Here is a 57,671-nt window from a genome sequence, read left to right as displayed (position 1 = left end):
CGGGCGCCAGCGCCAATGACACGAGGATGCCGAGCTTGGCCGCATCCAGCCCGCCCGTGGTGCCCGGCTCGACGAATTTGTTACGCACAATATGTTGAAGAATCACCCCGCAGACCGCCAGGCCAACCCCGGTTAGCACCAATGCGGCAAGCCGCGGCAGGCGGCTGGCCGTGATCGTCAGCCAGGCATCGCCCGACGCAGAGAACAGCTGCGACCACTGCAACTGCCGCGCCCCGACCAACAGCGACGTCAGGCAGAGCAAGGCAAACAGCACAGTCCATCGTGCACGCATCAGGCTTGCTCGCCGTTCGTGGGCACAGCGATACGCCAGCCCTTGGCCGCCCGGCGCTGCTGCAAAAACTGCGCATAACGGCCGTTGCTGGCGCGCAATGCTGCCGGGGAGCCTTGCTCAACCAATTGGCCCTTATCGAGCACCAGAATCTGATCCGCCATGGCCACCGTGGACAGTTGGTGTGCGATCACCACCAGCGTGTGCCGACCGCGCAGCCTGGCGAGTGTCTGGGCGATCACCTGTTGGTTCTCGGCATCCAGGGCAGCAGTGGCTTCATCGACCAGCAGAATGGGGGCGTTTTTGATCAGCGCCCGGGCAATCGCAATGCGTTGACGCTCACCGCCCGACAATTGCGCACCGCCTTCACCCACCGGCGTATCGATGCCCTGAGGCAAACGCTCGATCAGTTCGCTGACCCCGGCCTGCTGCGCCGCATCTAGAATTTCGGCCAGGTTGGCGGCAGGTCTGCCGATACGGATGTTGTCGGCAATGCTGCCCTGAAACAGATAAGTGTCCTGGAAGATCTGACTGATCTGGCTGGCCAGTTGCGCGCTGGACATCTGCCGCACGTCCACCCCGCCAATCAGTACGCTGCCCTGGCTGGCATCGAAGAACCGCGCGAGCAAACGCACCAGCGTGGTCTTGCCGGAGCCGGAAGGACCAATCAGTGCCGTCATGCTGCCCGGCGCAATGCGCAGGCTGACGCCGTGCAACACTTCCGGCTGATCGGGCGCATAGCGCATGCTGACCCCGCGCAACTCGATCGAAGCATCTACCGGGGTCTGTGGCTGAGTGGGCTCATGCAATGGCGCAACGGCAAAAATACTTTGCACTTGCTCAAGCTGACCGTAGGCACCACGCACGGTTTCGGCGTAGCTGGCCACGTCGAGCAACGGATCGATGTAGCGGCTGGCCAACACCAGCACGACCACAATAGCAATCACCGAGCCAGTGTCCTGAGCAATGCCCAGTTGAGCGTCGAGCCAGCCCACAGCCGCTATCAGCAGTAGCGCAAAGATGACCTGTACCACCCAGGCGTTGAGCACCACCGAGAGCGTGGACTGCAAGATCAGGCGCATGCCGGAGCGGCGCTGCCGGTCGATGGCGTGCTCCAGCAACTGCGTCCCGCCGCCTTCGCCGTTAAAGGCGCGCAGCACCGACTGTGCCTGGGCGAACTCAACCATGCGCTGGCTGGCATCGGCAAAGTGCTGCTGGTAAGCCCGGCCGGAGTGTCGCCCGAGCCGCCCTGTTAAACGCAGCGCGAGCACCAGCAGCGGCAGCCCCAGCAGTGCAATCAGGCCCAGCGTCCAGTGCAGCGCAAACAGCGCAGCGATCATCACCAGCGGCGTGACGGCGCCGGTGATAAGCGGCGTAAAGACATGCGCCGGTAATTGCGCAACAGCCATCACACCGTGGGTAATCACATGCCCAAGGCGACTGGTATTTTGCGCGGTGAACCAGCCCAGCGGCAGGCTCGCGACATGATCACCGATACGTTGCCGGGCGCCCTGCAAGATCGCCACACCCACCGCCACGCCTGCCTTGTCTACCTGGCGTCGCCAGGCCCAGCACACCACCACGCCCGCCAGCGTCAGGCCCAGCCATAACCCGGCGCCCCGCACATCGTTGGCCAATAAATGCTGTAACACGGGGACCAGGGTGATAAGGCTCAGCCCGCTGAGCAAGCCATAGGCTACGGCCATGCACAGGTAGCGTCGCAAGACGGGCGCGTCATCGCCCAATAATTGAGCAAAGGGTTTTAGCATGACGGCACCGCCTGTTGTTCTGAATGCGTGTAACCACTCTGCGCCCACAAGCGCGCATAGAGCCCCTTGCGTGCCAGCAGTTGCTGATGCGAGCCCTGTTCATGCACCGTGCCGTTGTCGAGCACGATGATCTGGTCGGCATGCATCACCGTGTCGAGCCGATGGGCGATCACCAGCAGCGTGCGGCCTTCGGCAAAGCGTGAAAGGGCTTCCTGGATCGCCACTTCGCTTTCGGCGTCGGCGGCGGCCGTGGCTTCGTCGAGCACCAACACGGGCGGATCAAGCAACACGGCGCGGGCGATGCTCAAACGCTGCTGCTCGCCGCCAGAGAGCTGTGCGTCTTCGCCGATCACGGCGTCATAGCCGCGTGGCAACGCGAGGATTCGCTCGTGGATATTCGCGGTTCGCGCTGCCTCCTCGACCTCTTGCCGGGTGGCCGACGGCCTGCCCAAGGCAATGTTGTCGTGCACGCTGGCGTGGATCAGGCGCACCTCCTGCAAGACAAAACCGATGTGCCGGTACAGGCTGGAGGACTCGATGTGGCGAATGTCCACACCGCCCAGCGTGATGCGCCCCGCGGTGGGGTCAAAGAAGCGCAGCAGCAGTCGCGCCAGCGTCGATTTGCCCGCACCGGAGTAACCGACAATGGCCGTGGTGGTGCCCGGTTTCAGCGTCAAGTTGACGTCTGCAAGCACACGGCGCTCAGCGTCATAGGCGTAACCCACACGCTCAAAGCGGATCTCGTTGCCGTTGGGCGATGCCTGTTCGCTTGGGTTTGGCTGCTCCAGCACCGGTGTATCCAGCAAGGTCTGCACACGTCGGGCGGCGCCAGTCGCGTGATTCAGGTCATGGGTGATGTAGTGCAACAACAGCAAGGGGCCGCAAAGCCCCGGGGCCACCAGGGCAAACGGCAACACATCGAGAGGTTCCATCCAGCCCAAGCCAACGAATACGGTGCCAAAGACCAGCACCATACCCAGTACCGTGACCGGCGCAATCAGCGCATTGGCATTGGCCATCGGCGTCACCAGTGGCCGGGTGAAGCCGACAAAAGCCTCGGCGAAGGCATCCACCGCAGCGCGGTAGCTGCGGGGAGCCCTGGCGGTGCCACTAAATGATTTGACCACGGCAATACCGTTGACGAACTCCACGACCGCGTTGTCAATGCGCCCCATGCCGGCCGCGAACGCCTGCATATTCGCTTCACTGGCTTTCATGGCCCTGGCGAAGAACAGGAAGAACCCCCCAAGTGGCAGAAGCGAGACAATAGCCAGCCGCCAATCCAGCGCAAACAGGTAGATCAGCGCGATCAAAATGGCCCCGCCTGCACGGCCCAGTGTCGTGTAGAAATGCGCCGTCAGGCTGTGCAGCGTATTGATGTCGTCCTGCATCGCCTGCTTGACCTCGCCCGAGGCCCGACTGGTGAACCAGCCCAACGGCACGCGGCTCAGGCGTTGCGCAATCGCCACTCGCAAAAGATGGGTGAGGCGGTTGTCAGCCAAATGCGCGAGCAGCTCAGAGGCGGCGATCAACAACAAACCTGCACACAGGCTCGCCAGCCCGACCGTCACGGCCCACCACACCTGAGTTTGCTCCAAGTCGGCATCGCTCAGGGCAAGCCGGGCGATGTGCGCAATCACCGCCAGTGGCACCAGCGTCAACATCGCACCTAAAGCCGCAAGCACAGCGGCAATAATCAATCGCCCACAAACTGGCTTCAGTAGCTGGCTGATCGGGCCACGCACCTTTGGTTTGGCCGAGGCCGGGTCAGGAGTTTCCATGGAATTCAAACGTCCGGAATTTCAGGAGAGCTGGAAAGCTCGCGCTTTCCTTCGCAGGGATACAAGCGTCGTCAGGGCATTAGAAACGCCACTGTAAACGCCAATCTTAATTAGTTGCATGACTATAAACTAATTTGCGAAATCCTGACAAGACGGCTACAAGACTGTCACCCACGTTCAAGGATTTGTTATGACCCCGCCACAAACGCCCGCAACCCGAGGGCGCCCTCGTACCATCACCCGGGAACGCATCGTCGAAGCAGGCATCAAGATGGGCTTGCCGAGCATTACCTTTGTCGGCGTTGCTGCGGCATTGGGCGTTAGCCATATGGCGCTTTATAAGCACGTGGCGAATCTGGAAGCCCTCAAGAGCATGGTCGCCGAGGAGATATTCACCCGCTGGCAGATACCCCAGGCCGAGGCTGATCAATACAGCGGGCTGAAGGACTGCATGCTGGTGTTTGCCACCTCGGTGCGGGTGTTCGTCAAGGCGCATCCAGGACTGACGCCTTACGTCATCCGCAGGCTGGCGGCGACCCAGCCGATGCTCGCCAAAATCGACGACCATCAGAGCCATATCGCCCAGGCCTATGGCCTTTCAAAAGAGCGTGCGCGCTGGCTACTGGCGACCGTCGCGTTTCACGGTATCGCCGTGGCCGACACGGTGTATTCGGTGACCGGTCGGGAACCGGTACTGGAGGCGGAGCGCGCGACAGAAGAAGCCGAGATGGAAGCCGAGCTTGAACAAGGCATGCACGCGCTGATCGTCGGTGCACTGGTGCTGCTGGAGCAAGACGCTGAAAAAGAGGCCCTGGCAAAACCGGCCATGCCCTAATCCTGGCGGGCAAGCAGGTTGTGAGGCTATAGCGGCTCGCCACGTTTGACATCGATCAAATTGATCCAGATGTCTGCCTTTCTCAGGCCGGCGTTCCAGGTGAATTGGCTCATTCCATAACAGCCTGCTACCGTTTAAATTCAAGCGGCTTCTACAACTGAATCCGTGGCTGATACGTTGAGAATTGCTTATGCCAAGCTCCCTGCATCAGCGCACGCCTTTGCTGACTGCCACCGATCCACGTGGTTTGGTTGTACGCAGTATTGCTCACCATCGACAGGAAGTTGAGAAACCCATCGCTGAGCGGGTCCAGCGTCAAGTGTTCAATGCCAACGGGCACCTGTGCCAGCAATGGGACCCGCGCTTATTTGAGCTGAGCGATCTCGCAAACCAATCCAGGCTGTACAGCCTCAGCGGCCAAGCGCTGCTGACCACGAGTGTGGATGCCGGCTGGCGGCTTGCCTGCCATGACGCCGCCGGGCAGTTGCGTGACAGTTGGGACGGGCGCGACACCCATCGGCGCTTTACCTACGATGAACTGATGCGGCCAGTGAATGTGTTCGAACACGAGCCGCCGCTGTGCGTGGAACGTTTTACCTACGCAGGTGCCGACGAAGAAGACGCCCACCACAACCGCTGCGGGCAACTGCTTCGCCACGATGATCAGGCGGGCAGTCTGTGGCATGACGCATTTTCCCGTACCGGGCAGCCGCTGAGCGAGGCGCGGCAATTCTGCACCGCACTGACGTCGCCCCAGTGGCCCGCGTCTGAAGCCGATCTTGAAGACACGGCTTACATCACACGCTGGCGTCACGATGCGCTGGGCGCTGTTATCGAGCAAGTCGACGCCCTTGAGCACGTGCAGCGTTTTGAATTTGATGTCGCCGGACAGCCTTTTGCGTCCTGGCTGGACAACGTTGCCCTGCTCAAAAGCACGACCTACAACGCTTTGGGCCGAGTAGAAATTGAGCAGGCAGGCAACGATGTGACGATCTCGGCCTATTACTCGGCGCGGGACGGCCTGCTGTCCAACCTGAAGGCCAAAAGATCAGACGGCAAGATGCTACAGGACCTGCACTACCAGTACGATCCGGTAGGCAACATCACCCTTATCCAAGACTTTGCGCAGCCGGTGCAATGGTTTGCCGGGCAGCGTATTCAGGCAGTCAGTACCTTCACCTATGACACGCTCTATCAATTGATCAGCGCCACCGGTCGCGAAAACGCCAGCCAAACCATCGGCCCGGGTCTGCCGGGACTGGAGATCTTCGGCCCGGTAGATGACAGCCGTTGGCGCACTTACAGCCAGACCTACAGCTACGACAGCGGCGGCAACCTGACCCGGCTCAAGCACGCTGCCGGGGCTGGCAACAGCTACACCCGCGAAATGGTCGTCGACGCACGCAGCAACCGCAGCCTGTTCAAGGACGGTTCGCCGTTAGATTTTGCCAAGGCGTTTGATGCCAACGGCAATCTCCAGGCTTTGGCCCCTGGCCAACTTATGCAGTGGGACAGCCGCAATCAGTTACAGCACGTGACCCAGGTGCAACGCGAAGATCCCGATGGCCAGGACGACGATACAGAAACCTACGTCTATGACGTCGGCGGCCAGCGCGTGCGTAAAGTACGCCGCGCCAAAACCCGGGGTGGCGAGCACATCAGCGAAGTGCGCTACTTGCCGGGGCTGGAGATCCGCAGCCGCACATCAGGCGAGCAATTGCACGTGGTGCTTGCCCAAGCGGGGCGTAATGCCGTGCGTTTGTTGAACCGTGAAAATGGCCAGCATCAATACCGTTACAGCGTGAATGACCACTTGGGCAGCAGCACGCTGGAAATGGATCAAAACGGCGAGTTGCTGAGTCAGGAAAGTTACTACCCCTACGGCGGTACGGCCTGGTGGGCGGCCAAAAATGCACTGGAAGCCCGCTACAAAGTGATTCGTTATTCGGGTAAAGAACGGGATGCAACCGGGTTGTATTACTACGGGTTCCGTTATTACGCACCGTGGTTGCAGCGCTGGATAAATCCGGATCCGGCGGGTGATGTGGATGGGTTAAACCTGTATCGAATGGTCAGGAATAACCCAGTGCGCTTTTACGATGGCGATGGCAGGCAGCCCAAAGAGAATGATGATGACTACTCAGACAATTCCCCCAGCGCACACTTTCCGGGCGATCAACAAGATCTGAAAACATTCTTGCGTCGGGACGTGACTGAACAAGAGTCGGCGGCTCGCCGAACGGCTGTTGAGACTGACCTGACTCATAAAGCATCTGGCATAAATACGATTAGATCGACCTACTCGGACTCTTCCATATCCGAAAGTTACCGTTTCAAAAACGAGTATTTACCGGGGCGTTGGAAAATGATCGAAAACTTCCGTGCACCCGGCGATGGACCGTACGCAACTGATGTGACGTGGCATCAATATGAACTGGTTTCAAAGCAGAACAATTTCTACGGTGTATTACCGAAAGTCATTGTGCGCTGGGAAGTCATCAATAAAGAGGCGTTAAGCGCTACCGATAAGAACGAAGGAATGCTTGTGAATTTCCTCAACAGTGCAGGTAATGGCCGCTCTACCCAAAGAATCATGGATGCATTCGGTCTGCTGCCAACGGCGATCGACAGGCAAGTAGTTCGTGATGCCTTCAAAGGGGTGGATATCGACGTCATTGCTATACATGTCAAACCTGATCCCGCAATACAGAAAAGATTGCGCATAGCGAAGGAATTCGAGTGGACCGTAAAGCAGGGCATGCGTAATCCTGTTTCGCGTGCAGCGCACAGTGCCTGGCGAATAGTCAAACGGGGCATGCTGCCGAACGCTTCCCGACGTGCATTACGCTAATCCGTGGCAGAGGCCAGTATTGGCCTCTGCCACGGGGTGTTTGCCAGCCTGCCTTTCGTACCAGGCCTAACGCCTGATTTGCTGGTGCTTAACTGCCCACGCGATAAACAGCGGTGGCAGTAACAACCCCAGCACCAGCCACGGTATGGCTTGCGGCCCCCAGCCTGTCAGCACAGCTGCGCCGAGTACGCCACTGCCTGCAAACGCCAGATTAAAGACCGTCACCAGCATTGATTGAGCGATGTCAGCGCCCTCACCCGCCACCTCGGCCAATGCTGTTTGCAGCAACGTCGGCGCTCCGCCAAAACTCAAACCCCACAGCACAAGGCAGAAATACAGTGCACTGTCATTAAGGCGCCCCACACCCAAAGCAAGCGCTATCAGTGCAAAGGTGGTCAGGTTGATCAGAATCAAACGCTTGAGCCTGCCGTCGATTAAAACACCGGTGACCCACAACCCAATCATCGCGGCGATCCCAAATGCCAGCAGGCCCCGATCGACCTGCAGGGCCAATCCAACAGATGCCATAAACGCGGCGATGTACGTGTAAAGCGTGTAATGGGCGAGAATCCAGAGCATGACCACTACCAGCACAGGTCGTACACCGGGCGTTTGCAATACGTTGCGCAGCGGCAAACGCCCAGCAGAACGCAGCCCTGGATAATCAGGGATTTGCTGATGGATCCACAGCATAACCAGCAGACTAAGCACTGAAAGCGCTGCAAATACCCAGCGCCAGCCCAATAACACACCCAGCCAGGCTCCAAGCGGTACGCCCAAAGCCAACGCTAAAGGTATGCCCAGCATCGCAAGCGCCATGGCGCGGCCTTGCAGTTCAGGAGCAACCATGCGTCTGGCGTAGCCTGCCAGCAGGCTCCAGGCCAGGCCGGTTGCTATCCCGACAAATAAACGCGCAGCCAAGGTCAGGCAAAACCACGGTGAGAACGCGGTCACGGCATTGCCGACACAAAACACCCCTGCCGCCAGCATCAGCAATACGCGCCGGCGCCAACCTTGCAGCACCAGGGTTAATGGAATAGCTGCCAGCCCTGAACCCAGTGCGCACAGGGTCACCAGTTGCCCAGCCCAGGCTTGCGACACACCAAACGTTGCGGCAATTTGCGGCAAAAGCCCTGCGGGTACGGTTTCATTGGCGGTGGCGATAAAGCTGGCCATGGTCAGCGCCAATAGCGCCCCCAACGGAAGACGCTCTTGGGGTCTAGATAAGGAAGAAAGTGTTTCAGCGGTCATGGCCTGTGCTCAGTAGCGATAGAAGGCATAAGTCTGCGCAATTGCCAGAACCTTGATAATTGGCCTAGCATTTGACGAACCTTCAAATCCAGATTGAATATGGCCACTGACCGCTTGGGTGATATGCGTTTATTTGTCGAGGCGGCAGCGCTCGGCAGTTTGTCGGCTGCGGGTCGCAAACCGGGCTTGTCGCCCGCGGCGGCCAGCGCACGACTGATCAAACTGGAGGCGGCGCTGCGCACCCGTTTGTTTGATCGCACCACGCGCCAGTTACGCCTGACCGAAGAAGGCCGCTTTTACTTACAACAATGCTGGGTCGCCTTGCGCGCAATTGACGAAGCCGAAGCCGGGCTTCAAGCCAGCGGTAAAGAAGTACGTGGCAAAGTGCGGATATCCGCCTCGGCCGATTTTGGCCGCAATCTGTTCAACGACTGGCTGCAAGACTTCAGCGCATTGCACCCGGACTTGAAAATCGCGCTGACCTTGTCTGATTCAGTGTCAAATCTGCTGCAGGACGATCTCGACCTAGCCATCCGTTTTGGCCTGCCCCAAGACAGCTCGCTGATCGCCCGCCAACTGGCTCCCAACTGGCGGGTACTGTGTGCGTCACCTGAATACCTGGCACGCCATGGTGAGCCTGAAACCCCTGCTGATCTCGCCAGGCACACGTTCATCGTTCTGGTCACGTCGCCCGGGCCACTGAATACCTTCCACTTTGTGGTTGAAGGGCAGCCGTGGGATCACGTCGTCCCCATGAACGAGGCCTGGGAAACCAACGACGGTGCGCTGGCCAGGGAGTGGGCATTGGCTGGTCACGGCATCGCCCGAAAAACCATCTGGGATGCCGCCACGGATATACGGGCAGGCCGACTGAAAGTCGTGCTCCCGGACTTTTGCATCCGCGAAGCAGGTGTCTATGCCGTTTTACACAGTAACCGCTACCGAAGCGCTCGGGTGCGGGTATTGCTGGACTTCCTTATCGAGCGTTTCAGTCGGGCAACCCATGATTTGTTGCTCGATGCCAAGGATGCAGCGCACTAAACAGCGGGTTATTCACTCACCTGCCATCCCTGTGAACACACTGGGCCCGGTACTGGCAGATTGCATCCCTCCAGCGGCCACGCTAAAGTTGAGAATACTTATCAATCACTAACTGATTTTCATCATCATGACCAACCACCGCAGTTTCGAACAGGATGTCGAGCACCTCTACCTGCAACACAGTGGTTGGCTGAAGAACTGGTTGCGCAAACGCTTGCAGGAAAACGCCGATGCCGATGACCTGACGCAGGATACGTTTGTACGCATCATGCGGTCGCGGCGCCCGGTCGATGACTTGCGCCAGCCCTTGGCCTATCTGGCGACAATTGCCAATAGCCTGCTGATCAATCGCTGGCGCCGTCAGGCGGTGGAGCGCGCTTACCTGCAAGCGTTGGCCGAGCAGCCACAAGCACTGCAAATGTCCCCGGAAGACAAATCCCTGCTGATTGAAACCCTGGTAGAGATCGATGAATTGCTCAACGGCATGTCGCCGTCCATGCGAGAAATTTTCTTGCTCTCGCAACTCGACGGCCTGACCTACAAACAGATCGGCAGCCAACTGGGGATGAGTGTCGATAAAGTCCAAAAGTCCATGAGCAAAGCGTTCGCCATGTGCTACGCCAGCCAGTTCGAGTGAGTCGCGTGTCAGTGTCCGAAAACCCGTCCACGCCTCTGCCCGAAGCCATCCGTGACCAGGCCCTGGCATGGTTTACCCTGGCGCAATCGGGCGAAATGAATTCGGCGCAAGCCTTGGCGCTCCAACAATGGCGCAACGCACATGTGCAACACGAGCAGGCATGGCAACGCTTCAACAGCATTCGCCAACAGTTGCAGCGTCGTTCCAGCCAACTGGCCAATCCCTTGGCCCGGCAGACCTTAAAGAACACCCCTGCACAGGAACGCGATCGTCGCCAAGTGCTCAAGATTCTGCTCGGTGCCGGGCTTCTGGGCGGCACTGCCTGGCAAGCCAGCGACAGCTTCTGGCTGCAAAGCACGCTTGCCGATTATCACACCGGCACCGGCGAACGCAGCCACTACACCTTGGCAGACGGTACGCAGATCTGGCTTAACACGCGCACCCTGCTGGATGTGCACTACGACGCTCAGGTACGGCGTCTGACCTTGCGTCAGGGTGAAATAGATGTGCTTACCGCCACCGACCCTGGCGGGCGACCTCTGCTGGTCTATACCGCCGAGGCGCGCTTGCAACCGCTGGGTACGCGTTTTAGCGTGCGCCGCGAGGAGGATGGGCGCGGCACCCTGCTGGCGGTCAGTAGCGGCAAAGTGGCTGCCAGCCTGAAGAGCGGTGGCGACTCACGGGTGGTGCAAGCCCACACCCAAGCCTGGATAAGCAGTCGCCAGGTGTACTCTGCACAACCCGCCAATCTCGCCGATACAGCCTGGATCGACGGATTTATTGTCGCCGAGCGCATGCGCCTGGGGGACTTCATACAGGAACTGTCGCGCCATGTGCCCGGCCTGTTGCGCTGCGATCCCGCTGTCGCGGACCTGCGGCTGACAGGGTCGTACCCGTTGCAAGACCCCGAACAGATTTTCTCGATGTTGGAGCAAAGTTTGCCGGTGACAGTGCAGCGTCGCACCCGTTATTGGACAACCCTCACCTCGCGCTGAACACGTCTTCAAAATAAATCAGAAAAATCGGCAGGTTTTTGATTCTCATTTGGCTTATGGGCAAATCCCGCTGATTGCGATAGCGGGCCCCCCCTCTCCTGACGTCGGAAACCCGCCATGAAAGACCGCTCTATCCCTCGACCGCCTCTACGTAAACGCAGCTGTGTATCAGCCGTCAGCATGCTGCTGCTCGGCGGGCTGGTCGTTACCGAAGGCTTGCTGATACCCCAGGTTCAGGCACAGGCAGCGGATCGGCAGATTCAGTTTTCAGTCAATCCCGGCCCTCTGGATCAAGCGCTCGGCCAGTTTGGCCGCCAAGCCGCCATTGCCCTGTCGACCAATGCCAGCCTGACCGCAGGCAAAACCAGCCAGGGCCTTAAGGGTCAGTACAGCGTGGCCGAAGGGCTGGCACACATTCTGGCAGGCAGCGGTTACTCCGCCGTGCAGCAGGCCAATGGCGCCTATTTGCTGGTGCCGCAGGTCGCCGGTGCGCTGGAGCTTGGCGCCACCAGTATCAACGCTTCGGCATTGGGCAGCACCACAGAGAACACCGGATCCTACGCCACCGGTGCCATGCAGACAGCGACCAAACTGTCGATGAGCCAGCGCGAGACCCCGCAAGCGGTCACCGTCATCACCCGCCAGCGCATGGACGACCAAGACATGCGCAATCTGGATGACGTGGTGCAAGCCACTCCGGGCTTGCGCATGGCGGCTGCACGTCCCGCCAACAGCGAATATTTTTCCCGGGGCTTTCCCATAACCAACCTGATGTTCGATGGCTTGCCCACCACCTACAACGCCGACTGGGTAGCCGCTGCAGACATGGCGCCGTACGACCGCGTAGAAATCGTGCGTGGCGCCACCGGCTTGATGCAAGGCGCCGGCAACCCGTCTGCCGCCATCAACATGGTGCGCAAACGCCCAACCCATGACTTTCAAGGCAGCATTAGCGCAGGGGCCGGAAGCTGGGACAACTACCGTTCCGAACTGGACGTATCGGGCCCATTGAACGACTCGGGCAGCCTGCGCGGACGCTTTGTCGGTGCCTACCAGGACAAGGACGGTTTCCAGGACTATGCCGGACGTGAGCGCGGGGTGTTTTACGGCATCAGCGAGTTCGATCTGAACGACTCCACCACCCTGACCGTCGGGGCCTCGGATCAAAACGATAACAACAACATCAACTGGGGCGGCTTGCCGGTCAACCCGGACGGCAGCCACGTCAACTTCTCCCGCTCCAAGACCTTCGGTTACACCTGGAGCCACCAGGACATTGACAACAAGACCGTGTTTGCCGAGCTGGACCATCGCTTCGCCAATGACTGGCGCGGCCATGTCTCGGCCTCTAAAAACTGGTCGGACTTCAAGCTGACCGGCGCTGTGCTGGAGCATTACGCCACCTACCAACAGCGGGTCTTCAACCAGAAGCGCAACTACGACCAGTCCACCTACGACGCCTATGTCAGCGGGCCTTTCAACCTGTTTGACCGCCAGCACGAACTGGTAATCGGTGCCAGCAAGCGCCAGCTGAAGACCTCCGGCAAGGGCGGAAATATGTTTATTCCGGTGGCCGACATCATCAACTTCGACCCCCACAGCGTGCCCAAACCCTATGTGCCTGACAGTTACAACCTGAGCGAAAACATCGACCAGGAAGGCCTCTACGTGACCACCCGCTGGAGTATCAGCGACCCGTTAAAAGTGATCCTCGGCGCTCGTCTGGACTGGTACGACACCACGTCGATCTACGATCAGTTGAACGACGATTACTACACCAACAGCAATTACAAGGTCACGCGCAACCTGACCCGCTATGCCGGAGTGATCTATGAACTGGACGCCAACCATTCGGTCTACGCCAGCTACACCGACATCTTCATGCCGCAAAGCGAAGTGGCCAATGACAACTCTGTCATCAAGCCTATCGTTGGCAAGAACTACGAAATCGGGATCAAGGGCGAATACTTCGATGGTGCTCTGAACGTCAGCGCGGCCTTCTTCCAGATTGATCAGGAGAACCGGGCGGCCTTGCTCGACAACCAGTCCCAATGCGCCCGCAGCGATGACGGCGTGTATTGCTACGAAGCCGCAGGCAAAGTCCGCAGCCAGGGCATTGACCTGGAGTTGATCGGCGCCTTGACCCCTGACTGGCAAATCGGCGCAGGCTATACCTTTGCCCAGGCCAAGTACCGCAAAGATGCTGACCACAACAAGGAAGGCCGACTGTTCGATACCGACGTGCCGCGCCACCTGTTCAAGCTCAATACGGTTTACACCCTGCCGGGTGAGCTCAACCAATGGCGCGTCGGGGCCAACCTGTATAGCCAGAGCAGCATTTTCAACAAAGGCAGCAACTCAACGTTCGGCCAATATCACATCGAGCAAAGAACCTATGCATTGGTGGGGCTAATGGCGGGCTACAAAGTGAACCAGCACCTGGATACCCGCTTGAACATCAACAACCTGTTCGACAAAAAGTACTACCAGGGTATCGCCAGCAACAGCACCTGGAGCCCCTACGACGTTTACGGCGACCCGCGTAACTTCAGCATCACGGCAAAGTACAGCTTCTAAACACCGTGGGAATTGGTTGCCTGGTTCTTGTAGCAGTTGACGAGCCTTGCGAGGCTACGTCCGGCTGCGCAGCAGCCGTAGAGCCTGGCGGCAAAGATCAAAAGATCGCGAAACAAGCTCGCTCCTACAGGACCTTTTAATCAATCACTTATTTTGTGTTTGATAGGAGTTGCCGCCCCGTCTACGACGCCGCGCTGTCGCGCAGCAAACAGGACACTGTAGTCGCTGACGAGGTACGAAGGCTGCGATCGGCTGCGTGCAGCCGTGAAACCATCCACCTCGGTATTCTTGGGTACATATCCATTGCTGCGGCTTAGCAACTGCGCAACACCTGCGATCGGCCAGCGTGGTTTAACGGGGCCTCTTAGATCAAGGTCACAAGCCAGATCAAGTTCAAAAGATCGCGAGCAAGCTCGCTCCTACAGGGCCTTAGGAATCAATCATTTATTTTATGTTTGAAAAGAGTGAACCCGGGTTTCGTATCAATCCCCCCAACCACAGTGATTTGGCTTGAAGCAATCGGGCCAATGTGGAATATACCGAAGTGTCGACACCAATAGCCTCCAACGAGAAGGGCCTGGAATGATACGCATAATGGGTAGGGCATCATCGATCAATGTACGCAAAGTACTCTGGGCCTGCGCCGAGATGGAAATACCCTTTGAACGGGAGGATTGGGGCGCTGGCTTCAAATCGACGCGCACCCCTGAGTTTTTGGCACTGAACCCCAATGCCATGGTGCCGGTCATTCAGGATGGCGATTTCATTCTGTGGGAATCAAACTCGATCATTCGCTACCTGGCTACCCGCTACAATGCCAGCAACCTTTACCCCCACGAAGCGAAAGCCAGAGCCCGCGTGGACCAATGGATCGATTGGCAAGCGTCGGATCTCAACAAATCGTGGAGTTATGCCTTTATGTCACTGGTCAGGCACTCGCCAGAGCATCAGGACAGCCTGGCGCTGGCTGCCGCGTGCAATGACTGGTCCAGGCACATGGAGATTCTCAACAGGCAGCTTGAATCAACCGGGGCCTACGTTGCAGGCAACGAATTTTCCCTTGCAGACATCCCCATCGGCCTGTCGGTTAATCGTTGGTTCGAAACGCCGCTTGCACACCCGGACCTCCCGGCCGTCAGCGACTATTACGAACGTTTGAGTCAGCGACCGAGCTACCTCCTGCACGGAAGAAATGGCACGCCATGAACCAGCAAGGCATGAATAGCATCAGTTCCTGTCCATGTATCAAGTGGCACCTTGATGTGGGAGCGGGCTTGCCCGCTCCCACCGGGTTAAGCCAAGTGCTTAGTTGCCCCAGCCCACCACGCCCTTGATTTCCAGGAAGTCGTGGATGCCCCAGCCCGCATATTCGCGGCCATTACCCGACTGTTTGTAGCCACCAAACGGCGCAAAGGTGTCCCAGTCCGGGTAGTTCAGGTACACAGAACCGGCACGCATGCGCCCGGCCACGGTGCGCGCGTGTTCTAGATGGGTGGATTGCACATAGGCGGCCAGGCCGTAAACGGTATCGTTGGCGATTTCGATGGCTTGCTCTTCGCTGTCGTAAGGCAGAATCGACAGCACCGGCCCGAATATCTCTTCGCGGGCAATGGTCATGCTCGGCTGTACGTTACCGAACACCGTGGGACGCACGTAATAGCCCTTGTCCAACCCTTCCGGACGGCCCAGGCCACCCGTCACCAGGGTGGCGCCCTCCTCGATCCCGGCCTGGATCAAACCCTGAATCTTGTCGAACTGCGCCGCGCTGATCACCGGGCCCAGGTTGGTGTTGGCATCACGCGGGCTGCCGGTGACCAGTTGCTGCGCTGTACGTTTGGCAATTTCCAGCGCCCGGGCATGCTGCGCCGCCGGGACCAGCATGCGCGTCGGCGCGTCGCATGATTGCCCCGAGTTGGAGAAACAGCCCTGCACGCCCTTGGCAACAGCGACCTCAAAGTCAGCGTCTTCCAGCAGGATATTCGCCGACTTGCCGCCCAGTTCCTGAGCCACACGCTTGACCGTATCGGCTGCCGACTTGGCGACCATGATGCCTGCACGCGTAGAGCCGGTGAACGAAACCATGTCGACCTGCGGATGGCTGCTCATGGGTTGGCCGACGTCCGGCCCGGTGCCATTGACCAGGTTGAAGACCCCGGCCGGCACGCCCGCTTCATGCAAAATTTCGGCAAAGATGATGCCGGTCAACGGTGCGATTTCACTCGGCTTGAGCACCACGGTGCAACCCGCGGCAATGGCCGGCGCGACTTTGCAGACGATTTGGTTGAGCGGCCAGTTCCACGGCGTGATCAACGCACACACGCCGATGGCTTCACGCACCACACGGGTGGTGCCGTGCTGTTCGCTGAACGTGAACGACTTCAGCGCGCTGATGGTCGATTCAAGGTGCGCACGACCGCTCCAGACCTGCGCGTCGCGGGCAAAATGCAGCGGCGCGCCCATTTCCTGGCTGACGGCCTGGACCAGGTCGTCATAGCGCAGGTTGTAGACCCGCAAAATCTCTTCCAGCAGTGCCAGACGCTCACCCACGCTGGTCACCGAAAACGCCGGGAAAGCCCTGCGGGCCGCTGCCACAGCTTTGTTCACATCCTCGGCATTGCCCACGGCGATCTTGATAAAGGCCTGTTCGGTTGAGGGATCAACCACCTCAAGCGTCTCTCCAGACTCGGCCTCAAGCCATTGGCCCTCGATATAAAACTTCAGTGCATTGTTCATTGTGTTCACTCGGCTCAATGGTTACTGGGGAAGGCAAACTGCGCCGCTTCGTGGCTGGCACGGCGCGGCCAACGTTGGGTAATGGCTTTTTTCCGGGTGTAGAAACGTACCCCGTCCGGGCCATAGGCGTGCAGATCGCCAAACAGTGAGCGCTTCCAGCCGCCAAAGCTGTGGTAGCTCACTGGCACGGGCAGCGGGACGTTAACCCCGACCATGCCCACTTCGATTTCATCGCAGAACAACCGGGCCGCTTCACCGTCGCGGGTGAAGATGCACGTGCCGTTACCGTATTCGTGTTCATTGATCAGTTGCATGGAGGCTTCGAGGCTGCCCACGCGGACGATACACAATACCGGGCCGAAGATTTCATCGGTATAGATGCTCATCTGCGCGGTCACCCGGTCGAACAGCGTACCGCCGACAAAGAAGCCGTTTTCATGCCCTTGCACCTGCAAGTCACGGCCATCCACCACCAGCTCAGCACCTTGGGCAACGCCCGCATCAATGTAGCCCTTGACCTTGTCCCGCGCCGCAGCGGTGACCAACGGCCCCATGTCGAGGCCGCTGGAAGTGCCCGCACCAATTTTCAGTCCACGGATTTGCGGCAGCAGTTTTGCTACCAGCGCATCGGCAACCGCATCGCCCACACACACCGCCACCGACAGGGCCATGCAGCGCTCACCGCAAGAGCCATAGGCTGCGCCCATCAAGGCGCCGACGGTATTGTCCAGATCCGCGTCGGGCATCACCACGCAATGGTTTTTTGCCCCGCCCAATGCCTGTACACGTTTGCCGCGCTTGGTGCCCTCGCTATAGATGTATTGCGCAATCGGCGTGGAACCGACAAAACTCAGGGCTTTGACATGCACAGACTCGATCAGGCCATCTACCGCATCCTTGTCGCCATGCACCACGCTTAACACGCCGTTGGGCAAGCCCGCCTGAATCAGCAATTCAGCGATATACAAGGTCGAACTCGGATCGCGCTCCGAGGGTTTGAGGATGAAGCAGTTCCCGCAGACGATCGCCAGCGGGTACATCCACAACGGCACCATGGCCGGGAAGTTGAACGGCGTAATGCCCGCCACCACCCCAAGCGGTTGCAGGTCGCTCCAGGCATCGATGCCGGGGCCAACATTGCGGCTGTAATCCCCCTTTAGCAGTTGCGGCGCGCCACAGGCGAATTCGACGTTTTCAATCCCGCGTTTGAGTTCACCCGCCGCGTCTTCGAGGGTTTTGCCGTGCTCTTCGCTGATCATCAGGGCAATCGCCGCTTCGTGCTCCTCAAGCAACTGCTTGAAGCGGTACATGACCTGCGCGCGTTTGGCCGGTGGCGTGTTGCGCCAGGCCGGAAACGCCGCCTTGGCGGCCTCGATGGCCTGCTGCAAGGTTGCCGCGTCGGCCAGGGCCACTTGCTTGCTCACCGCGCCCGTGGACGGGTTGTAAACGTCGGCGGTGCGGCCAGTGCCCTGGACCCGCACACCGTTGATCAAATGAGGAACGATACTGCCCATTACGACTCTCCCATGCCGGGCAAGCAGCCCTTGCCCGGCCGTATTAAATGGCTCAGGCCTTGACGGCTGCCTGCAAGGCGATTTCAACCAAAATGTTGTCGGCAGCCATATTGGCCTCGACGGTGGCGCGTGCCGGCAATGCATCCTGCGGAATCCACTCACGCCAGACGGCGTTCATGGCGGCAAAATCCTGCACGGCATGCTTGAGCCAGATCTGTGCGAACAGAATGTGTGACTTGTCCGAGCCGGCTTCGGCGAGCAAGGCGTCGATCCGCGCCAGAACTTGCGCGGTTTGCCCGGCGACGTCTTGAGTGCGATCGGCCGGGACCTGGCCGGTGATGTAGACAATGCCGTTGTGTACCAGCGCATGGCTGAGCAAGCCCGGATTGGGTTGCAGGCGAGTAATGGTCATGGTGCTAACTCCTGTTGAGGATTAAAGGTTCAGGTCAGGCGATTTTCAGGACCGTGCGCCCGACCAGTTGGCCCCGGCGCATGCGTTCAAAGATGTCGTTGATATCTTCCAGGCGTTCAAGGCTGATCTGTGCCTTGACCTGGCCACGGGCGGCAAACGCCACCGCCTCGTTAAGATCCTGGCGGGTGCCGATATTGGAGCCGGTGATCGACAGCTCCCAGCCGCTGATGCTGGAAATGGAAGCGCGAACCGTGTCGGCATCGCCGCCTGGCAAGCCGATAAACACCGCTGTACCACCGGGGCGCAGCATCTTGATCGACTGCTCAAAAGCGGCATTGGCCGTGGCGGTCACCAATACCGCGTGCACGCCACCGGGGATCTGTTGCTTGAGGCTTGCCACCGGATTGTCGAGGGCATTGATCAAGCACTCGGCGCCATAACTGCGGGCCAGTTCGAGCTTGTCGGCCGACACATCAATGGCCGCCACACGCAAGCCCATGGCGATGGCGTACTGCACAGCAACGTGGCCCAGGCCACCGATGCCCATGACAGCCACCCATTGCCCCGGCCGGGCCCGCGAGCGCATCAGGCCGCGATAAGTGGTGACACCCGCGCACAGAATCGGCGCCAGGGCGTACAGGTCGGCACCGGAGGGGATGCTGGCGACGAATGCCGCCGGGGCAATCATGTATTCGGCATATCCGCCCTGCTTGCTGTAGCCCGTGGATTCCCGCTGCTCACAGATGGTTTCCATGCCGCCCAGGCAAAACTCGCAGGTGCCGCAGGCGCTATACATCCACGGCATGCCGACCGCTGTGCCGATGGCGGGCTCAGTCACGCCGGCGCCGTGGGCGGCGACATGGCCGGTGATTTCATGGCCCGGGATCAGCGGCAAGGTGGGCAAATCCGACCAGTCACCGTCCATGGCATGCAGGTCGCTGTGGCAGACGCCACAGGCGACGATGCGAATCAGGATTTCACCGGGCCCCGGGGTCGGGATTGTCACCTGTTCGATCCGCAGTGGCTCACCCACGGCGTGCAATACGGCAGCCTTCATGGTTTGACTCATCGCTGTCTCCTTGTAGTTGGGCCCTAAAGCCGGGCAAAGCGGCACCTATACCGCGGGCCAGGCCCGCAGCAGTGCGTGTCAGGTAAAAGGATTGCCCTGGGGGTTAGCCCGCCGGGCGCAAACTGCGTGTCGCGCTGGCGATGGACCGGGCGGTGTTGATCACTTTGGGGGCCAGTTGTTTACGGGCGTCGTCCAGGTTCCAGCGGCTGAACGGCACCGAAATGTTCACGGCCCCCAGCGGGTAACCATCGGCATTGACCACCGCCGCGGCCACGCTGATATCCCCGGCGTAATACTCTTCGAGGGCGTAGGCGTAGCCGTCGTGACGGGCCTCAGCGACGATGGCGCGCAGTTGATCAAGGTCGGTGACCGTGTTGGGGGTGTAGCCCTTGCGTTCGGAGGCGACCAGGATCGCGTCAGCCTCGTGCTCCGGCAGCGCCGCCAGATAAGCCCGGCCTGCCGAGGTGCAGTACATGGGCAGGTGGCGACCCAGCGGGATGTGAATGGCAATCTGTTTGTGGCTGGGAAAACGCGCTACGTAGAGCATGTCCAGGCCGCAGGGTTCCAGCAGGTTGCAGCTCTCTTCGACATCCCGGTTCAGTTCATGCAGGTACGGGTTGGCGCGTTCGATCAGCTCACTGGTTTGCAGGTAACCGGTGCCCAGATCAAGGGATTTGGGGGCCAGGCGAAAGCGCTTGGTGACCGGATCCTTGTACAGATAGCCCAGCGCCTCAAGGGTGAACGCCGAACGCTGCACGGCGCTTTTGTTCAGCCCTGTCGCTTCTGCCAGTTCAATCAGGCTCATGCTTGGGCGCCCGGCGCGAAAGGCGGTCAGCAAAGACAGACCTTTGGACAAGGCGGTAATGAAGAGTGGCGAGTCTTCCAGAGAACTCATGGTTGTTTCCTTGTGTGCCGCGAGGCATGTCGATCACGGTGCGTAAATTCGAGAGCCGGCTTGGGGCTCAAGCACGGTTGGTTATTCAAAATGACTCAATACAATACCGGGCTCTACCACGGCTTGGTTACGCTCAAAACGGTCGACGGCAAACGGGCGCATACGCTCATCCACCACGCCCTTGACGATGGCCTTGGCCAGAAATTCACCGGCGGCCGGTGCGCCGGCGTGACCGTAGCACCAGCCAGCGCTGATAAACAAACCCGGCAAGGCATTGTGCGCGCCCAGTAGCGGGCCAAAATCTTTGGATATATGCACCAGCCCGGCCCATTGCCGCAAGATACGGGCATGCCCCAGTTGAGGAAACATCTCCAGATACGCTTTGGCAGTCGCGGCCATCACCGGCACGTCGGCATTCAAGGTGTTTTGCGGGCGTTCGGCAACTTCTGCGCCCCCCACCACTTCGCCGCGTGCGGTCTGGTGCATGTAACAAAGCCGGTCCAGCAATGCGACGGCAGGGCCTATCAAGGGCCGCATCGGCTCCAGCGCCATGGCTTCCAGGCGCATCGGGTAGCCGTCCAGCGGCACCCCGGCCAATTGCGCCAACCGGTTGCTTTCGGCACCGCCAGCCAGCACCAGGGTGTCGGTAGCAATGCGCTGCTCACCCACACGAACGCCGGTCACCCGCCCGGCGCTGCGGTCGATGGCGCTGACCTCGGTGCGGTAACGAATGCTCACGCCACGCGCCTCGCACGCCTGGCGATAGGCATACATGGCGGCATGGTGCGGCGCGACCCCGCTGTCGGGCAGGTGCAATGCCGCGCTGACCCGCTGGTGTGCCAGCGCCGGTAGCACTTCACGCAGTTGCGCAGCGTTCAACAGGCTTGAGTTGATGCCGCAGGCTTTGTGCACCTCCAGGGTGCGATCAAGCATGGCGGCCGTGCTGCTGCGTTCGCCGATCATGCTGTAGCCGCGGCGCGAGTACATGACGTTCTCGCCCAGGCGCTTGGACAAGCCTTGCCACAAGTGACACGAATGGGCGAAGAAGCGCGTCCATTCCGGTGAACTGAACGCCCCGCGAATCAACGTCCCGTTGCGCCCCGAGGCGCCGCCCTGCCAATAACCGGCGTCAAGCACTAGCACATCGCGCACGCCCAGTTCAGCCAGATTGAAGGCCAGCGACAGGCCCTGGATCCCCGCACCAACGATGATGATCGACGCTTGTGCAGGCAAAGGTTGTGTAGGGGTCATTGCAGAGGCTCCACAACATCGGCCAGACCGGCCGCTTGCGCGACACTCAGGGCACGCCGTGGCGGGCGCAGGGTCGGCCTTGGCAAGGTGTGCAACGGGATCCCGCTGCGGGCGCTGACCAGAGCGCGCAGCAAGTCCCAGCAAGGTTGGCCCTGACACGGCCCCATGCCGCAGGAGGTCAGGCGCTTGATCACTTCAAGGTCGGTGATGCCCTGCTCGATCAAGGCCTCGACCTCGTGGCAGGACACATCAAAACACGGGCACAGCAACGCCTTGTAGCGCGTACGTGCAGCCACCGGCAGCGGTTGATCAGGTTCAGCCGCCGAGCCAACCGTGCGCAGGCGGCTTTGGCGCTGCTCACGCAATTGCAGCAGCCCTTCGGCGCGGCTCTGGAACGTCAGGCTGGCATCAACCAGCCACGGCCCGGCGTGAACCAGCGCGTCGCAGGCGACCGGTTGATCGAACAGTGCCGCCGACACCGCGTTGCGCCCCAGCACACGGCGCAATTCGCTAATGGCTTTGACCGCCACCACATTGACCCCCAGCTCACGCAAACGATTGGCATGGGCGGTTTGATCGCCATTACCGACCACTACCACTCGCGCACCGGGAGCCACTGCCTGTTCGTGGGCCATGATCAACGCGGTGCGCGCGTCCATGACGCCGGGCAACCACATATTCGGGATCACCGGCGGGCAAGCACGCCGCCCGGTAGCCAGCACCACGTCATCAGCTTCGAAGGCTACGGCACCTTGCGCCGGGTCGTGGGGCGCACCGAGTAACAATTGCCCTTCCCGGTAAGCCCCAAACACCTCAACCCCGGTCACCTGTTGCACGCGCTCATCCAACTGCGGTTTGGGCTGGCCAGCGCTTTGCGCATAACGGCCAAGTCGATGGCCACGGGTCACCAACACTACGCTGCGCCCGGCCCGTGCCGCTTCATTGGCGGCGGCACAGCCCGCAGGCCCGCCACCGATGACCAAGACGTCGCTGCTCACATACTGGCCTTGCGGCACAGCCACTTCAGCCGTTCGCTCGGCCGGTTTGGCGACGCCGGCGAGGAACGCCAAGAGAGCTTCCCAGCGCTGAAACAGCGGCGTGCCGCTGGGCACCAGATTGGTGTGCTCAAATCCGCCCTGCAGCCAACGATCCGGAATCAGCCGCGACAGGCGCAGCACATCGAACGCCGGGCTCGGCCAGCAATTTTGCATTTCAACCTGCACCCCGGCAGTGACCGCCAGCAGATCCAGCCGCACATTGGGTACCCCGTCGACCCTGGCCAGCACCCCGGCCACGTAGCTGCCCGAGTAACCCAGCGGCCGATGGGATTTACGCGTCCAGGCGAGTGTCTGAACACCGTTAGCCAGCAGCGCAGCCGCCAGGCTCTCGCCCTTGCGCCCTTGCAGGGAACGGCCATTCCAGAAGAACTCGACACACTCGCTGCTGGCATGGCGCAGGCGCAGATTGACCTCACTCATTCAACGGCCCTCCCGGCCTTGCGCTTGGCCATGATGCTGATGCACAGCATGATGATCGACAAGAATGTCATCAAGGTCGCCACCACCGCGATCAAGGGATCGATCTCGGAACGCAGCGAACTGAACATCCGCTTGGTCAAGGTCGACGTGTCGCCGCCACTGATAAACAGCGAGATCACCGCTTCGTCCAGGGAAATGGCAAAGGCAAACATCGCAGCGGCAATCACGGAAAAGCGGATTTGCGGCAACGTCACGTCAAAGAACGCCCGTAGCCGGGTAGCGCCGAGAATGCAGGCGGCCTGTTCTTGGGTCATGTCGTAGCTGCGCAACCCGGCGCTGACGTTGATCACCACGTAAGGCAGCGCCAGCAATGTATGCCCCAGCACCAGGCCGGGAATGGTGTTGTTCAGGTCAAACTTGGCATAGACAAAGAACAGGCCAATGGCGATGAAAATGGTCGGCACAATCATCGGCGCCATCAACAAGCCACGCAGCACCCCCGAGACTTTCGACTGGGTCACGTGCAGCGAATACGCCGCCGCGGTGCCCAAGGTGGTCGCCAGCACCATCACCAGTGATGCCGTAATCAGCGAGACCTGGGTTGCGCTGCGCCATTCCAGCGAAGCGAAATACTTGAAGAACGGCTCAATGCTGAACGACTTGGGCGGAAAGCTCAGGTAGCGCGCATCCGAGAACGACATCGGGATCACGATCAAGGTGGGCAGCACCAGGAAAATCATGGTCGCCAACACCAGTACATAGAGCCAGGAGCCGCGCACCGCTGCCATCAGGTTTTGTTTTAGTCGGACCATGATTTCACTCGCTGCGCCGGCCGAGGCCCGCGCTCTTTTTGACAATGAACAGGATCAGCAACGTGGCCAACAGCAGCACCACACCCAGGGACGACGCCGCACCCCAGTTGGCGTACATGGAGACGTCACTTTCGATCCGCATCGAGATCATCTGCACCTTGCCGCCACCCAACAACGCCGGTGTGACGTAGAACCCCAGGGTGATCACAAACACCAAAGTGGCACCGGCGGCCAGCCCCGGCCCCGACAGCGGCAGAAACACATCACGGAAGGCCCGCGACGGTGACGCGCCAAACGCGGCGGCGGCCTGGCTGTAGATCGGATCGATGCTTTTCATGGCGGCATACAGCGGCAAAATCATGAACGGCAACATGATGTGGACCATGCCAATCACCGTGCCGGTCAGGTTGTACACCAGCGGCAGCGGCGCATCGGTAATGCCCAGGCTCATCAATAAGTCATTGGCGATGCCGCGCCGCTGCAAAATGATCAGCCAGGCATAGGTGCGCACCAGCAACGACGTCCACAGCGACACCAGCAACAGCGCCATGGCCACATTAGCCAGCCAGCGCGGCCCCTTGATCATGAAGTACGCGTAGGGATAACCGATCAGCACGCAGGCGATGGTCACAATGATCCCGGTCTTGAAGGTCTGCACAAACGTCAGCACATAGATCGGTTCCAGCAGCCGGGTGTAGTTCTCTATGGATAATTGCCCGTCGGCATTGAACAGTGACAGCCAGAACAGCCAGCCAATCGGCAGCACAAACGTCAGCAGCACCAAAAGCAAGGCCGGCAGCCCGGAGCCGAACAAGTACCAGCGCTCACGTCTTTGCGCCTTGCGCAGGTCGCGCGCGTTGAGCGCATCGAAAAGGTCGCTGCTCATTGATCATCTCCAACCAGCAGCGTGTCCTGTACGTGCAGGCCCAGCACCACGGCATCGCCGCGGGCTGGCAGGCGGTTGCCTTCGGAACTGTTGGTGGGCCGACGAATCGCCACCGACATGCCCTCCCCCAGATCAATCTGCACCAACTGGCTTTCACCCTGGAAAATCACGTCGGCCACATGACCGCGCAACAGGTTGTAATCGCTGGCCTCGGCCGGGACGAACTGCAGTTTTTCCGGACGCACCACCAGGCTCGGGTTCTTTAAACCACCGGCAGCGTTGGCGCCGCGCAAAGCCCGGCCCTGAAACAGTGCCTGGCCGCCCTGCAAGGTGATCGGCAAACACGACGACTCCCCGACAAACTCCGCAATAAAGCGGTTGGCCGGGCGCTCATAGAGATTGACCGGAGTGTCGATCTGGCGGATCCGCCCTTTACTCATGACCGCGATCCGGTCAGACATGGTCAGCGCTTCACGCTGGTCATGGGTAACGTACACCACGGTCATGCCCAGGCGCTCGTGCAGACGGCGCAGCTCCAGTTGCATGGTTTCGCGCAGGCGTTTGTCCAGGGCCGACAGCGGCTCGTCCATCAGCAGGATTTTTGGCTCGAAAACAATCGCCCGGGCCAGCGCGATGCGTTGGCGCTGGCCGCCCGACATTTCGGTAATGCCGCGCTCGATCAAGTGGTCCAGCTCCACAGTGGCCAACGCCTGCTCGACCCGCTGACGGATGTCGGCACGTTTGTAACCGCGCAACTTCAGCGGGTAGGCGACGTTTTGAAACACGTTCATGTGCGGAAACAACGCGTAGCTTTGGAACATCATGCCCACATCACGCTTGTGCGGTGGCTCGAAGATCATCTCGCGCCCGCCAAAACGGATACTCCCTGCATCCGGGCGAACGAACCCGGCCAAGGCCATCAGCAGCGTGGTCTTGCCAGAGCCGGAGGAGCCCAGCAACGACAGAAACTCACCGCTTTTGATCGATAGCGAAACATCATCCAGCGCGGCAAAACTGTCATAGGTCTTGGTCAGCTTTTCGATATCGATCGACATCGAAAGTTTGTGTTCTTCGGACATATTCACACTCGGCACATACGGACGTCAGGCGCCCTTGTTTCGTAGACGGGACGCCAGCGGCGTCCCACCCCACTGCTTAGTTGGCGAGGAACAGGGCGAACCGCTGGCGAACCTCTGCCTGGTTCTTGACCCACCAGTCGGGCGACACGGTGACCACTTTGTCGATGTTCTGAGGCGAGGTCGGCAACCGCGCGGCCAGTTCGTCAGTAATGATCGGCAAGTCATACGCCTTGCTGTTGACCGGCGAGTACGGAATCAACGTGGCCAGCGTGGCCTGGCTTTCGGGCTGCATGATGTGGGCGATGAGTTTCATGGCCTGCGCCTTGTTCGCCGCGCCTTTGGGGATGATCAGGCAGTCATGGCTCAACAGCGCGCCATCGAAGCTGTAGTTGACCTTCTCACCGCTGGCCTTGACCTCGTTGACCCGGCCATTCCAGATCGCCAGAAAATCGACTTCACGGCTGCGCAACAACTGCGCCGAATCCGCGCCCGCGCTCCACCAGTTCACCACCTGCGGCTTGATCCGGTTGAGCACCTTGATCGCCCGCTCCACGTCCAGCGGGTACAAGTCCTTGGGCGCAACCCCGTCGCCCAACAAAGCCGCTTCCATGGTCAGCCACGGCTGGCGGTACAAGGCGCGGGCACCTTTGAACTGCGGGTCGAAGAACTGTTGCCAGTTTTTCGCCACCGGCGCGCCGGTGTCTTCGGCCCAGGCCACCACGGTGGCGTAGGCATGGCTGGCAATCCAGTGGCTGCTGACCACGGACTTATCGACATGGGTGGCATCAATCACGCTGTAATCCAGCGGCTCGGCCAGCCCCTCCAGCTGAGCCTGGGCGCACTCGGTGCTGCCCAGTTCCACCACGTCCCATTTGGGCTTGCCGGACATCACCTGGGCACGCACCGCCGCGAGGCCGTCCATGTTGTCTTCACGGATAGTCACGCCCAAGGCTTTGGCGGCGGGTTCGAGGTAGGCTTTGCGCTCAGCGTCCTGCAAGGCTCCGCCCCAGCCGGCAAAGGTCAGGGTGTCAGCCAGGGCGGCAAAGCTTGCGCCCCAGCCCAAAGAAGCGATAACCGCCCCGCACAACAGGCTTTTCTTGAAACTGATCATGGTCACGGCCTTCTCAATTCTGGATGAACAGGTCGTAGCGACGTTGAACCTCAGCTTGGTGGGCTTGCCACCAGACCGGATCGAAGAACACCACTTTGTCGATATTGGCCGGAGCCGTCGGCAACGTGGCCGCCATGTCCGCAGGAATGATGCCGGTGTCGTAGGCCTTGACGTTGATCGGCGGGTTCGGGATCACGGTTACCAGGGTTGCCTGGCTTTCGGGCTTCATGATTTCGGCGATCAGTTTCATCGCCAGAGCTTTGTTCGGTGCACCTTTGGGCACCACGACGCAGTCGTAATCCAGCAAGGCATGGTCATAGGTGTAGTCCACGTTCTCGCCGGACTTTTTCAACTCATCAACCCGCGACGCCCAGATGGACAGCGCGTCCACTTCGCGGCTGCGCAACAGTTGTGCAGAGTCGGTGCCGCTGCGCCACCAATTGACCACTTGCGGCTTGATGCGCTTCAGCACCTTAAACGCCCGGTCGATATCCAGCGGGTAGAGTTGCTTGGGTGAAACGCCATCGGCGATCAACGCCAGTTCCAGCGTGGTGTAAGGCTGGCGGTACAAGGAGCGCGAGGCCTTGATAGACGGGTCAAAGAACTCTTGCCAGTTCTTCGGGGTCGGGCCTGTGGCATCTTTTGCCCAGGCCAGTACGGTGGAATAGGCGTTACTGGCGATCCAGTTTTTGCCGTAGAAGTTCGAGGCCACGCCGTCGGTACTGATCACTGAATAGTCCAGTGGCTCGGTCAGCCCCTGCTCTTGGGCCAGCACGCAATCATTGGACGCCAGCTCGACAACATCCCACTTGGGCTTGCCCGACATCACTTGGGCGCGCACCGCCGCCAGGCCGTCCATGTTGTCTTCTTTGATGGTGATGCCCAGTGCTTTTTCCGCGGGCTTCAGATACGCCGTACGCTCGGCATCCTGTAGCGCCCCTCCCCAACCCGCAAAGGTAACGGTATCAGCCGCCTGTGCGTGCACGCTTGCACCGAAGGTAATGGCCAGCGCAAGACTGGCCATGGGTGTGTTGATTAATCGCATTTTCAACTCCTGAGTTTGTTGTAATTAGACAGTTGAATAAAACGCCGGCCGTGTTGGCCCGAATCACTCTTTTTATAATGAGCGCAGGCAATGTCACACCTGCACGGGTTGCTTCTTTTTCGCTGGAACCGTGGTCGTTATGAAGCGTCTTTGAATCGATACCAGGCATAGGCCATACGCTGGCCCATGCGCAAAAACGGTTGGAACGGGAAACGCTTGGGGCATTGATGAAGAAAGTCCACCTCGGTGGGATGCGGATCGCCGGTGACCATCTGTGCAAGACGCTTGCCCACCTGCAGTGAAAATGAAACACCGCTGCCGGCATAGCCGCCGCCGGCGAACACGTTTTCCAGCTCTGGCACTTTGCAGACAAATGGCAGCGAGCTTTCACTGACGGCGACCCAGCCGCCCCAGTTGTAATCGACCTGGATTCCTTCGAGCATCGGGAACTTGCGTGACAAAGCGTCCTGCAGGTTTTGCCGGTGCTTCGGGCTTTCGGCTTCGCGCCCGGTAATGGCGCTGCGCCCGCCAAACAAAATGCGATCGTCGGGCAAACGCCGATAGTAAGACAGCAGATGGCGGGTATCGAACATGCACTCACTGCCAGGCAGTGTCTGGCGCTTTTCTTCAGCGCTGAGGGGGCGCGTCACGATAATTTGCGAGTGAACCGGTAACACACGCCCCGCCGTTGCACGATTAAGCGCCGTGGAGGTGTAGCCATTGGTGGCGACCACCACCTTGCGCGCCGTCACCACCCCGCCCGGCGTCACCAGCCGGTGGCTGCCATTGGCGCTGGTCCAGTCGACCACCGGCGAACCCACGTGCACGGTGGCCCCCGCCTCACGGGCCAGGCGATGAACGCCCCAGGCCAGTTTCAACGGGTGCATGGAAAAGCCGTCGGGCATGTACAGCGCGCCAAATGACTCAGCACCGCGATGCACCGCTTGCACCTGGTCGCCGCTGACCAGTTGCGCGCCATAACCCAGTACATCGTGATACAGCCCCACTTCGCGCTTGAGCGACTCAACATGCTTGGCATTGCTGGCGACCTTGTACACGCCGTCCGGCTGCGCGTCGCAATCAATCTGGCCTTCACGGATCAGCCCACGCACGGTGTTCAGCCCGGCAGTCATCTCGGCGAAATACTGTTTCGCGGTGTGCTCGCCGTAGCGACTGATCAACTGCGCCAGCGGCACTCGCCCGCCGGAGATACGGGCAAAGCTGCCATTACGCCCACTGCAACCCCAGGCCACTTGATTGGCTTCCAGGACCACGGCGCGAATGCCGTGCTCGCGGGCCAGGTGCAACGCACAACTCAGGCCTGTGTAACCGGCGCCAATAATCGCAACGTCGACCTCAATGTCTCCCTTTAGCGGGCCGTCATCTGGCGGCGCTGTACCCGCCGTATCCACCCAGTAAGAAGACGAATGAGGCACTCCGACACCTGGGTGAGCATTGACCAGTGGATCGTACAATTTAATCTCCGTATCGCTGTGCGATATCTATAAATCATTTAATTGCAATGCTCGATCAAATAAATACAACTGTCAATTGCATTAATTGATTTTAAAACCAATAAATAATCGTGAAGACAGCGAAACGGAGCGCTAAAAACCGCTATCTATTTGAAAGATATGTTTATTTTTGAATTTACAGACGCATAACCCCGCCGATGAGCGGGACGTTACGCAGAGGGAGGAAGGACGGGAAAAACCGATGGTTGAAGTGGTGGCGGGTTGCCCCGCCACCGCGTATCAGAACTCGTAGCTCAAGCGGGTGTAGTAAAACGTGCCTTCAGGTGCCGCCGGTGACAGGTAGCTGTACTTCTGGCTTGGGGTTTGACGCAGGTGGCTGTCAAAGTCATCCGGTTTGCTGTTGAACAGGTTGTTGGCGCCGACCGACACGCGCAGTTGCTTGGTGAAGGCGTAGTTGACGTCCAGGTCTGTGGTCCATTGGGCGCCGAAGGTTTGATCGTATTGCGAGTCGCTGGCCTGTGCGGCGAACTTGCGGTATTCGCCATAACGGGTTTCGTTCAAGGCCACGGTCCACGGGCCGTAGCGGTGAATCGCGCCCAACACGAACTTGTCTTTGGGGTAGCCATATTCCAGGTAACCACGGCTTTCCCGGGTCACTGTTTCAAAGCCGTTGGCGTTTTCGTGGACCTTCTCAATGGTGGTTTTAGCACGGGTGTAACCCGCGCTCAGTGCCAGCGAACCGTACTGTTGTAGATCAAAGTTGTACTTGCCGACGATGTCGACGCCACGGGTACGGGTATCGACCGCGTTGGTCATGAACTGCGCCCAGGTGTACTGGCCGTAGCCTGCCTCCGTCAGAATGCGTTCGGCGTCTGGCCCGGAAATACCGCCGCTGAACAGCAGTCGATCCCGGATGGAGATCTGGTACGCATCGATGGTCACAGAGGCTTGGTCAACAGGACGCAGCACCAGCCCCAGCGAGTAGTTGGTCGACTTCTCAGGCTTGAGCTGTTCTGCGCCGAGAGCACGGGCAGCCGGGTTATCGGACGGCAAGATGCGTGTCAGCACCGGGTTGCCATTGGCATCGACGTTGGTGGTGGTCGTCCAGGAGGTGCCAATCTGGCCCAGTGTCGGTGCGCGATAAGCGTTGTTGACGGTGGCACGTAACCCGACCTTGGGTGTGAAGTCATACCGCGCCGACAGCTTGCCCGTGGTGGCCGAACCAAAATCCGAGTAATGCTCGGTCCGCGCCGCCAGGCCCAGTTGCAGCTTCTCTGTGAGCTGGTTTTCCAGGCCGAAATACACCCCGGCAACATCCCGCGAGTAGGTTCCGGCATCGTCCGGGGTCAAACCTGAGGCCTGTACGCCCCCCACTTGCACACCGTCGATTCCGCCAAACGAATAGGAGTCGGAATCACCCGATTCCAGGCGATAACGCTCGTTGCGATAGGCGATCCCGGCCGAGATGTTCAGCGGGTTGGTCAGCCAGTTCACGGGCAAGTCTTTGACGTAATCGAGACCCACGTTGGTTTGTTCGTTGATCAGCGTCGCAATCTGGAATTTGGTCGGGCTGGCGATGCCAAAACTGGGGTTGAGGGTGTTGTAGGCCAGTTCGTCATGTTCGTCGCGGCCATAGGTAGCGCTCAGGTCGAAGCGGCCCAGGGTGTCGTCTTCATACCGGGTGCCGACCGTCAGTGCGCCATCTTCATAGCGGTAGCGGTATTTCGGAATGGTCCCGTTGGGGTAGATCTCGGTGACGTTGTTCGGGTTGTTGGCCAACAGCTTTGGGGTATTGTTGACCGATTTGTCCTGACCGAACGTGGCGAAGCTGTAGAGGCGCCATTGATCGTTGAGGCCGATTTCGGCATTCGCTGCCAGGTTGTATTTGTCACGCCCTGCACCGCCCCAGCGCGGGTCTTGCACTTGGCCATCGGCGAAATACTTGTCGCCGATATCGTCCGGTTTATTGTTCAACGCGTTAAAGCTGACGGTCAGAAAACCGTCCCCCGGCAGCCCCAGGCCGTACCAGCCATCAGCGGTTTTGCTGAAGCCGTCACGCTGAGAAAACTTGCCCAATTGCGTATTGATTTGCCCGCCGCTGTCGCGCTCTTTAAGCACGATGTTGATCACCCCGGCAATCGCATCCGAACCGTATTGTGCTGAAGCGCCGTCACGCAGCACTTCGACGTGATCGATGGCGCTGATCGGGATCATGTCCAGGTCGACTGACTGCGCACCAATAAATGGCACACCGCCCGACAAGTTCACCACTGCCGAGGCATGCCGACGCTTGCCGTTGATCAACACCAGTGTTTCGTCCGGGGACAGGCCGCGCAAAGAAGCGCCTTTAGGGTCCTGGCCACGGGTTGCGCTCTGGTTTTGCGGAAAGTTGAACGAGGGCAGCAACTGGAACAGCGCCTGGTTGAGGGTCACGGCGCCAGTCTGCACCAACTCTTCGCTGTTGATCACATCCACGGGGGCGCTGCTGCTCAAGGCCGTGGCGTTGGCGCGCCGAGTGCCGATGGCGACCACCCGGTCCAGCGCTGTCGTGGGCGCAGCGTCCTGGGCCTGGGTACCGGCCTTGTTAGCGCTGGCCGCGCCCTCTTTGATGATAAACGCCCCGTCCGGGCTGACTTGCAGCTGCAAACCGGTGCCGCGCAGGGCCTCGCCAACGGCTTGCTCCGCCGACAACGAGCCATTGATCGCCGCCGACGAATAACGGCTCAGTTGCGGGGTAAACGAAATGACTTGTCCGCTCTGACGGCTGATGTTCAGCAGTACTTCATCCAGCGGGCCGGAGGCAATGTGGTAGACCTGGCGGGCTTCTTCGGCCGCATAGGCGCAGGTCAGGAACAGGCTCGCCAGAGGCCCTATGGCAAAAGCCCGTAGCTGGCGACGTGAAAAGGTGTTGGACGCGCTCAAGGTGTCTCTCCCTAAATCTCTGAACAACGCTGCTCCCCGCAGCGCTTACGGGAGAGGTGTGGATTGGCGCAGATAAAACTTGCAGATCGTTTGGTTATGTCCTTAGAACTGCGTTTAAGCGGAGGTGACGGTGACCCAATAATCGGTGCGACGCAGCACCTGGATCGGCAAGGTTCGCGCCAATGTGTCGAGCACCTGTTCGGTTTTATCCAGCCGAAACATACCGCTGACGCGCAACTCGGCAACTGCAGGGTCGATACGCAGCACACCGCCGCGATAAGGCCGCAAGGCCTCGATAATCTGCGCCAGAGGCACATCCCGTACTTCCAGCAAGCCATCGACCCACGCAGCGGCCCCCAGGCTCATCACGCGTACAGGACTAAACCCGTAGCGATCATAAGAGACTTCATGCCCGCTTTGCAGTTGCAGGTTTTCCAGCCCCTGGCGAGCGATCTGCAACGCGCCTTTGAGCGCCACCACCAGCCCCTGCCCTCCGCGTTCACGTACGGTCAAATCACTGCCCAGCACGTGGATCAACGCCTGCGGCGTCACCAGTTGGAAAGGCGTTGCCGGATTGACGGCAACCTTGACTCGCAGCTCTCCATCGAGCAATCGGACGATCCGGTGCGGGCCGCTGAAATCCAGATCGACCGCGCTTTTCGCGTTCAAAAACAGCTCGCTGCCATCGGGCAAACTCACCGTACGCCGTTCAGCTGTGCCGGTTGAAACATCCGCCGTCAGTTCCCCCAGCGCGGTGCGCTGGCTGACCAACAGGCTGGCGCCCAGCGCCACACCGGTACAGGCCAGCGCGCCCTGCAATAATTTGCGACGGCTGGTGCCAGGGGTAGTCAGGGCCTGTTGCAACACCTTGCCGCTGACCCCTTGGTTAATCGGCACCTTAAAAACCCCCAGGCGGGTTTCCAGTTGCGCACAGAGTTGTTCATGCCGCGGGTCTTGCGCGCGCCACTGCCGGTAAGCCTGCCAATCCGCCTCGCTGGCATGGCCTGAACGCAGCAATACAATCCAGCGAGTCGCGTTGTCGATCACGTCGTCGTGTTGGTTTTCGATGTTCATGTCATTCCAGGCAAGCCCGCAGGCAGCGATTGACTGCCTTGGTCATGTAGTCACTGACCGAGCGTTGGGAAATGCCCAATTCAGCGGCAATTTCAGGGTAAGTCAGGCCATTGACCTGAGACAGCAAAAAGGTGGCCTTGACCTTGACCGGCAAGCCATCGAGCAACTGGTCTATGCATTGCAACGCCTCAATCATCTGCGCCAGGTCTTCGGGCGAAGGCGCTTCGTACACGTCATCCAGTTGCAAGGCATCGAGATAAGCCCGCTCCAGATCGCGACGGCGCCACAGCTGATACATCAAGCGCTGGGCAATGGTGGTCAGCAGCGCCCGTGGTTGGCGAATGGGTACTACGCCGGGCGAAGTCAGCAACTGGACAAACGTATCGGCGGCAATGTCTTCGGCGTGGGCGCTGGAGTCGAGGTGGCGGCGCAGGCGTGTGCACAGCCATTGGTAATGACTGCGGAATAATCCGCCCACGTATTCACTGTGAGAAGTGTCGGCGCCGGACATGGAGACTCCAATCAGGGTGAGATGCGCTGTGTGTCCGGTGTACCGGCGGGGGCAATGCTATCAAAAGGCGTTATTCGCTAATAATACTTAAAATGTATTTTTATATACCTTTTTGTATTGATCAGCGGCATCTCTGCCACTACCACGGGCAGGGTAAATGCCTGCCCGCAATACAAGCAAAACTCTGCTCTATGGGTATGTGACGCGAGGGGGTCTTTTCTTGCAGTTTTTTTTAAAAAAAAACGGGGGCAGGAACTCTGCCCCCCATGCCACTTGCATTGCAATCAAGGCGTCGGAGCCTGCACCGGTAAATAGGTATCTAATTTTCCGCCCAAACGGCTGATGATGAGCGTTATTGAATCGGCATTGGAAAGGATAACGCTGGCTCGTTTTACCGGGTCGGCCAAGAACACATCACGTGCATCGTCCAACCGCGTGGTGCCCGTAACGAACAGAATACGCTCTACTGCGCTTGCTTCGAGCGGGGGCTCAGAGCCGTCCCGGGAGAACAATTTGTCGCGTGGTGTGGTCAGGGAAAGGGTATTGCGCTGAAGATCACTTATTCTTTGTTTGGAAACAGCACCAAAGGCGGGGTTGTTTTTCAAGAGCTCAACAAACGGATAGGCCACGTTCATGTATTGAATATCTTCCGTGAAGAACTTTTGATGAGACAACTCATGGATCAATGTGACTGCCCGGTAGTGATTGTTAAAGTCAAAGGGTGGCAAGGTGGCTTCCAGCCATTCATGATCACTCGCGTTCAAGTTGTCGAACGGGGTATTGAAGAAAAAATCTGTCAGGTACACGTATTTATGTGTGTCATTCGGGTCAATAAACGCGACAACGCCATCGTCCGGCCTTTTAGCCTTGACCTGCAGGAAACGCTCGGAATTGACAGGGTTCATGGAAGGCTTGCTCATGCGGGTATAGATCAAGTCGATAGCCAGATCCACGGTAAGAATCTGACGCTCTGTCAACGTCGGCATATTCAAGTAATCAGCCAACCACAAACGATACTGAAGCGCTTGCGGATCCAGTGCTTTCATCGCACTAAGTGTTTGCTTTGCTCCGCTCAGGTACTCCATGGCCAATTGATGAGCCATTTGAATCATCAAGGCTTTGTCAGGTGATAGCCGTCGGATGCTCTTGATACCTCGGGCCTGAATCGTGTAATCGTGAACATCACGACCACTCGAATGCCTGGAATAAGCAGGACCACCGCCCAATAAACGTTCCCGGGGATCCAGTTCCCATTTTTGCCACGCACTCAACTTGACCGCAGGGCCTTCACGGTTTTCACCTGAATAGATTCTCCAGCGATTTTCAGACTCAGTGACACGAAATACCTTGCCGGCCAACACGATGTAATACAGGCCTCTTGGCTTGCTGTGATACAGATGAGTTGAAACCTCATGCTCCATGGCATCCAGTGAAACAGTGTTCTCACTGTAGGCGTCCAATGCCGCTAACTGTTTTGCATTAAACATGTTTTTTTGGATGACGATGTCGTCGATCTTCGGGCTTGGCTCGGGTAGCGGCAGGGTTAGCGGCGAGTCAATGTCAACCTGTTCGAGAACAGGTGACTCAGGCAAGAGCAACAAGCGATTGTCTGGCTGTCTTTTCGGGCCAGGAATCAACAACATAAATGCCGTCACAAACGTCTCGATCGCCTCGCCCCACTGGTGTTTGCTCACGGCCCTCCCCCCGGCCTTTAACAGGCCAAGTGTTTGTGCCACAAAGAAGGGAATATTCAACACAGCCGGTAAAAAAGGTGCGACAAGCCCCATTGCTGAATCAATGCCTAAAGACATTAAGCCCTTGAACGTTTTCCAGTCAGCCTCCTCTGTGGAGAGCGCTTGCTGTTCTGCCAAATCGATCAACAGGTCGTAATTATCGTCGTACAGTTGCAACAGCAGATTGTTCTGAATGGGTGTGTTTGAAATACTCGCTGGAGCGGGTGTACTGGACACATCAAACGAAAAGAAATCCAGGCCAATGTAAATAATGTGCGGTTCATTGAAGCCACCGTTGTCATATTTTTTCCGGTTCTGCGGGTCCAGTCGTTTCAGAACACGTTGCTGCAAAGTTTCGCGCGAGCGCAGGTCAATCAGAAAACTGGCTTCGTTCGTATATTCCTTGAACGTAAAGTCTTGTGCATACAAGGTCCACAAAATAAATGGGCCATCACTTGATGAGACGGGGGCAATTAAATACATACCCTTGACAAGATCAGGTTCTGAATCGGGTGAGGCGAGCAATTTCAACTGCCGTATGCTGATGAGGGTCCCGTTGAGAGGTTCGCGGGCAACAGCATCTGGCATATCAAGAACATGCTTTATAAAGTTATACGCTTTGTCACTTAACGTATGCTCCAGCTTTGCCCTGAACGCTGCTTCCAGAGCGTGAGGAGGCAGCTGTTTGTAAAATAGTGCGCAGCGCCCAACACGCTCCCGGCCGGAATTGTGAAGTTTTTGTTTCAGCAATGTTCTGTATTTGCCAACAATGTTCAACTTGCGCACAAGCGACTTTACATAGTGTTCATCAATGCCACTCGGGAGGGGTGTCGTACCGGTTGAGCTTGCTTTCAGGTGGCCTTTCAATTGACTGAAACCGGTCAGGGCAAATGCTGTCAATGTTTGCGTCTCATGAGAAACCGCAGAGCCCATGGCCGCTATTTCCGCTGACCAACCAGGGCTGATGACTTGTGTCAGAGTAATAGTGATTTCATCTGGCGTCAGTGAGAGATCTGGAAAATCGAGAGCCAGTTGAACCTTGAGAGCCTCCAGGGCGTAGGCATTGATCTCGGGTATATCGTACAGATAATCATGATTGTCTCTGACCACATCACGGTAACGTTCAAGTAAACGTATATATTCAATTTGCTCGTCAACCGTGGCCATACCTAATGTTATTGGTAATGCCTTTTTAAATAGTGTGGTATCAACTTGCTGGATAATTGTCGACACATCCAAACTCTCGCGGAATCGCTCCACGTAGCTTTGAATGGTATTTTCAAGGCCCTCACTGGACAATCTTGCTGTGACACCCTCCATAAGAGCCACACCGACCTCTCTGATTTGCTGATCAATAAAGCTGCGTGACAAGGTATCCATATAGTCATCTTCAATCAGGAAAAAACTGAACAAGGCGCCCTGCTCACCTGACAGCTCTGACAGATGACCGAACACGCTTCCCAGCGCGTTTTTCTCGATGTTATTCAATAGGGTCATGCAATCTGTTTTATCAAACAGGCGCGTATTTAATGCCGACTGACAGGCGTCAAGTGTATCGAACACTTCAAACTTATGACCTGGCGACCAAAAAATAACATGCCCTGCACATTCGGATTCCAGGCCTCCGCGCTCAGTAATGAGAAAACAGTTTTCCACATTAACATTAATGCCAGCCGACGCTGAGTACAGCACCACACTGTAGACATCCGGAACAAAGTAAAAGAAGGTAGTTCGCTCAGCGCGTTTTCGTTGCGTCTGAACACCCGCAATGTAACTGGCTTCGCGCACGCCTAACGAGTCGTTATAACTGAAAAAGTAATAGCCGCCTGCCCATATCAACGTGGATTTGAAAATAGCTAATCGATCTGCCTTCGTAAAAATATCGACCTCAGGCGATCGACTATAGAAAAACGAGTTCAGATAGAGATCCAGTTTTTGGCTGAAATCGCGGGTAATTTCCGCCATCAGTTGGTGGAGGGCTGCACACTCTGCCGCATCCAGAGAGATGGTTTTTCCATCGACCTGGCCGACACGCTCAAAGGTGACCCGTGTTTTATCATCGGGCAATGATGTATGACCGGTCAGGTTTTCCAAAAAAACGGCAATCATGGGGCGAGAGGTGAGCGGCGTCCGATTGAGGCCTTGTGAACCGCTAAATACAATCACCCTCAAGGCTTCAGCATCTACCAGCCCCGCTCGGCCCATAAGCGCCCAATCCTCCTGCATGAGTTCCTTGACGCATGTCCGAATTGTTGGAAAACCTTTAAGGAAAAAGCCTATATCATCACGTAACGATTCAAGACGCGCCCTGACTAAGGACAATGGCACTTTTAATTGTTCAATGGCTTCTGTCGGGGTTTCAAATGCAGTTTCACCGATGGAAAAACGTGAGCTCCAGCGATTATTAATAGCCCCCTCCAGCAGTTCAGGATTTATCAGCAGACGAATATCCGACGCTTGGTCCAGCACAGAGTGTGTAAAGCTGGCGTAATCTTGGGACGTGTAAGAACTTATCTGAGTGGCGGTATTTTTCAGAAAGGAAGTAAGCCCGTTAATGTCATCACTCATTCGTGTGCGTACACTGCTTGCCAAGACCGCAAACAAGTCAATGGCCCGTAAACCAAACTCAATATTCAGTTGCAGGCCTTTAGCCAATCGGGCACGGTCCTTGAAACTTATATAGCGGGTTAACGAGGCCTCAGACAAAGGCAGTTCTTTCAAGGACGTGTCATATCGCAAGGCTTTAAAACGAGGCAGGTTCTCACGTGTGAAATCGAACCAGTCTCTGTAGAACTTCAGGCCTTGATCCCCCATCACCAGTAAGCTGCGCTCGTGACTGTCGATGAAAAAGCAATACCAACCCGCCAAAGGGATTGGATCACCCTTTACGCCCGCCAAGTGCAGAGTCGCCGAGTTCACGCTGGATGACTCTATGCCCATCGCGCATTCATACACCGCGTTGAAGTCGTTTTCGGTCATTGAACCGACATGCCGGGCTTGCATCAGCGCATCCATAAAGCGATCTCGCAGGGCATGTTTGGTGCACTCATGCAAACTCAGCTCAGGATAGATGGGAGAATCCCAGTACTGGGTAATCGATGCTTCAAGTTGTCTGTCCAGATTGTTAGAAACCTGTCCAATAGAACGTAGAAACTCAAGCTCCAGTACTTCACGACTTTTCCCCTTTATGCCCCTGCTATTGGCAGAACGAGAAAACTCATAATCATGTAGACCGGAGAAACTGCCCTTCAAAAAAAATTCAAAAACTAGGTCTGCTACAGGGTTGTGCACCCGGCTCTGGGTTTCTGCGGCATTGGGTTCCAGGGCCCCATTGGCCTGAGCATTAAGTTTTTCAATTACCACTGTTCGAGCAGAAGGCACACCCGACAATAGACCTAAGACATTTTGCAGGTCGATTGTTCGCTCAGACTCAAATAAAGAACTGGTGGTCCCGAATACAGAGCCCGATATCGGTTGTTTTACAACATTAAAATCACCTGCTTTCAATAAATGCGGACGTGCATCCATTGGAAGAAAATGCATGACTTGGGCTTTACTGTTGCTCAGGTGTTGACGATAGGTCTCAGTCAGAGACTGCCAACTGGAAAAGGTTTCCAGCCCGTTGACCAACGAGAACAACACGTAGGTATCCGTGTCTTTAAGCCCTTTGGACAGTGTGAAGGCCCCTCTGAAATACCCTTTGCGAGTGTTGGATGCGCCACGATAAAAAAGAACTTCGCACACATGCATCGGATCAGGCTGACCGGTGCGGCTATCTTCAGTTTGAAGCAGCACTTTATTTAACCAACTGCGTTGATCCGGGCTTAAGGTTCCGGCTAAAAACTGCTCATTCACTTGGGCCAGAAAACGCTCTTTGATCGCATTTTCCGAATAGTAATAGTTTGACGCATCGGTCATAGGTCCGTCCTTGTCAGGAGGGCCTGCCCTGCTGAATAGCAAGGCACAAGCCCCTATGAGTGGGGACAGTACGCGGAACATGGGGGCGACAATGACTACATATTGCTATACCTGCCAGTCGGAGAAAGTGCTGAGGTAATCAGTTAGTGACTGCCTGCGCTAAAGCCATCTGATGCACTTTGAAAGAGGCCGCCAGCAACACCTGACGCTCCAGCGTTCCTTCATCCACTGCGCTCACAATCGCCTCGGCAATGGCATCGAGCCCTGACTCGCTGGACACCAACAACAAATGCGCACCCGCCGCCAGCGAAGCCACGGCCGTATCGGTCAAGGTATTACCCCGCAGGATGGACACTGCGTCCAGGTCATCTGAAATGATCAGCCCGCCGAACCCCAGCGTGTCACGCAGCAAGGCAATGACCTTGGCCGATGTCGAGGCCGACTGATCCGGGTCAATGGCCGGGAACACCGCCGGGCCTGGCATCACCGCTTGCACACCGGCTCCAATCACTTGTCGGAACACCTGGAGGTTGTCGTCAAGCAACTCCAGCGGGCCGTGCACGGCAGCCAAGGCAATGGCCGGGTCATGCTCAGTGGCGTAGTGACCCGGAAAATGTTTAGCCGTGGCAATGACCCCGGCACGCTGAACCCCACGGATAAAGGCACAGGAAATTCGACTGACCTGCACCGGGTCATCACCCAAATGCCGGTTAAGCAACCAGGGATTGATGCCAGTCACCACATCGACAATCGGCGCGAGGAACATATTGACGCCTAACCGGCGTGCCACAGTGGCCATTTCATAGCAGCGCTGTTCAATAACCTCTGCACTCAGGTCTTTGAGTTGCGCCCTTGAAGGAATAGCCGGAACCAATTGGTGCAGGCGCTCGATGCCACCGAGTTCTTGATCCACCGCGATCAATACCGGCCCACCGGCCAATGCCGCGACGTGTTGAGTGAGGCTGGCCAATTTGGTTTGCGTCTCGGCGTCGCGACGGGCCTGGGTCATGGCCCTGCCGATGTACTCATCCCGTGTTTCGCCCAACAACACCGAGACGCCACCACGGCTTAAATGGCGACGGACAGGCTCATCCAGATTCAAATCGCCGATGGCGGGCAACAATACCGAATACGCAGCCCGCAGCAGTTCACCTGACATTACGACTCCTTAACCGCTGTTTGACGCGCGACCAGCCGCCACGCATGATATCGATCACCTTCGAGCACAAAACCAATCATCAATGCTCGTTTATGCTCAATTTAAACAGGATTCACGGGATGTCAATGCTCACTCATGAGAGTTTCCCCGGAGAGCGGCAAACCCTGATCGCCCAACGGCTGGCGACTCACGGTCGGGTGGTGGCTGGGGAGCTGGCTCAGGAATTTAACGTTTCCGAGCACTCAATCCGTCGAGATCTCGCGGCGCTGGCGCAAGCAGGGCTGTGTAAACGGGTATACGGAGGGGCCATTTCATTGGCGCCTGAGCGACCTGTGAAGGACAGGCAAATGCAACACATCGAGCGTAAAAGCTCGCTGGGCCAGGCGTCAGCGACGCTGATCAAAGCGGGCCAGCACGTGTTTATCGATGGCGGCACCACCAATGCCTGCATAACGAGCGCAATCGATCACAATATTGCAGTTTGCGTCACCACCAATTCGCCCGCCATTGCCCTGCAACTGGACACGCTGCCGTTGGCCGAAGTCATCTTGCTGGGTGGGCGCCTGGACAAAACCTCAGGCAACATCCACGGCCTGAGCGCGATTCAACAATTGGCCCATTTCAATTTTGATCTGTGCTTTTTAGGCGCCTGCGCCATTGATGCCAGCAAGGGCGTGACGGCGTTCAACATGGACGAAGCAGAATTCAAGCGTGCCGTGGTGTCGCGAAGCGGGCAAATTGTGGTGGCCGTGACCAATGAAAAACTGTCCAGCATTGCCCACTACCACGTGGCCGCCTGCGAAGAGTTGAGTGTGCTGGTGGTGGAACATGACGCCCCGGCAGAACGGCTGGAGCCTATTCAAGCCAAGGTCTCGACAGTTGTGGTCGCGAGCTGAGATCCAGAGATCGCGCGGAGCTGCCCCGTCTTCAACGCCGCGCTGTCGCGCAGCAAACAGGCCACTGTAGTCGCTGACGAGGTACGAAGGCTGCGATCGGCCAGCGTGGTTTAACGGGGCCTCTTAGATCAAGATCACAAGTCAGATCAAGATCAAAAGATCGCGAGACAAGCTCGCTCCTTCAGGGCCTTTAGAATCAATAACTTATTCTGTTTTTTGATAAGAGGGGCCGCAGCCTGCGACCTTTATCAATCTATCCGCGCACAGAGAAAATCCACCAGCGCCCGCACCTTGGGCGACGGGTGTTTGCTCGCGGGCCAGAGCACATAAAACACCCCGCGGTGCTCCACATAATTTTCCAGAATCAGTTGCAGGCGGCCATCGGCCAAGGGCTCGCGAATGGCGAATTCCGGCAGATAAGTGACGCCCAATCCTTGCAGCGCAAAACACACGCGGGTTTCGACGTTGTTGCAGATCATCGAGGTGGGCAGTTGCAATTCGGGCTCGCCAGGGGCTTGGCGCAACGCCCATGTTTCGAGCTTGCCGCTATTGGGCCAGCGATAGTGCATGCAGGTGTGCTGCAACAGATCAGCCGGGACCTGTGGCGTACCCCGCAGTGCCAAATAATCGGGCGACGCCACCACCTGCATAGCAAACGAGCCCAGGCGACGGGCCGACAATCTTGAATCGACGGGATTGCCAATGCGCACCACGGCATCAAAACCTTCTTCGATCACGTCAACCCTGCGGTCAGTAAAATCCAGGTCCAGCTCAATCTCGGGGTAGGCGCGCATAAATTCGCCGAGCACCGGCAACACCAGCGCGCTGACCATCGGCAGGCTCACCCGCAGGCGCCCGCGCGGTGCAGCAGAAGCTTGCGACAGTTCCTGCTGGGCGGCTTCGATCTCAGCGAGGATGCGTCGGCTGCGCTCCAGAAACAACGCACCTTCCGCGGTCAACGTCACGCTGCGGGTGCTGCGATGAAAAAGCCGCACACCGAGCTTTTCTTCGAGCCGCGCCACGCTTTTACCGACTGCCGAGGCTGACACCCCCAACAGTCGCCCCGCCGCCACGAAGCTGCGGGTTTCAGCGACCTGAACAAAGACCACGAAGCCATTCAGGCTGTCCATTGCATCCCTCGTCGTTTGATTGCGGACAGTAAAGTCCGCACATCAAGGAACTGTATCCAGCTTTTTCTTTAATCTCGACCTTTCTATTGTCAGGCCACGACTTATTAGCCCAGGAGTGACCATGACCGCTTTCACCTATCCCCTGCCCCAAGGCGTCACTTCGGCGCAGCAATCTGAACCTATCCAGGCCGTTGTCCAGGAGGCGCTGGATGACCAACGGCTGTATGCCCGGGCGGGCGTCTCCTACGGCATGGGCGCTTCGAGCATCAGCCTGGAAGAAAACTTGCGCCGCATTGCCAGCGTGCCATTGCTGTTTGAGCCAGGTACTCAATGGCGCTATTCGCTGCCCACCGATATCCTCGGTGCCTTGGTTGCGCGCATTCAAGGGGTGCCGCTGGACGACGCTATCAAGCAATTGGTGACAGGGCCATTGGGCATGCTCGAAACCGGTTTTACCGCACATGCCCCACAGCGAGTAGCCGCCGCCTACGTCAATGGCCAACCACCGCATCGACTTGGCGAGGGTGAATGTGTGCCAGTGGTTGAAGGCACCGCAGGCATTGATTACAGCCCTGAGCTCATCTTCGATGCGGGCGCTTTCCCTTCAGCAGGCGCTGGCATGTCCGGGCGCTTCGTCAGCGATCTGCGCGATGCGGTCTACGGTGGTCTGGCGGTGCGTCCATGAGCCGCAGCGCAAGCCAGGCTGATACTGAGCGCCTGCCATTGGCCCCGCTGCTGGCACTGGCCATGACCGCTTTTATCATCATCCTCACCGAAGCCTTGCCCGCCGGGCTGCTACCACAAATGGCCGAAGGCCTGGCTGTTTCCGAGGCGTGGGTGGGCCAGACCGTGACGATCTACGCCATCGGCTCGCTGTTGGCAGCCATTCCGTTGACTACCGCCACGCAGGGCATGCGCCGGCGCCCATTGCTGTTGATCGCGATTGCCGGTTTTGTGGTGGCTAACACCGTGACGACGCTGTCTACCAGTTATGCGCTGACAATGCTGGCGCGCTTTCTTGCAGGCATGTCGGCGGGGTTATTGTGGGCATTGCTGGCGGGTTATGCCGCACGCATGGTGCCGCCCCATCAACAAGGTCGGGCGATTGCAGTAGCAATGGTCGGCACCCCGCTGGCCCTGTCGCTGGGTGTTCCGGCGGGCACGTTCCTGGGGGCGTTGGTGGGTTGGCGTATCTGCTTCGCGATCATGAGCGGGCTGGCCGTACTGCTGATGTTCTGGGTGCGCTTGCAAGTGCCGGATTTTGCCGGGCATACATCAGAAAAGCGCCTGCCGTTGCGTCAGGTATTCCAGTTACCCGGCGTACGCTCGGTGCTGTTGGTGGTGCTGGCTTTTGTCCTGGCGCACAACATTCTCTATACCTACATCGCGCCGTACTTGGGCGCGGCAGGCATGGCCGGGCGTACGGGCTTGGTGCTGTTGGTGTTTGGCTTGACGTCCCTGCTGGGCATTTGGCTTATCGGTGTCTTGATCGATCGTCATCTGCGCATGCTGACACTCACCAGCGTTGCCGTTTTTGCCCTTGCAGCCCTGGCATTGGGCCTTGCAGGCAAGGTGCCGGGCATTGTTTACCTGGCGGTGGGCGCTTGGGGTTTGGCCTTCGGTGGCGCCGCCACCCTGTTTCAAACCGCCATGGCCAAGGCGGCTGCCCCCGCGACAGACGTCGCCCAATCAATGCTGGTAACCGCCTGGAATACCGCCATTGCAGGCGGCGGGATTCTCGGCGGCGTATTGCTGGAGCAACTGGGTGTCAGCGCCTTCGCCCCGGTGGTGCTGGTGCTATTGGTGGCGAGCTTTTGGGTGGTGTTGAAGAGCAGATAACTACCCTGAAAACTGTAGGAGCGAGCTTGTCTCGCGATCTTTTAAAAGATCAAAAGATCGCGAGACAAGCTCGCTCCTACAGGGCCTTTAAAATCAATAAGTTACTTATTAGACAGGGCAATCCACCAATACTTGCAGGGTCTGTTGCGAGCAGCGCTCGACCCGTGCCTTTACGCCGTATACATCGGCAAACAGTTGCGGGGTCAGTACATCCTCTGCTGCACCAAAGCCCATGATTTGCCCGTCACGCAACACCGCAATAGCGTCGGCATAACGCGCCGCCAGGCTGATGTCGTGCATCACGATCACCGCGATCAATTGATGCTGGCGAACCATGTCGCGCACGCACTCCATCACCCGCAGCTGGTAGCTCAGGTCCAGCGCGCTGGTAGGCTCATCCAGCAGCATGACGCTCGGACGACGCGCAATCAGTTGCCCCAGGCTGACCAGTTGCCGCTGCCCGCCCGAGAGCGCATTGAGCATGCGATCCGCCAGGTGTTCGATGCCAATGCGCTGCAAGGCGGCATAGGCCTGTTCCAGGTAATCACCACCGCTGCCACCGACACGCAAGGCCGCCATGACGCTTTCGATCACGCTGAGCCCCAGCCCCGGCGGCAGGTGTTGCGGCATGTAAGTGATGAGTCGCGCTCGCTCCGATACCGACATCGTCGTCAGTTGCCGGGCTTGCAAGCTGACCGTGCCCTGCAAGCGTTCAAGCCCCGCCAGGCCGCGTAGCAACGTGGATTTTCCGGCACCATTGGGCCCGATCAACGCGGTGAGAGTGCCGGGTTGCAGCTCGGGCAATGACGCATCTGCAATCACTACACGACGGCCATAAGTCACCTGGGCATGGCTGATCACTAAGCCTTGAGCACTCATAGCTGCCGACCCCGCTTGAACACCAGCGCCACAAAAATCGGCACGCCCACCAAAGCGGTGACAATGCCGACCGGCACGATCACCCCCGGCATGATGATTTTGCTGACCACCGAGGACAGTGACAGCAACAGCGCCCCCACCAGCGCGCTGGCCGGGAACAGAAAGCGCTGGTCTTCACCAATCAAAATGCGCGCAATGTGCGGGCCCACCAGACCGATAAAGCCAATGGTGCCGACAAAGGCCACCGCCGTCGCCGACAGCAAGCTGATGCGCAGCAGCGAGAAAAACCGCAGCCGGCGCACGTCAACGCCAAAACTTTGCGCGCGATCCTCACCCATGCGCAACAAAGTCATGCGCGAAGACGCCTGCAGCGAAAACGGCATGATCAGCGCCAGCACCACGGCGAGAATGCTCAACTTGTCCCAATTGGCCCGCGCGACGCTGCCCAGGCTCCAGAACACCAGCTGTTGCAGCACATCTTCGGTGGCCAGCAACTGCAACAGCGCCACCAAAGCGTTACAACTGAACACCAGGGCAATGCCGAACAGCACCAGGGTTTCTACCCCGGCGCCTCTTAATCGCGACATGCCATGCAGCAAAAACATCGAGCCGCAGGCAAACACGAAGGCGGACAACGCTACGATCGAATCGCGGCTCAACAAGGCGCTGCTGACCGGAAATACAATGATCAGCGAGGCGCCCAACGCCGCCGCCGACGACACCCCGAGGGTAAAGGGGCTGGCCAGCGGGTTATTGAGGATGGCCTGCATTTCTGCACCGGCCAGTGACAGAGCTGCGCCCACCAGCACCGCCATCAGCGCGTAAGGCAAGCGCACATTCCAGATGATCACCCGGTCGGTCACAGCCAGGTTTTGCGGGTGCAACAGGCCGTCGACCAAAGCCCCAAGGGTCATCCCCGAGGAGCCGGTCGACAAATCGAGCAACACCGCCGCGACCAAAGCAATGCCGATGCCCACTAACAAGCCAACCCGTCGCGCCAACAGACGCCGGTAGCCGTGGCTGGCAGCGGCCACGGCGGGGTTCAGGTGCGCGGTCATTTCTGTTCACTGATCCAGTATTGGCCTGCCAGTGGCATGCCGAGGAACTGCTGGTTGATTTGCTCCAGCGTGTGCTGCGGGTCAAGGGAGGCGAATTTCTCGGGGTGAATCCACTTGGCCATGGCCTCGATCGCCAGGATGTTGTACGGCGAGTTGTAGAAGTCATGCCACAAGCCATGCACATTGCCTTCGCGTATCGCTCGCAGTTGGGCAAACTCAGGGCGGCTCAACACCTGCTTGAGCGACGCCTGGGCCGTGGCCTGGTCAATGCCTGCGCCCATCATCACGCCCGGTTTTTGATTGCCGGTAAGGATGTAAATGTCCGGATCAGCCTTGAGCGCGTATTCAACACTGATATCGCCCAGTGCGCCGGGCACCACGCCAGCGGCAATATTGCGCCCGCCCACCAGGTTGATCAGTTCGCCCATGCCGCCTTTGCCCGTGGTATGCCCCGGGTTGGCCCAGACCCCGGCCAGCAGTTCAAGAAACACGCTTGGGCGTTTGCTGTCGTCAATAACACCCAAAGTTTCGGTAATGTGGTCAATGTGCTGCTGGTAGAAATCCAGGAAAGCTTGAGCTTGCGCTTCACGCCCCAATGCCTTGCCCAATGCGGTCATGCTGTCATGGGTGCCCTGTACCGGGTTGACCCGAAAATCCACAAACAGCACCGGGATGCCTGCTTTTTCGAGGATATCGGCCACCGGGCTGTGCTCGGTCGGGCCATGCCCGGAGATGCTGAACACCGCCAGGTCCGGCTTTAGCGAGAGGATTTCCTCGGCGCTGACGCTCTGTTCCGAAGCCTGGCCAATCAGCGGAATGTCTTTGACCTCGGGAAACTTCGCCACGTAAGCGGCGTAGGTATTAGGGTCAAGTTTGCGCAGGTCGTTCTGCCAGCCCACGACGCGCTTAAAAGGCTGATCGCGGTCAAGAATGGCCAGCGTCGAAATCAATCGACCCTCGCCCAGCACCACCCGCTGCACATGCTCAGGCACGTCAACCACCCGACCCAACACGTCGGTGACGTCTTTGGCCCAGGCCGACGACACCATGCCGAACCCGCCAACAACTAACACCACCAGCAATGACCACATGCGTGAAAACGATTTGGACACGATTAATCTCCCACTAAATGAAGGGCTCACACGTCGCTCCAGCGACGCAAGAGGTTGTGGTACACGCCGCTGAGTTGCAGCAACGACTCGTCGTCGGCCTGTTGTGCGTTCAGGCGCTGAATGGCTACATCCATGTCGAGTAACAGGCTGCGCTGGCTGTCTTCGCGGACCAGGCTTTCGATCCAGAAAAATGCCGCCACCCGCTCGCCACGAGTGACGGGATTAACCTTGTGCACGCTGGTGCCGGGGTACAGCACCAGATGCCCGGCCGGTAACTTGACGCTGCGCTCGCCAAAGGTGTCGCGGATCACCAGTTCGCCGCCGTCGTAGGTCTGCGGGTCGGTCAAAAACAAGGTGGCGGACAGGTCGGTGCGCACCCGTTCGCGCACACCTTTGATGCCGCGAATGGCGTTGTCGATATGAAAGCCGAACGCTTCGCCACCGCTGTAACGATTGAACAAGGGCGGATAAATCCGCTTGGGCAGCGCCGCCGACATAAACAGCGCGTTCTCGGACAACCGCGCGAGGATGCGCTGGCCAAACAACACACCCAGCGCCGAATCTTCGTTCAATTGGCGGTTGAACTTGTCACGGGCCGAGCGCTGCCCGGCCGTGACTTTGCCATCCACCCACGGTTCAGCCAGCAACCGCGTGCGCATCTCGTCCACTTCGTCGGCGGTGAAGACGTTGGCAATGTCGATCAGCATGCGCGGCTCCCGCGCCCGCCAGGCTTAAAAGTCATAGTCGATGCTGGCGGTCAGCGTGCGCCCGGCACCCGGTACGCCATACAGCTGGAAACCATCCAGCGAGGCGCCGATACGGCTGAAATAAAAGGTGTTGAACAGGTTGTCGACATTGAGGTTGACCGTGGTCTGACGGTTGACCTTGTACTGCGCCGCTACGTAGTGCACCCAGTAGCCCGGCGCCTTTTCTTTGTCGCGGGTGTAGATCGGCAGCACCCCGGACGGGCCGTCGGCGTTGCTGCTGTTATTGTTCAGCCCGCCCACGTATTTGTTGTCGGTGTAACGGCGACGCCCGACATAGTTGGCACCGTAGCTGAAGCTCAGATCGTCGGTGAAGGCATAGGTGGTCCAGAGATTGGCGGTCAGGTCGGGAACGTTCTTGGCCTCTTCACCTTTGTTGACGCCCTTGGTCTGATCGCTTTTAAGCGCCGAGAAACCACTGTAGGCCGTCCAGCGCTCGGTAATGTTGCCTTGCAGGCCCAACTCGACGCCGTCGACCCGTTTGGCAGGCAGTGCGCGCACCGGCGAAGCATCGCCTTCGGTGTATTCCCAGGAGTTTTCCAGCTCGGTACGGAAAATCGCCGCCGTCACGCTGATGCCTTTATCCAGCAAGTCCCACTTGGTGCCGAGTTCATAGGTTTTCGATTGGGCAGGCTTGTAGCTGCTGGTGCTCGCCGCGCCATAGATCTGGTTGTTGGTCGAAGCGCCCACCGCCGAGGGCTGCGCCGATTGGCTGTAAGACGCGTAAATAGTGCCGTTTGGCTGAGGTTTGAAGACCACCCCGGCACGGCCGCTCCAGGCGCCCGAGGTGTCTTTGATATCCGCCTGGCCGCTCTGGGTGGTTTCGGCGGTCCAGTGGTCGTAGCGCAGCGAGCCCATTACTTGCCACCACTGATTGAGGGTCAGGGTGTCGGCCGCATACAGCCCGGCGTTGTCGATACTGGAGCGCGGTTCGTTAAAGCCTTTGGTGGTGTAGACCGTATCAAAGCTGTGTTGCGGGTCGCCCATGTCGAACGTCATGTTCGCCGCCGGGACCTTGGCATTGCGGTGCAGGCCACCGTAGGTTTCGTGGTACAGATCAAGCCCGGTCACGGCCTTGTGGCTGATGAAGCCGGTGTCGAAGGCAAAGCTGAGGTCGGTCTGGTTGTCGAGGATGGTGTAGCGCTTGGACAGGCCGAAATCGCTGCCGCGCAACACGCCGTTGGCGGTGCTGCCGTTGTTGGTGTAATCGGTGTACACCTTGACCCCGTTGACCGTCGACACAGGGCCCACGCCGACATAACCCAGGGTGGCGCAACGGCTGCCGGTGCAGGTCTTGGAGCCATCCGGGTTGGCAGAAAAAAACCGTGCCGGGGACAAGACCGCAAAGTTGTCAGTCTGCTGCCAGCGCACCTGGTTGGTCAGCAAGGCACCGTTGTCAAAGTCATGTTCCAGCTTCCCGGTCAGCGAGGTGGTCTCGGTCTGTTGGGTGTACAGACTGGAGTCGCCGTACCAATTGTTGCGTTTGACACCGGGCATGCGTTTGCCATCGGTACCGCGCAAAATCGGCAAGCCGCCGTCGGGGGTGTTGTCGTCCTTTTGATAGAAGAAATCAAGGTAAGCACGGGTCGGTGTCGACAAGCCCAGGGCCAGCGAGGTGGCAATGCCCCAGCGATCGTAATCGACGTCATCACGGTCGGCCACCTGGCTTTCATGCTTCATCAGGTTGATGCGCACGGCGCTGGTGTCGGTCAGTTCCTGGTTGATGTCGGCGGTCACCCGGCGGTAACCGTCGGTGCCGACACCGGCAGAGATGCGGTTGGCATCGCCCAAATGGGCTTCCTTGCTCACCAGGTTGACGCTGCCGCCCACCGCTGAAATGCCCGACTCAATCGCGCCGGTGCCTTTAAAGACTTCAGCCTGTTGCAGGTTAAAAGTGTCATTGCGACTCGACATGCCCGCATCGCGCACGCCATCGACCGTCAGGCTTTGCTCGGACGAAAACCCGCGTATAGAAAACAGGTCGCCCCAGCCCAGGTTGCCCTCCCCTGACATAAAGGTGATGCCCGGTACGTTGCGCAGAATGTCTTGCAGGCTCTGCGCGTTTTGTTCCTTGAGCACTTGCTGGGGCACGATGGTGATACTTTGCGGGGCGTCCAGCAGCGGCGTCATGACTTTGCGCGAGGACACTTCGTCCACCTTGAACGGTGAATCGTAGCTACCCTGAACGCTCAAGGCAGGCAAGGTCAGGGCAGCGTCAGCTTGCTCGGCAGCACGGGTTGGCACGCTGAAGACTCCGAGCGCCATCACTCCGATAAAGGGCGCCAGCGTCCCGTTCAAGGCATAAGGGGTATTGCGAACAACAGCCGCATCGGGTGACGATGGCATCGGACCTTCCTTAATTACAATGACTCGCATTTAGATTCGCCATTCTAAAGAGGGTCATTGCCGGCAATTGTTCGACTTTGTATTGGCGGCGCATGAAAATCGCCGCCACAACATTTCATTACATTTCGCTGGCCTCGCCATCGCAAAATCCGCTATTGCACATCTTTCCCAAAGCCCAGACGAGTTCACATGTCCAAGCTAGATCACGTATTAATCGTCGATGACGACCCCGAAATCCGCCAACTGCTGGCCGAGTACCTGCGCGATGCCGGCTATCAGACGTCAACGGCTTGTGACGGCAAGGAGATGCATCGCCGCCTGGAGATGAACGTCATTGACCTGATCGTGCTCGACCTGATGCTGCCCGGCGAAGACGGCCTCAGCCTGTGCCGCACGTTACGGGTGACCTCCAATATTCCGGTGATCATGCTCACCGCACGCGGCAGCCTGATCGACCGGATCGTCGGCCTGGAGATTGGCGCGGATGATTACCTGCCCAAACCGTTCGATCCGCGAGAATTGCTGGTGCGAATCAAGGTGGTCTTGCGCCGGGCGCAGAGTTTTCCGGAGCGGGCACGGGTCGACGAAGCGCCCTATGTGAACTTCGACGGCTGGCGCCTCGACACCCGCGCGCGGCAAGTGCTGTCCCCCGAAGGGCTGGTGATCAGCCTCGGCAATTCTGACTACCGCGTGCTGCGCTTATTGTTACAGCACCCTAACCGCCCGCTGAGCCGGGATTTTTTGCTTAATCATGTGTTCGAGAAAGACAGCACGCCCTTCGACCGCTCGATTGATGTGTGCGTTAGCCGCCTGCGCCAGCAACTGACACCCGAGCTGATCAAAACCGTGCGCAACGAAGGCTACATGCTGACCTCGAGCAAGGTGACCTACGAATCATGAAGCTGATACCGCGCACGCTTTATGGGCGACTGGTGATCATTCTGGTGGCCGGTATGCTCGGCGCCCAGGTGGCCACCAGCAGCATCTGGTATGACGTGCGTCACAGCCAGGTGCTGGAGATCCCGACCCGGCTGATTGCCAGCCGCCTGGCCGATATCGTGCGGGTGTCAGCGTCCAGCCCCGAGAACACCGAGCTGTTGCTGAGCAACTTGAATACGCCTGACTTTCAGTTGACCGAGCGCGATGCGCCCCTCCCCGCCAGCGCGCGGCTGTCGACTCAGGATCAAGCGACTGAAGACCTGCTGAAAAACCTGATCAATGAAAAAACCGCCACTCGCACACCGCTGCGCTTGCTCAACTTGACCCTGCTCGATCAACAGGGCCAAAAAGCCGGGATCAACAGCTTGTTCGGCTCCAGCCCGGTCGCTGGCCAATACGCCCTTGAACTACAACTGCCCAACGGGCGCTGGCTGCAGGTGCAGGCCAAAGAAGACCAAGGCTGGACCAGCCTGTCCCCGGCCGATGTGATGCTCGACTACTTTTGGCGAATCTACCTGGTGCGCATCATCGTGCTGGTGATCATCGCCCTGTTTGCCGTGCGCCTGGCCATCCGGCCGTTAAACCAACTGGCTCAGGCCGCCCAGGCGCTGGGTAACGATATTCGCCGCAAACCACTGGAAATCGAAGGGCCGGTAGAAGTCCGCCGCGCCGCCGAGGCCTTCAACCTGATGCAACAGCGCCTGCTGCACAGCCTGGCCGAGCGCACACGTTTTTTGGCGGCGGTGTCCCATGACCTGCGCTCGCCAATTACCCGCCTGCGCCTGCGCACCGAAATGCTTGATGACGAGCAACAAAAGCAGCGTTTTCGCAAAGACCTCACCGATATGGAGGGGTTGGTGTCGACCACTCTGGAGTTTGTCAGCAGTGGTGAAATCAACGAAGCCCGGCAGAACATCGACATCAACGCCTTGTTGCAGAGCTTGCAGGCTGACCTGCAAGACATTGGCGAGCACATCACCCTCACAGGCCGCGCCAAACACCCGGTGTCGGGTTATGCCCGCAGCCTCAAGCGGTGTGTGCAAAACCTGTTGGAAAATGCCGTGCGCTACGCCCGTGACGTGCAGGTGATCGTCGATGAGCAACCTGAGCATTTAGTCATTACCGTGCGCGACAGCGGCCCAGGTATTGCGCCCGAGCAACTGACTCAAGTGCTGGAGCCCTTTTATCGCCTCGACACTTCGCGCAACAGCAGCACCGGCGGCTACGGCCTGGGTTTGAGCATTGCCCAGACCGTAGCAACGGCCCATGGCGGCACGTTGGTGCTGCGTAACCGCCCCGAAGGCGGGCTGGATGCCGTATTGACGTTAAAGATCTGTAGTCGCTGACGAGCGGAGCGAGGCTGCGATCGAGGACGCAGTCGTCGTAAATGCGGGCAATGCGGTGTCTCAGGCATACCCTGTCATGGGATTTTACGGCTGCTGCGCAACCGATCGCAGCCTCGCTTCGTTCCTCAGCGACTACAAGCCACAGACGGCAGGCAGTTGTTCGTGTAATCGAGCAAACTGCTTGCTAATGGATTTCACCAACGCAGCATCTGCCACCGGGTCCAGCCCAGGATAAGCTTTGCCGTTGTAGGGGCCGCTGTAGGTCAGTACGTCTTCAATGTTCCCCGACGCTTCATACACGCTGCGGATCAACTGGCTTTCCGGGTCTTTGCTGTCGGCGCAATACACTGCGTAATGCAACGCCAGTGCGCTGCCAAACTCCAGGGCGCTGCTGTCAATGCCGTGCTTTCTGGCCAGATCAATGCTGCGAAAAATACGTTCGTTGCGCTGCAGTTTACGTAACGGATCACGCCCGACGCGGGCACACGGGTCTTTGAACGAGGTGTTGCAGCGCTCCAAAAAGGTTTTCGAAAAATCTGCCACCGCCTCGGCCATCTGCGGGTATTCAGCCACCAGTGCCGGGCCAACCTCTTGGTGAATCAAACGCTCAGCCAGAGCGCTGACCCGCGCATCGCCCATGCCCTGCCCCAACACGTTGTAACCCAGCACACTGGCGTACCAGGCAATGATCGCGTGCGGGCCGTTCCACAGCAGGTTTTTCATGACCTGGGTCTGGCTGATGTCTTCCACGGTTTTGACCTGACGCAAACGCTCCAGCAGATTACTGCTGCGCTCTGCGTACAGCGGCATGTCCGACTCGCTGTTAAACAAAATCAGGTGCAACTGGCTGAGGGCGTAGCTCGACTGGGCAAAGGGCCGAAAACGTGCGATCAAACGCTCGTACTCTGGCGCAGGCACTTTAGGCGAAGTTTTACGGGGCAATGGCTGCTCATCCAGGCTGTTCTGGAAAATCTTCGACTTGATGCGCAACTGCCGCACCAGTGCGTCGTTGGAAATCTTCGAGACGATGCGACTGACCACCGTTTCTGCAAAATGGGTGTTATCAAGAATTTTTTGCGTAATCTCCGGCGACACTAGCTGAGCCAGCTGGGTTTTCACGTGACGCCTTACAAAATCGGCCCCGCCCACTTTATTCAATACCGTCAAAATCGTCAGTTCACGCCCGCGTCGCTCGTAGCGGCGGATCAATCCCTTGGCAATCACGTGCGCCTGATTGCGAATGGCCGTTTCGGGCAGGCTCAGCCCGATGATTTCCGCCACGTCGTACATGCGGATCACAGCTTCGGCGTCGTCCAGGTCGATCATGGTCAGGTTATCGATGGTCTGGTCGAATGACGTCGCGCCATAGCGCACGCTGTAGCGGCCAAATGCCTGGATGGTGTCGCGCAACATCCGCGAGCGGGTCGCGGCAATGATTTCACACGGCCGGGTATAGCCATCCCAGTGAGAGAAAATCTGCGTCAGGTAGCCGCCGCCCATGGCGCCAAAACCATGAATCCCGACGCTGAACTGGTTGAACGCCTGCGGGAAGCTCTCGGTCAGCTCCGGCGTGCCCAGGTCGGGCATGCAGTCGTTCAAGTCAGCCAAAAACTCGTGCATGTTCTGATAAGCCTTCAAAGCGCCGGCCTTGACCTCGGGCGCGGGGGCTTTGATGTCTTCGATGAGAATCGGCTGGCCTTCGGCGCGGATCGCCGAGAGCAAACCATTTTCGGAGTCTTCCAGCATCAGGCAATGCGGCGCCAGGCAATTCAGCGCACTGGCTGCGGTCAGGAAAATCTCTGGATGTGGCTTGCCTTGGGTCACTTCGTCACCGCACACCGTGACATCGAAATACTTCAGGACATTAGCGTTGATCAGGTATTCCTCGGCAATCGCACGCCGACTGGAGGTGGCAACGGCCATGGTCAGGCCGTATTTGCGCAGGCGTTCCAGCACTTCGAGCAAGCCATCCTTGATCGGTACGCCATGGTCACGCACATAGGCCAGTTCCAGCTCATCCGCGCGCTTGCGCACTTGGGCATAGGGGAAGTCTTCGCCATGATTGGCCTTGGCCAGCGCTTCGGCCTTTTTCGCGCTCAAGCCTAATGACCCAATAAGAGTTTCTTCACTCAGCGGCGTGCCGTGAAGCTCAACGGCAGCTTGCTTGAGGGTTTTGAAACGCAGGCGTTCGGTGTCAAACATGGTGCCATCCATATCAAAGATGGCGCTCAAGATTCTCTTGCCCTGGAAATAGATCATGGGGGTGTCGTTCCTTGTACTGCGAGCGCTTGGCCGCCTGTTTCTGGATGGCCAGCAAAGCGCTGATGGAGACCTGAAACCACTGTCCAGTAGACGCAGCAGGTCAACAATGAAAGGTTCAGATAAAAAGCCGGGCAGCCGTACTCGCCGTTAAAAACGTGCGGTAAACGCGCCGGTTAGGCGAACGATCAGAAAAAATCAGGCGGAGGGATGTAACAGTGGCGCCAGTTGGCGCTGCTCCCTGAAAAACAGGGTTTGAGGTGGGGTAAAGCGAGGTTTGCCAGGAGGCGGGAGAGACACCCTGCGGTTGCGCGAACGCAGCCTTTTAGATGAGGCCCACATTGCGCAATCAGGGTGGCGAAATGTGAGCCGAACTGGCGATGGATACGTGTGCTTCCGTCCATAAGTGTTTGTCATTTCCTGTAAAACTATTGAATACCTTTTTAGCTATAACGCAGGTAAGCGCTCTAAATCAAGGTTTGATACGCAGATAAACCCGCCGTAGTCGCTGCCGAAGGCTGCGATCTTTTGATTTTTTGTCACAAGATCGCAGCCAATAACAGCGCCTACAGACTGTTCAAACGCTCTATCAGCACCCGATTAAACCCCGCCGGATCTTCCATTTGTGGCGCATGGCCCATGCCGGGGAACTCGACCAGTTGCGCGCCCGGAATCAGCTTGGCCGCTTGTTTACCCAAGACCTTGTAATGCCCGATTCTGGCCTTGACCTCGGGCGGTGCTATATCACTGCCGATGGCTGTGGTGTCGGCATCACCGATCAGCAACAACGTCGGCACTTTCAGGTTGGGCAATTCATAGAACACCGGCTGGGTAAAGATCATGTCGTAGATCAACGCCGAGTTCCACGCCACCCGCTTGTGCCCGGGCCCTTTGTTCAAGCCGGCCAGCATATCGACCCAGCGGTCGTACTCAGGCTTCCACTGCCCTGCATAGTAGGTGTTCTGTTCGTAGGTACGAATCCCTTTGGCATCCAGCTTCAATTCGCGCTCGTACCATTGGTCAACGCTGCGCCATGGCACGCCCAGGGCCTTCCAGTCTTCCAGACCGATGGGGTTGACCAGCACCAGCTTCTCGGTCTGCGGCGCGTACATCAGCGCGTAACGCGTGGCGAGCATACCGCCGGTGGAGTGGCCGATCACATCGGCTTTATCGATGCCAAGGCTGGCCAGTAAAGCATGGGTGTTGGCTGACAACTGTTGAAAACTGTACTGGTAGTCTGCCGGTTTAGTTGAGCTGCAAAAACCAATCTGGTCCGGCGCCACCACCCGATAACCCGCATCGCTCAAGGCCTTGATACTGTCACCCCAGGTCGCCGCACAGAAGTTTTTGCCATGCAGCAACACGGCCGTGTGGCCATTGGCAGTGCCGGTCGGCGCTACATCCATATAGCCCATCTGTAGCGCTTGGCCCTGAGAGTGGAAGGCAAAGTGATGCAGCGGGTACGGGTATTGAAAACCTTGCAGCTCCTCACCGTAGCTTGGCGTCGAGGGTTCGGACGCCGCATTGGCCATTAACGGTAAAGCGCAGGCGACCAACAGACATGCGGATGAGCGCTTGATAAATGACATAGTGGTTCCTTAATGGGGCTGGGGCCAGACGCAACGCTGAAAGAAGCAACGCGCACTCGTCAACGGCACTGGAGCGTCACACCGGGCGATTAAACCAGAGTTAATGCGTCATTCGACTTTTGATTCGCACCCCTAAGTCAGGCAAGCAAAACGCCTTTATCTGTAACAAGAAGCGATATCTCCTAGCCTGCAAAGGGCCCGGTCTGGCTGCCTACACCTGAGTGCCTTGATAGCTTCGAGGTGGCCAAAGGATTGTCCATTTGGCCCTAAGGAGTAGCCTTGCAATGAATCGCCCCTAGTTTCGTAGACACCTCCAAGCCTTAAAATGAGGCCCATTAGGAGGTGCCATGAGCAACCAGCGATATCCCGAAGAATTCAAAATCCAGGCGGTCAAACAAGTGACCGAAAAGA

Annotated in this window: 42 protein-coding genes (1 of these 42 running past the window's edge); 12 read left to right on the top strand and 30 right to left on the bottom strand. The window is 58.3% G+C overall.

What is annotated here, in order from left to right; genetic code table 11:
• The 3 genes in view from TU84_RS19655 to TU84_RS19645 are tightly spaced (each overlapping or abutting the next) and all read right to left on the bottom strand, a layout consistent with a single transcriptional unit that may run on beyond the window.
• Positions 1–292: the beginning of an ABC transporter permease gene (locus tag TU84_RS19655; protein ID WP_048372020.1), read on the bottom strand. 650 nt of this gene lie to the left of the window's left edge; the window shows 292 of its 942 coding nt (coding positions 1–292); it begins with the start codon at positions 290–292; its stop codon lies off the left edge, out of view.
• Complete coding sequence (locus tag TU84_RS19650; protein WP_048372017.1) at positions 292–2,058, bottom strand: ABC transporter ATP-binding protein; 1,767 nt, start codon at positions 2,056–2,058, stop codon at positions 292–294. The genes TU84_RS19655 and TU84_RS19650 overlap by 1 nt, the downstream gene beginning before the upstream one ends.
• Positions 2,052–3,839 (bottom strand): ABC transporter ATP-binding protein, encoded by a 1,788-nt coding sequence (locus TU84_RS19645; RefSeq protein WP_048372015.1) that lies wholly within the window; start codon positions 3,837–3,839, stop codon positions 2,052–2,054. The genes TU84_RS19650 and TU84_RS19645 overlap by 7 nt, the downstream gene beginning before the upstream one ends.
• A gap of 190 nt (positions 3,840–4,029) precedes the next feature.
• On the opposite strand from TU84_RS19645, the gene TU84_RS19640 reads away from it, so the two are divergent.
• Together TU84_RS19640 and TU84_RS19635 are read left to right on the top strand one after the other, a co-directional pair.
• Positions 4,030–4,674: a TetR/AcrR family transcriptional regulator gene (locus TU84_RS19640; RefSeq protein ID WP_048372012.1), complete on the top strand. Its 645-nt coding sequence runs from the start codon at positions 4,030–4,032 to the stop codon at positions 4,672–4,674.
• Between the two features lie 190 nt (positions 4,675–4,864).
• Positions 4,865–7,525, top strand: a complete 2,661-nt coding sequence (locus TU84_RS19635; protein ID WP_053225274.1) for an RHS repeat-associated core domain-containing protein — start codon at positions 4,865–4,867, stop codon at positions 7,523–7,525.
• Positions 7,526–7,591: 66 nt separating this feature from the next.
• Here TU84_RS19635 and TU84_RS19630 read toward each other — a convergent pair whose 3' ends face one another.
• The gene (locus TU84_RS19630; protein ID WP_048372010.1) at positions 7,592–8,776 is read right to left on the bottom strand and encodes an MFS transporter; all 1,185 of its coding nucleotides are present in this window, start codon (positions 8,774–8,776) and stop codon (positions 7,592–7,594) included.
• A gap of 99 nt (positions 8,777–8,875) precedes the next feature.
• Here TU84_RS19630 and TU84_RS19625 point away from each other — a divergent pair, with 99 nt between their 5' ends.
• From TU84_RS19625 to TU84_RS19605, 5 genes are all read left to right on the top strand, one after another.
• Positions 8,876–9,817 carry a LysR family transcriptional regulator gene (locus TU84_RS19625; protein ID WP_048372007.1) on the top strand — a complete coding sequence of 314 codons (942 nt, stop codon included), beginning with the start codon at positions 8,876–8,878 and terminating at the stop codon, positions 9,815–9,817.
• A gap of 127 nt (positions 9,818–9,944) precedes the next feature.
• The gene (locus TU84_RS19620) at positions 9,945–10,454 is read left to right on the top strand and encodes a sigma-70 family RNA polymerase sigma factor (protein ID WP_048372005.1); all 510 of its coding nucleotides are present in this window, start codon (positions 9,945–9,947) and stop codon (positions 10,452–10,454) included.
• Positions 10,455–10,459: 5 nt separating this feature from the next.
• Positions 10,460–11,449, top strand: a complete 990-nt coding sequence (locus TU84_RS19615; protein ID WP_241486422.1) for a FecR domain-containing protein — start codon at positions 10,460–10,462, stop codon at positions 11,447–11,449.
• 180 nt (positions 11,450–11,629) lie between these two features.
• A complete protein-coding gene (locus TU84_RS19610; RefSeq protein WP_048372003.1) occupies positions 11,630–14,026 on the top strand; it encodes a TonB-dependent siderophore receptor in 2,397 nt (798 codons plus the stop codon).
• 582 nt (positions 14,027–14,608) lie between these two features.
• The gene (locus TU84_RS19605) at positions 14,609–15,232 is read left to right on the top strand and encodes a glutathione S-transferase family protein (protein ID WP_048372001.1); all 624 of its coding nucleotides are present in this window, start codon (positions 14,609–14,611) and stop codon (positions 15,230–15,232) included.
• A gap of 99 nt (positions 15,233–15,331) precedes the next feature.
• Here TU84_RS19605 and TU84_RS19600 read toward each other — a convergent pair whose 3' ends face one another.
• From TU84_RS19600 to TU84_RS19515, 18 genes are all read right to left on the bottom strand, one after another.
• Positions 15,332–16,759 (bottom strand): aldehyde dehydrogenase family protein, encoded by a 1,428-nt coding sequence (locus TU84_RS19600; protein ID WP_048371999.1) that lies wholly within the window; start codon positions 16,757–16,759, stop codon positions 15,332–15,334.
• A 14-nt stretch (positions 16,760–16,773) separates the two neighbouring features.
• Positions 16,774–18,273, bottom strand: a complete 1,500-nt coding sequence (locus tag TU84_RS19595; protein ID WP_048371998.1) for a CoA-acylating methylmalonate-semialdehyde dehydrogenase — start codon at positions 18,271–18,273, stop codon at positions 16,774–16,776.
• A gap of 52 nt (positions 18,274–18,325) precedes the next feature.
• A complete protein-coding gene (locus TU84_RS19590; RefSeq protein WP_048371995.1) occupies positions 18,326–18,685 on the bottom strand; it encodes a RidA family protein in 360 nt (119 codons plus the stop codon).
• A 34-nt stretch (positions 18,686–18,719) separates the two neighbouring features.
• A complete protein-coding gene (locus tag TU84_RS19585) occupies positions 18,720–19,754 on the bottom strand; it encodes a zinc-dependent alcohol dehydrogenase (protein WP_048371992.1) in 1,035 nt (344 codons plus the stop codon).
• A gap of 103 nt (positions 19,755–19,857) precedes the next feature.
• A complete protein-coding gene (locus TU84_RS19580) occupies positions 19,858–20,649 on the bottom strand; it encodes an IclR family transcriptional regulator (RefSeq protein WP_048371989.1) in 792 nt (263 codons plus the stop codon).
• Positions 20,650–20,730: 81 nt separating this feature from the next.
• Positions 20,731–21,900 (bottom strand): NAD(P)/FAD-dependent oxidoreductase, encoded by a 1,170-nt coding sequence (locus tag TU84_RS19575; RefSeq protein ID WP_048371987.1) that lies wholly within the window; start codon positions 21,898–21,900, stop codon positions 20,731–20,733.
• Positions 21,897–23,378, bottom strand: coding sequence for an FAD-dependent oxidoreductase (locus TU84_RS19570; RefSeq protein WP_048371985.1), 1,482 nt, complete (start codon positions 23,376–23,378; stop codon positions 21,897–21,899). Before TU84_RS19570 ends, TU84_RS19575 begins: the two co-directional genes overlap by 4 nt.
• The gene (locus tag TU84_RS19565; RefSeq protein ID WP_048371983.1) at positions 23,375–24,190 is read right to left on the bottom strand and encodes an ABC transporter permease; all 816 of its coding nucleotides are present in this window, start codon (positions 24,188–24,190) and stop codon (positions 23,375–23,377) included. The genes TU84_RS19570 and TU84_RS19565 overlap by 4 nt, the downstream gene beginning before the upstream one ends.
• A gap of 4 nt (positions 24,191–24,194) precedes the next feature.
• On the bottom strand, positions 24,195–25,076 hold the full coding sequence (locus TU84_RS19560) for an ABC transporter permease (RefSeq protein WP_048371981.1): 882 nt from the start codon (positions 25,074–25,076) through the stop codon (positions 24,195–24,197).
• On the bottom strand, positions 25,073–26,155 hold the full coding sequence (locus TU84_RS19555; protein ID WP_048371979.1) for an ABC transporter ATP-binding protein: 1,083 nt from the start codon (positions 26,153–26,155) through the stop codon (positions 25,073–25,075). The genes TU84_RS19560 and TU84_RS19555 overlap by 4 nt, the downstream gene beginning before the upstream one ends.
• Before the next feature lie 76 nt (positions 26,156–26,231).
• Complete coding sequence (locus tag TU84_RS19550) at positions 26,232–27,266, bottom strand: polyamine ABC transporter substrate-binding protein (protein WP_048372150.1); 1,035 nt, start codon at positions 27,264–27,266, stop codon at positions 26,232–26,234.
• Positions 27,267–27,279: 13 nt separating this feature from the next.
• Positions 27,280–28,311 (bottom strand): ABC transporter substrate-binding protein, encoded by a 1,032-nt coding sequence (locus TU84_RS19545; RefSeq protein WP_048371977.1) that lies wholly within the window; start codon positions 28,309–28,311, stop codon positions 27,280–27,282.
• A gap of 137 nt (positions 28,312–28,448) precedes the next feature.
• Entirely contained in the window at positions 28,449–29,747 is a 1,299-nt protein-coding gene (locus TU84_RS19540) for an NAD(P)/FAD-dependent oxidoreductase (RefSeq protein WP_053225273.1), read from the bottom strand.
• Positions 29,748–30,065: 318 nt separating this feature from the next.
• On the bottom strand, positions 30,066–32,708 hold the full coding sequence (locus TU84_RS19535) for a TonB-dependent receptor (RefSeq protein WP_048371973.1): 2,643 nt from the start codon (positions 32,706–32,708) through the stop codon (positions 30,066–30,068).
• 114 nt (positions 32,709–32,822) lie between these two features.
• Positions 32,823–33,782 carry a FecR domain-containing protein gene (locus TU84_RS19530; RefSeq protein ID WP_048371971.1) on the bottom strand — a complete coding sequence of 320 codons (960 nt, stop codon included), beginning with the start codon at positions 33,780–33,782 and terminating at the stop codon, positions 32,823–32,825.
• Position 33,783: 1 nt separating this feature from the next.
• Complete coding sequence (locus tag TU84_RS19525) at positions 33,784–34,293, bottom strand: sigma-70 family RNA polymerase sigma factor (RefSeq protein ID WP_048371970.1); 510 nt, start codon at positions 34,291–34,293, stop codon at positions 33,784–33,786.
• Between the two features lie 284 nt (positions 34,294–34,577).
• Complete coding sequence (locus TU84_RS19520) at positions 34,578–39,944, bottom strand: dermonecrotic toxin domain-containing protein (protein WP_048371967.1); 5,367 nt, start codon at positions 39,942–39,944, stop codon at positions 34,578–34,580.
• A gap of 139 nt (positions 39,945–40,083) precedes the next feature.
• A complete protein-coding gene (locus TU84_RS19515) occupies positions 40,084–41,103 on the bottom strand; it encodes a glycoside hydrolase family 3 N-terminal domain-containing protein (protein WP_048371965.1) in 1,020 nt (339 codons plus the stop codon).
• A gap of 119 nt (positions 41,104–41,222) precedes the next feature.
• Here TU84_RS19515 and TU84_RS19510 point away from each other — a divergent pair, with 119 nt between their 5' ends.
• Complete coding sequence (locus TU84_RS19510; RefSeq protein WP_241486421.1) at positions 41,223–41,999, top strand: DeoR/GlpR family DNA-binding transcription regulator; 777 nt, start codon at positions 41,223–41,225, stop codon at positions 41,997–41,999.
• A gap of 248 nt (positions 42,000–42,247) precedes the next feature.
• Here the strand turns inward: TU84_RS19510 and TU84_RS19505 are convergent, their stop codons facing one another.
• Complete coding sequence (locus TU84_RS19505; RefSeq protein ID WP_048371962.1) at positions 42,248–43,129, bottom strand: LysR family transcriptional regulator; 882 nt, start codon at positions 43,127–43,129, stop codon at positions 42,248–42,250.
• A 121-nt stretch (positions 43,130–43,250) separates the two neighbouring features.
• Between TU84_RS19505 and TU84_RS19500 the strand changes: the two genes are divergently transcribed.
• Positions 43,251–43,814 (top strand): serine hydrolase, encoded by a 564-nt coding sequence (locus TU84_RS19500; protein WP_053225272.1) that lies wholly within the window; start codon positions 43,251–43,253, stop codon positions 43,812–43,814.
• Positions 43,811–44,968: an MFS transporter gene (locus TU84_RS19495; RefSeq protein WP_048371960.1), complete on the top strand. Its 1,158-nt coding sequence runs from the start codon at positions 43,811–43,813 to the stop codon at positions 44,966–44,968. Before TU84_RS19500 ends, TU84_RS19495 begins: the two co-directional genes overlap by 4 nt.
• Before the next feature lie 108 nt (positions 44,969–45,076).
• On the opposite strand, the gene TU84_RS19490 is transcribed toward TU84_RS19495, so the two are convergent.
• The 5 genes from TU84_RS19490 to TU84_RS19470 are packed head-to-tail and all read right to left on the bottom strand — an operon-like array spanning position 45,077 to position 51,127.
• A complete protein-coding gene (locus TU84_RS19490) occupies positions 45,077–45,847 on the bottom strand; it encodes an ABC transporter ATP-binding protein (protein ID WP_048371958.1) in 771 nt (256 codons plus the stop codon).
• The gene (locus TU84_RS19485) at positions 45,844–46,905 is read right to left on the bottom strand and encodes a FecCD family ABC transporter permease (protein WP_048371955.1); all 1,062 of its coding nucleotides are present in this window, start codon (positions 46,903–46,905) and stop codon (positions 45,844–45,846) included. Before TU84_RS19485 ends, TU84_RS19490 begins: the two co-directional genes overlap by 4 nt.
• Complete coding sequence (locus TU84_RS19480; RefSeq protein WP_048371953.1) at positions 46,902–47,996, bottom strand: ABC transporter substrate-binding protein; 1,095 nt, start codon at positions 47,994–47,996, stop codon at positions 46,902–46,904. The genes TU84_RS19485 and TU84_RS19480 overlap by 4 nt, the downstream gene beginning before the upstream one ends.
• A 47-nt stretch (positions 47,997–48,043) precedes the next feature.
• Complete coding sequence (locus TU84_RS19475) at positions 48,044–48,724, bottom strand: Fe2+-dependent dioxygenase (protein ID WP_048371951.1); 681 nt, start codon at positions 48,722–48,724, stop codon at positions 48,044–48,046.
• A gap of 24 nt (positions 48,725–48,748) precedes the next feature.
• Complete coding sequence (locus TU84_RS19470; protein WP_048371949.1) at positions 48,749–51,127, bottom strand: TonB-dependent receptor; 2,379 nt, start codon at positions 51,125–51,127, stop codon at positions 48,749–48,751.
• Positions 51,128–51,316: 189 nt separating this feature from the next.
• Between TU84_RS19470 and TU84_RS19465 the strand changes: the two genes are divergently transcribed.
• Positions 51,317–52,027, top strand: a complete 711-nt coding sequence (locus tag TU84_RS19465) for a response regulator (RefSeq protein WP_048371947.1) — start codon at positions 51,317–51,319, stop codon at positions 52,025–52,027.
• A complete protein-coding gene (locus tag TU84_RS19460; RefSeq protein ID WP_048371945.1) occupies positions 52,024–53,412 on the top strand; it encodes an ATP-binding protein in 1,389 nt (462 codons plus the stop codon). Before TU84_RS19465 ends, TU84_RS19460 begins: the two co-directional genes overlap by 4 nt.
• 132 nt (positions 53,413–53,544) lie before the next feature.
• Here the strand turns inward: TU84_RS19460 and mtlD are convergent, their stop codons facing one another.
• Both mtlD and TU84_RS19450 read right to left on the bottom strand, forming a co-directional pair.
• Complete coding sequence (mtlD, locus tag TU84_RS19455; RefSeq protein WP_048371943.1) at positions 53,545–55,671, bottom strand: bifunctional mannitol-1-phosphate dehydrogenase/phosphatase; 2,127 nt, start codon at positions 55,669–55,671, stop codon at positions 53,545–53,547.
• Positions 55,672–56,237: 566 nt separating this feature from the next.
• On the bottom strand, positions 56,238–57,203 hold the full coding sequence (locus TU84_RS19450; protein ID WP_228393034.1) for an alpha/beta fold hydrolase: 966 nt from the start codon (positions 57,201–57,203) through the stop codon (positions 56,238–56,240).
• Between the last annotated feature and the right edge of the window lie 468 nt (positions 57,204–57,671).

The sequence above is a fragment of the Pseudomonas helleri genome (assembly GCF_001043025.1).
In the GTDB taxonomy this organism is placed as follows: domain Bacteria; phylum Pseudomonadota; class Gammaproteobacteria; order Pseudomonadales; family Pseudomonadaceae; genus Aquipseudomonas; species Aquipseudomonas helleri.
This window is presented reverse-complemented; position numbering and strand designations above follow the sequence as displayed.

Coding starts and splice junctions, on each gene's coding strand:
- TU84_RS19470 (WP_048371949.1), bottom strand. CDS start 51,127: ATGCCATCGTCACCCGATGCGGCTGTTGTTCGCAATACCCCTTATGCC.
- TU84_RS19505 (WP_048371962.1), bottom strand. CDS start 43,129: ATGGACAGCCTGAATGGCTTCGTGGTCTTTGTTCAGGTCGCTGAAACC.
- TU84_RS19565 (WP_048371983.1), bottom strand. CDS start 24,190: ATGGTCCGACTAAAACAAAACCTGATGGCAGCGGTGCGCGGCTCCTGG.
- TU84_RS19555 (WP_048371979.1), bottom strand. CDS start 26,155: ATGTCCGAAGAACACAAACTTTCGATGTCGATCGATATCGAAAAGCTG.
- TU84_RS19610 (WP_048372003.1), top strand. CDS start 11,630: ATGCTGCTGCTCGGCGGGCTGGTCGTTACCGAAGGCTTGCTGATACCC.
- TU84_RS19490 (WP_048371958.1), bottom strand. CDS start 45,847: ATGAGTGCTCAAGGCTTAGTGATCAGCCATGCCCAGGTGACTTATGGC.
- TU84_RS19600 (WP_048371999.1), bottom strand. CDS start 16,759: ATGAACAATGCACTGAAGTTTTATATCGAGGGCCAATGGCTTGAGGCC.
- TU84_RS19460 (WP_048371945.1), top strand. CDS start 52,024: ATGAAGCTGATACCGCGCACGCTTTATGGGCGACTGGTGATCATTCTG.
- TU84_RS19595 (WP_048371998.1), bottom strand. CDS start 18,273: ATGGGCAGTATCGTTCCTCATTTGATCAACGGTGTGCGGGTCCAGGGC.
- TU84_RS19545 (WP_048371977.1), bottom strand. CDS start 28,311: ATGCGATTAATCAACACACCCATGGCCAGTCTTGCGCTGGCCATTACC.
- TU84_RS19495 (WP_048371960.1), top strand. CDS start 43,811: ATGAGCCGCAGCGCAAGCCAGGCTGATACTGAGCGCCTGCCATTGGCC.
- TU84_RS19630 (WP_048372010.1), bottom strand. CDS start 8,776: ATGACCGCTGAAACACTTTCTTCCTTATCTAGACCCCAAGAGCGTCTT.
- TU84_RS19575 (WP_048371987.1), bottom strand. CDS start 21,900: ATGACCCCTACACAACCTTTGCCTGCACAAGCGTCGATCATCATCGTT.
- TU84_RS19560 (WP_048371981.1), bottom strand. CDS start 25,076: ATGAGCAGCGACCTTTTCGATGCGCTCAACGCGCGCGACCTGCGCAAG.
- TU84_RS19645 (WP_048372015.1), bottom strand. CDS start 3,839: ATGGAAACTCCTGACCCGGCCTCGGCCAAACCAAAGGTGCGTGGCCCG.
- TU84_RS19500 (WP_053225272.1), top strand. CDS start 43,251: ATGACCGCTTTCACCTATCCCCTGCCCCAAGGCGTCACTTCGGCGCAG.
- TU84_RS19640 (WP_048372012.1), top strand. CDS start 4,030: ATGACCCCGCCACAAACGCCCGCAACCCGAGGGCGCCCTCGTACCATC.
- TU84_RS19635 (WP_053225274.1), top strand. CDS start 4,865: ATGCCAAGCTCCCTGCATCAGCGCACGCCTTTGCTGACTGCCACCGAT.
- TU84_RS19465 (WP_048371947.1), top strand. CDS start 51,317: ATGTCCAAGCTAGATCACGTATTAATCGTCGATGACGACCCCGAAATC.
- TU84_RS19450 (WP_228393034.1), bottom strand. CDS start 57,203: ATGGCCAATGCGGCGTCCGAACCCTCGACGCCAAGCTACGGTGAGGAG.
- TU84_RS19515 (WP_048371965.1), bottom strand. CDS start 41,103: ATGTCAGGTGAACTGCTGCGGGCTGCGTATTCGGTATTGTTGCCCGCC.
- TU84_RS19510 (WP_241486421.1), top strand. CDS start 41,223: ATGTCAATGCTCACTCATGAGAGTTTCCCCGGAGAGCGGCAAACCCTG.
- TU84_RS19480 (WP_048371953.1), bottom strand. CDS start 47,996: ATGTGGTCATTGCTGGTGGTGTTAGTTGTTGGCGGGTTCGGCATGGTG.
- TU84_RS19485 (WP_048371955.1), bottom strand. CDS start 46,905: ATGACCGCGCACCTGAACCCCGCCGTGGCCGCTGCCAGCCACGGCTAC.
- TU84_RS19570 (WP_048371985.1), bottom strand. CDS start 23,378: ATGAGTGAGGTCAATCTGCGCCTGCGCCATGCCAGCAGCGAGTGTGTC.
- TU84_RS19525 (WP_048371970.1), bottom strand. CDS start 34,293: ATGTCCGGCGCCGACACTTCTCACAGTGAATACGTGGGCGGATTATTC.
- TU84_RS19580 (WP_048371989.1), bottom strand. CDS start 20,649: ATGAGTTCTCTGGAAGACTCGCCACTCTTCATTACCGCCTTGTCCAAA.
- TU84_RS19585 (WP_048371992.1), bottom strand. CDS start 19,754: ATGAGTCAAACCATGAAGGCTGCCGTATTGCACGCCGTGGGTGAGCCA.
- TU84_RS19605 (WP_048372001.1), top strand. CDS start 14,609: ATGATACGCATAATGGGTAGGGCATCATCGATCAATGTACGCAAAGTA.
- TU84_RS19620 (WP_048372005.1), top strand. CDS start 9,945: ATGACCAACCACCGCAGTTTCGAACAGGATGTCGAGCACCTCTACCTG.
- TU84_RS19475 (WP_048371951.1), bottom strand. CDS start 48,724: ATGCTGATCGACATTGCCAACGTCTTCACCGCCGACGAAGTGGACGAG.
- TU84_RS19590 (WP_048371995.1), bottom strand. CDS start 18,685: ATGACCATTACTCGCCTGCAACCCAATCCGGGCTTGCTCAGCCATGCG.
- TU84_RS19625 (WP_048372007.1), top strand. CDS start 8,876: ATGGCCACTGACCGCTTGGGTGATATGCGTTTATTTGTCGAGGCGGCA.
- mtlD (WP_048371943.1), bottom strand. CDS start 55,671: ATGATCTATTTCCAGGGCAAGAGAATCTTGAGCGCCATCTTTGATATG.
- TU84_RS19530 (WP_048371971.1), bottom strand. CDS start 33,782: ATGAACATCGAAAACCAACACGACGACGTGATCGACAACGCGACTCGC.
- TU84_RS19550 (WP_048372150.1), bottom strand. CDS start 27,266: ATGATCAGTTTCAAGAAAAGCCTGTTGTGCGGGGCGGTTATCGCTTCT.
- TU84_RS19520 (WP_048371967.1), bottom strand. CDS start 39,944: ATGACCGATGCGTCAAACTATTACTATTCGGAAAATGCGATCAAAGAG.
- TU84_RS19650 (WP_048372017.1), bottom strand. CDS start 2,058: ATGCTAAAACCCTTTGCTCAATTATTGGGCGATGACGCGCCCGTCTTG.